48 protein-coding genes (2 of these 48 running past the window's edge) are annotated in these 57671 nt (G+C 59.5%); 19 read left to right on the top strand and 29 right to left on the bottom strand.

Going from position 1 to position 57671, the window contains the following annotated elements; genetic code table 11:
- Together HNR46_RS09760 and HNR46_RS09755 are read right to left on the bottom strand one after the other, a co-directional pair.
- Positions 1–42: the 5' portion of a DUF2868 domain-containing protein gene (locus tag HNR46_RS09760; RefSeq protein ID WP_221285107.1), read on the bottom strand. 1353 nt of this gene lie to the left of the window's left edge; only the first 42 of its 1395 coding nucleotides appear in the window; its start codon is at positions 40–42; its stop codon lies beyond the left edge, outside the window.
- A gap of 8 nt (positions 43–50) precedes the next feature.
- A complete protein-coding gene (locus HNR46_RS09755) occupies positions 51–911 on the bottom strand; it encodes an MBL fold metallo-hydrolase (RefSeq protein WP_184018240.1) in 861 nt (286 codons plus the stop codon).
- Between the two features lie 112 nt (positions 912–1023).
- Between HNR46_RS09755 and HNR46_RS09750 the strand changes: the two genes are divergently transcribed.
- The 3 genes from HNR46_RS09750 to HNR46_RS09740 are packed head-to-tail and all read left to right on the top strand — an operon-like array spanning position 1024 to position 6754.
- Complete coding sequence (locus HNR46_RS09750) at positions 1024–5358, top strand: hypothetical protein (protein ID WP_184018238.1); 4335 nt, start codon at positions 1024–1026, stop codon at positions 5356–5358.
- Positions 5359–5375: 17 nt separating this feature from the next.
- Complete coding sequence (locus HNR46_RS09745; protein ID WP_184018236.1) at positions 5376–6062, top strand: thrombospondin type 3 repeat-containing protein; 687 nt, start codon at positions 5376–5378, stop codon at positions 6060–6062.
- A gap of 14 nt (positions 6063–6076) precedes the next feature.
- Positions 6077–6754, top strand: coding sequence for a type 1 glutamine amidotransferase (locus tag HNR46_RS09740; protein ID WP_184018234.1), 678 nt, complete (start codon positions 6077–6079; stop codon positions 6752–6754).
- A 5-nt stretch (positions 6755–6759) separates the two neighbouring features.
- Here HNR46_RS09740 and HNR46_RS09735 read toward each other — a convergent pair whose 3' ends face one another.
- The 4 genes from HNR46_RS09735 to HNR46_RS09720 all read right to left on the bottom strand — a co-directional run bounded on the left by HNR46_RS09735 (position 6760) and on the right by HNR46_RS09720 (position 10497).
- A complete protein-coding gene (locus HNR46_RS09735; RefSeq protein ID WP_184018232.1) occupies positions 6760–7920 on the bottom strand; it encodes a hypothetical protein in 1161 nt (386 codons plus the stop codon).
- On the bottom strand, positions 7917–8450 hold the full coding sequence (locus HNR46_RS09730; protein WP_184018230.1) for a hypothetical protein: 534 nt from the start codon (positions 8448–8450) through the stop codon (positions 7917–7919). Before HNR46_RS09730 ends, HNR46_RS09735 begins: the two co-directional genes overlap by 4 nt.
- On the bottom strand, positions 8447–9313 hold the full coding sequence (locus HNR46_RS09725) for a hypothetical protein (protein WP_184018228.1): 867 nt from the start codon (positions 9311–9313) through the stop codon (positions 8447–8449). The genes HNR46_RS09730 and HNR46_RS09725 overlap by 4 nt, the downstream gene beginning before the upstream one ends.
- 299 nt (positions 9314–9612) lie before the next feature.
- Positions 9613–10497 carry a tyrosine recombinase gene (locus HNR46_RS09720; RefSeq protein WP_184018226.1) on the bottom strand — a complete coding sequence of 295 codons (885 nt, stop codon included), beginning with the start codon at positions 10495–10497 and terminating at the stop codon, positions 9613–9615.
- Between the two features lie 89 nt (positions 10498–10586).
- On the opposite strand from HNR46_RS09720, the gene HNR46_RS09715 reads away from it, so the two are divergent.
- Together HNR46_RS09715 and HNR46_RS09710 are read left to right on the top strand one after the other, a co-directional pair.
- Positions 10587–11513 (top strand): diacylglycerol/lipid kinase family protein, encoded by a 927-nt coding sequence (locus HNR46_RS09715; protein WP_184018224.1) that lies wholly within the window; start codon positions 10587–10589, stop codon positions 11511–11513.
- Between the two features lie 6 nt (positions 11514–11519).
- Entirely contained in the window at positions 11520–12335 is an 816-nt protein-coding gene (locus HNR46_RS09710; RefSeq protein WP_184018222.1) for a metallophosphoesterase family protein, read from the top strand.
- A 24-nt stretch (positions 12336–12359) separates the two neighbouring features.
- Here HNR46_RS09710 and HNR46_RS09705 read toward each other — a convergent pair whose 3' ends face one another.
- From HNR46_RS09705 to HNR46_RS09685, 5 genes are read right to left on the bottom strand one after another with little or no spacing between them, the layout of a single operon-like run.
- The gene (locus HNR46_RS09705) at positions 12360–12722 is read right to left on the bottom strand and encodes an arsenate reductase family protein (RefSeq protein ID WP_184018220.1); all 363 of its coding nucleotides are present in this window, start codon (positions 12720–12722) and stop codon (positions 12360–12362) included.
- Positions 12719–13075, bottom strand: a complete 357-nt coding sequence (locus HNR46_RS09700; RefSeq protein WP_184018218.1) for a dihydroneopterin aldolase — start codon at positions 13073–13075, stop codon at positions 12719–12721. The genes HNR46_RS09705 and HNR46_RS09700 overlap by 4 nt, the downstream gene beginning before the upstream one ends.
- A complete protein-coding gene (locus tag HNR46_RS09695; RefSeq protein WP_184018216.1) occupies positions 13072–14109 on the bottom strand; it encodes an NUDIX domain-containing protein in 1038 nt (345 codons plus the stop codon). Before HNR46_RS09695 ends, HNR46_RS09700 begins: the two co-directional genes overlap by 4 nt.
- 9 nt (positions 14110–14118) lie before the next feature.
- Entirely contained in the window at positions 14119–14490 is a 372-nt protein-coding gene (locus tag HNR46_RS09690) for a DciA family protein (RefSeq protein ID WP_184018214.1), read from the bottom strand.
- Between the two features lies 1 nt (position 14491).
- Entirely contained in the window at positions 14492–14728 is a 237-nt protein-coding gene (locus tag HNR46_RS09685) for a ferredoxin (protein ID WP_184018212.1), read from the bottom strand.
- A gap of 142 nt (positions 14729–14870) precedes the next feature.
- Here HNR46_RS09685 and HNR46_RS09680 point away from each other — a divergent pair, with 142 nt between their 5' ends.
- Together HNR46_RS09680 and hemQ are read left to right on the top strand one after the other, a co-directional pair.
- On the top strand, positions 14871–15890 hold the full coding sequence (locus tag HNR46_RS09680; protein ID WP_184018210.1) for a hypothetical protein: 1020 nt from the start codon (positions 14871–14873) through the stop codon (positions 15888–15890).
- A 30-nt stretch (positions 15891–15920) separates the two neighbouring features.
- Positions 15921–16754 (top strand): hydrogen peroxide-dependent heme synthase, encoded by an 834-nt coding sequence (gene hemQ / locus HNR46_RS09675; protein ID WP_184018208.1) that lies wholly within the window; start codon positions 15921–15923, stop codon positions 16752–16754.
- A 59-nt stretch (positions 16755–16813) separates the two neighbouring features.
- Here the strand turns inward: hemQ and HNR46_RS09670 are convergent, their stop codons facing one another.
- Positions 16814–18016, bottom strand: a complete 1203-nt coding sequence (locus HNR46_RS09670; protein ID WP_184018206.1) for a PDZ domain-containing protein — start codon at positions 18014–18016, stop codon at positions 16814–16816.
- A gap of 2 nt (positions 18017–18018) precedes the next feature.
- Positions 18019–19014, bottom strand: coding sequence for a S1C family serine protease (locus HNR46_RS09665; RefSeq protein ID WP_184018204.1), 996 nt, complete (start codon positions 19012–19014; stop codon positions 18019–18021).
- A 33-nt stretch (positions 19015–19047) separates the two neighbouring features.
- On the opposite strand from HNR46_RS09665, the gene HNR46_RS09660 reads away from it, so the two are divergent.
- Positions 19048–21489 carry a transglycosylase domain-containing protein gene (locus tag HNR46_RS09660; protein ID WP_184018202.1) on the top strand — a complete coding sequence of 814 codons (2442 nt, stop codon included), beginning with the start codon at positions 19048–19050 and terminating at the stop codon, positions 21487–21489.
- A 45-nt stretch (positions 21490–21534) separates the two neighbouring features.
- A complete protein-coding gene (locus tag HNR46_RS09655) occupies positions 21535–23244 on the top strand; it encodes a transglycosylase domain-containing protein (protein ID WP_184018200.1) in 1710 nt (569 codons plus the stop codon).
- Here HNR46_RS09655 and HNR46_RS09650 read toward each other — a convergent pair whose 3' ends face one another.
- The gene (locus tag HNR46_RS09650) at positions 23245–24759 is read right to left on the bottom strand and encodes a glycoside hydrolase family 75 protein (protein WP_246418014.1); all 1515 of its coding nucleotides are present in this window, start codon (positions 24757–24759) and stop codon (positions 23245–23247) included.
- A gap of 131 nt (positions 24760–24890) precedes the next feature.
- Between HNR46_RS09650 and dnaX the strand changes: the two genes are divergently transcribed.
- The 4 genes from dnaX (at position 24891) to polX (ending at position 29703) form a co-directional block, all read left to right on the top strand.
- Complete coding sequence (gene dnaX / locus HNR46_RS09645) at positions 24891–26438, top strand: DNA polymerase III subunit gamma/tau (RefSeq protein ID WP_343076030.1); 1548 nt, start codon at positions 24891–24893, stop codon at positions 26436–26438.
- Between the two features lie 69 nt (positions 26439–26507).
- Positions 26508–26813 (top strand): YbaB/EbfC family nucleoid-associated protein, encoded by a 306-nt coding sequence (locus HNR46_RS09640; RefSeq protein WP_184018194.1) that lies wholly within the window; start codon positions 26508–26510, stop codon positions 26811–26813.
- A 60-nt stretch (positions 26814–26873) separates the two neighbouring features.
- Positions 26874–27896, top strand: a complete 1023-nt coding sequence (locus HNR46_RS09635) for an endonuclease/exonuclease/phosphatase family protein (protein ID WP_184018192.1) — start codon at positions 26874–26876, stop codon at positions 27894–27896.
- Between the two features lie 67 nt (positions 27897–27963).
- Positions 27964–29703, top strand: coding sequence for a DNA polymerase/3'-5' exonuclease PolX (gene polX / locus HNR46_RS09630; RefSeq protein ID WP_184018190.1), 1740 nt, complete (start codon positions 27964–27966; stop codon positions 29701–29703).
- A 28-nt stretch (positions 29704–29731) separates the two neighbouring features.
- On the opposite strand, the gene rbfA is transcribed toward polX, so the two are convergent.
- The 12 genes from rbfA to HNR46_RS09555 all read right to left on the bottom strand — a co-directional run bounded on the left by rbfA (position 29732) and on the right by HNR46_RS09555 (position 49573).
- On the bottom strand, positions 29732–30097 hold the full coding sequence (gene rbfA / locus HNR46_RS09625; protein ID WP_184018188.1) for a 30S ribosome-binding factor RbfA: 366 nt from the start codon (positions 30095–30097) through the stop codon (positions 29732–29734).
- A gap of 86 nt (positions 30098–30183) precedes the next feature.
- Complete coding sequence (infB, locus tag HNR46_RS09620; protein ID WP_184018186.1) at positions 30184–32313, bottom strand: translation initiation factor IF-2; 2130 nt, start codon at positions 32311–32313, stop codon at positions 30184–30186.
- A 65-nt stretch (positions 32314–32378) separates the two neighbouring features.
- The gene (gene nusA / locus HNR46_RS09615; protein ID WP_184018184.1) at positions 32379–33668 is read right to left on the bottom strand and encodes a transcription termination factor NusA; all 1290 of its coding nucleotides are present in this window, start codon (positions 33666–33668) and stop codon (positions 32379–32381) included.
- A gap of 283 nt (positions 33669–33951) precedes the next feature.
- On the bottom strand, positions 33952–34620 hold the full coding sequence (locus HNR46_RS09610) for a LysM peptidoglycan-binding domain-containing protein (RefSeq protein WP_221285104.1): 669 nt from the start codon (positions 34618–34620) through the stop codon (positions 33952–33954).
- A gap of 212 nt (positions 34621–34832) precedes the next feature.
- Entirely contained in the window at positions 34833–39074 is a 4242-nt protein-coding gene (locus tag HNR46_RS09605) for an autotransporter family protein (RefSeq protein ID WP_425491691.1), read from the bottom strand.
- Between the two features lie 356 nt (positions 39075–39430).
- Positions 39431–39628: a hypothetical protein gene (locus HNR46_RS09585; protein WP_221285103.1), complete on the bottom strand. Its 198-nt coding sequence runs from the start codon at positions 39626–39628 to the stop codon at positions 39431–39433.
- A 588-nt stretch (positions 39629–40216) separates the two neighbouring features.
- Positions 40217–41356: a helix-turn-helix domain-containing protein gene (locus HNR46_RS09580; RefSeq protein ID WP_221285102.1), complete on the bottom strand. Its 1140-nt coding sequence runs from the start codon at positions 41354–41356 to the stop codon at positions 40217–40219.
- Positions 41357–41424: 68 nt separating this feature from the next.
- Positions 41425–42570: a hypothetical protein gene (locus tag HNR46_RS09575; protein ID WP_184018170.1), complete on the bottom strand. Its 1146-nt coding sequence runs from the start codon at positions 42568–42570 to the stop codon at positions 41425–41427.
- Between the two features lie 233 nt (positions 42571–42803).
- A complete protein-coding gene (locus tag HNR46_RS09570) occupies positions 42804–43736 on the bottom strand; it encodes a hypothetical protein (RefSeq protein WP_184018168.1) in 933 nt (310 codons plus the stop codon).
- Positions 43737–44412: 676 nt separating this feature from the next.
- On the bottom strand, positions 44413–46023 hold the full coding sequence (locus HNR46_RS09565; protein WP_184018166.1) for a tetratricopeptide repeat protein: 1611 nt from the start codon (positions 46021–46023) through the stop codon (positions 44413–44415).
- 868 nt (positions 46024–46891) lie between these two features.
- Positions 46892–48706 carry a hypothetical protein gene (locus HNR46_RS09560; RefSeq protein WP_221285101.1) on the bottom strand — a complete coding sequence of 605 codons (1815 nt, stop codon included), beginning with the start codon at positions 48704–48706 and terminating at the stop codon, positions 46892–46894.
- A 102-nt stretch (positions 48707–48808) separates the two neighbouring features.
- Positions 48809–49573, bottom strand: coding sequence for a DNRLRE domain-containing protein (locus tag HNR46_RS09555; protein WP_184018162.1), 765 nt, complete (start codon positions 49571–49573; stop codon positions 48809–48811).
- A gap of 808 nt (positions 49574–50381) precedes the next feature.
- Here HNR46_RS09555 and HNR46_RS09550 point away from each other — a divergent pair.
- From HNR46_RS09550 to HNR46_RS09535, 4 genes are all read left to right on the top strand, one after another.
- Positions 50382–51326 (top strand): tyrosine-type recombinase/integrase, encoded by a 945-nt coding sequence (locus tag HNR46_RS09550; protein ID WP_184018160.1) that lies wholly within the window; start codon positions 50382–50384, stop codon positions 51324–51326.
- 787 nt (positions 51327–52113) lie between these two features.
- Positions 52114–52377, top strand: coding sequence for a hypothetical protein (locus tag HNR46_RS09545; RefSeq protein WP_221285100.1), 264 nt, complete (start codon positions 52114–52116; stop codon positions 52375–52377).
- A gap of 26 nt (positions 52378–52403) precedes the next feature.
- Complete coding sequence (locus HNR46_RS09540) at positions 52404–53207, top strand: TatD family hydrolase (RefSeq protein ID WP_184018158.1); 804 nt, start codon at positions 52404–52406, stop codon at positions 53205–53207.
- Positions 53208–53258: 51 nt separating this feature from the next.
- The gene (locus HNR46_RS09535; protein WP_184018156.1) at positions 53259–54500 is read left to right on the top strand and encodes a class I SAM-dependent RNA methyltransferase; all 1242 of its coding nucleotides are present in this window, start codon (positions 53259–53261) and stop codon (positions 54498–54500) included.
- Between the two features lie 142 nt (positions 54501–54642).
- On the opposite strand, the gene HNR46_RS09530 is transcribed toward HNR46_RS09535, so the two are convergent.
- Positions 54643–54897: a DUF167 domain-containing protein gene (locus tag HNR46_RS09530; RefSeq protein ID WP_425491690.1), complete on the bottom strand. Its 255-nt coding sequence runs from the start codon at positions 54895–54897 to the stop codon at positions 54643–54645.
- A gap of 83 nt (positions 54898–54980) precedes the next feature.
- Between HNR46_RS09530 and truA the strand changes: the two genes are divergently transcribed.
- Together truA and HNR46_RS09520 are read left to right on the top strand one after the other, a co-directional pair.
- Positions 54981–55766 carry a tRNA pseudouridine(38-40) synthase TruA gene (gene truA, locus HNR46_RS09525; RefSeq protein WP_184018152.1) on the top strand — a complete coding sequence of 262 codons (786 nt, stop codon included), beginning with the start codon at positions 54981–54983 and terminating at the stop codon, positions 55764–55766.
- Between the two features lie 67 nt (positions 55767–55833).
- Positions 55834–56307 (top strand): tetratricopeptide repeat protein, encoded by a 474-nt coding sequence (locus HNR46_RS09520; protein ID WP_184018150.1) that lies wholly within the window; start codon positions 55834–55836, stop codon positions 56305–56307.
- A 20-nt stretch (positions 56308–56327) separates the two neighbouring features.
- Here HNR46_RS09520 and HNR46_RS09515 read toward each other — a convergent pair whose 3' ends face one another.
- A complete protein-coding gene (locus HNR46_RS09515) occupies positions 56328–56894 on the bottom strand; it encodes an anthranilate synthase component II (RefSeq protein WP_184018148.1) in 567 nt (188 codons plus the stop codon).
- Positions 56895–56914: 20 nt separating this feature from the next.
- Positions 56915–57671: the 3' portion of an anthranilate synthase component I gene (gene trpE / locus HNR46_RS09510; protein ID WP_184018146.1), read on the bottom strand. Its footprint extends 740 nt past the window's final position; only the last 757 of its 1497 coding nucleotides appear in the window; its start codon lies off the right edge, out of view — the gene reads right to left on this strand; its stop codon occupies positions 56915–56917.

Below are 57671 nucleotides of genomic sequence, written 5' to 3'. Positions count from 1 at the left end.
CTCGGTGCGCTTCTCGCCCCCACCCTCTCCTTGCGTCCCCATCAACCGCCTCAACCCTGGACCGAGCTCCCGAACAATTCATCGGCCGCGAAATCAATCGAGCAAGGTGGCTTCTCCTCGTGCCAGCCACTCGGCTCGTCCTGACCGGCACAACACACCGAGATTCCACACGCTCCTACCATCTCCAACGCCCGCGCCGGAGCATTGCAATCGCGGCTCAAATGACCCAACACCGCACGCTGCAATCCTTCCGCTGCCAGCTCACGCACCAACTCGGCGGTCTGCCGATTCGACAAGTGCCCATGACGCGAGGAAATCCGCTGCTTCGTGCTCCATGGACGCTTGAGGTCGGCCTCCAACAACTCGTCATCGTAGTTGGCCTCAATGAACAAGGCCTCCACCCCCCGCAGACGCTCTCGCATGAGCGGCGTAACATGCCCGGAATCACTCACCAATCCAAACGATCGGCCCGCCGCCCGGAACAAAAACCCCACCGGTTCGACGGCATCGTGCGGCACCGCAAAACTTTCGATTTCCAGCGCTCCGATCTCAAACCGCCCCCCACTCTCAAAAACCTTCCAGCTCACGGGACCCAACCCCTCCCGCACCACATGAGAAGTCGCCGGCGTCGCGTAGATCGGCCGTTTCAAAGACTTCATCAGCACCCGCAACCCGCGAATGTGGTCGCCATGCTCGTGGGTCAACAGCACCGCATCCAATGACTCAGGAGGAATGCCCATCGCGGCCAGCCGCAGCGTGATCTGCTTCGCAGAAAGCCCCGCATCCACCAAAACGCGCACGCCCCCGGCATCGATCACCGTGGCATTGCCACCACTCCCACTCCCCAGCACCGCGAACCGCATGCCCGAGCAAAACGGATCAGTCGCCCCGCGGCCAAGGAGAAAACCCATGGCAGCCCCTCCCTTCGAACTCCCATGGGATGTGAAAAAATGCCATTTCAGGCTCTTCCCTGCGTAATTTTCCGCTAGCGTGCCGCCACCCATTCACCCTGAGCCCCATCCCATGAGGTTTTTGCCGTCCATTGTTCTCCTTCTGTCCTCCACCCTCTTCGCCGCAACTCACCCGGCAGACACCAATTCCGACCAGCGCATCGACCTCGCCGAGATCGCCGCCTATCCCGCAACCTTGGGGGGATTTGCCTCCAGTGACGAGGCCATGGCTGACCCCGATTTCGCCCAAGCGTGGTTTCTCTGGCGCGAGGGCGAAAACTATCAGGACGACCCGTCCCTCTCCGAACCCCATCGCTGGCTCCCCAACCCATCATCGGGGGCTCCCTACATTTCCCTCTCCTCCCGCATCGGACTCCCCCTCACCACCGTGGAAATCCACGGCCTGCCGGGCCAACCCAGCACCCTCGCAGGTCGCTACCGACCCGTCGAAACCGGCGAGTGGTTGAACTTCGAAGTCGATGCCAGCGGCTCCCACCTCAGTTTCGCCGCCCCCTACGTCCCGTCTCCCTGGCTGCCCACTCGCGACCTAGAAATCGAAGTCGATGCCGATGGCCAAACCTACCGCGCCGGCATCTTCCGACTCCTTCCCATCGACACCGCAGGCATCTCCATTCCCGGCTTCCTCGACGAAACCGCCGACGCCCTGGCGGCACGGGGCGATTGGAATCCCGACGCCACCGTCCAGGCCATCGCCGCCGACCAGACCGTGACCGATTTCCAACGGCTCATGGGCTACACCTACGCCTACCTCCGGCACACCGCCGAGTCGATGCGCCTGCTCGAAAACCATCCTGCCGGCCCCGATTCCGAAATCGAAACCTTCATCGCCCGCGAACTGCTGGCCCTTTCCGCCACCCGAAATGGCACCTTCGAAGCCCTCCAAGACTCTGCCGTCCTTCTCCCCGCCGCAGCCACGCGCGCCCGGGCAACGTCTTCCTCTCATTGCACCCAGATCGACCAGTGGAACGAGCTCATCCTGCTCACCCAATATCGGGCAAAGCTGGAAGCAAAAGCCGACGACAAATCCCTCACCAAACAACTCACTGGAAAGGCGCTGGATGCCCTCACCGAACAAGCCACCAAGCTCGGCAAAAAGCTCGTCTCGGACTCCAAGACCCTCTCCAAACGAGTAGGTCTCGCCTTCTCCATCCCCCTGGAACTCTACTCCCTACTCAACGAGTGGGACATGAAGACCCTGCCAAAAACCTTCACCCACATCTCCTATGAACTGCGGGATGGCAATGCCGTCCCCCTCACCCCCACGCTTCCTACCGACAGCCCCTACGACGGAGAATGCATCCACATCTATTTCCAGGAACTCAAGGCCACCATCACCTCCGAAGGCTTCTCGCTCGGTAAGTATCTCCTCGAAGAAAAATTGCCCAATCCCGAGGACCTTGCCGAATGGGTCAAAGGCCCTGCGGGCCAACTCGCCAGCGGCGTCACCGACTACTATTCCTCTCAGCTCGGCCAAGCTCGAAAAAAGGTCATCGACCAACTCTACGACCCGATCCAGGACTTCGACTACAAACCCACCCCCTGCGTCTGGTCCGACATCTCCATCCCACAAACCCGCGCCGACCCCAAACTCACCTTCAAGAGCCTCTCCGGTCGCTTTGAAGTCGACGCCTTCTCCGCCAACGGAGTGATCCCCAAGTCCCCGGGACCCGATCTCATCGAAATCGCCATCAAAACCACGGACGCCACCGAAGGAGGTACCAATAACCTTCCGAACACTCCCCCCTACAAACAAACCGAGAAGCTCACACTTCAGCCCCCTCATCTTGACTTCCGTCCGCCCGCGGTTTCCGTCGACGACGTCCAGAACCCTCCCCGTCTCACCGTCGACATTTCCTCGTCCTACGAAAACGAGAAGCTCCGCTGGAAGATCTACGACGTCACCGGGAAATTGGTTCACGATACCCTCACCGAAGTTTCCACTCCGGACTTTTCGACCACCTCGACGCACACTCTGGAGAACTATCCGGTGCCGACCGATGCTCAGAAATACCCCCTACTCTGCATCGCTGAGTCCCAAGCCATGGGCTGCATCGAAGGCACCCTCAACCAGCGGGTTCAGGCATCGGCCACCATCTACTACCTTGCCAAAGTCTTCGACCTCTCCCCCAGCCGCATTTGCAGGGAGCCAGGCGAAACGATCACCGTCACGGCCATCCCCGCCCAACCCGATCCCAACTTCAAGGTCGTGCAATGGGAGATCGCCCACGGGGGAGGCACTCTGACTCCGATCGACGACACCACCGCCAGCTTCACCTTTCCACCCGAGCCCCAAGCCGAAATCACCCTTCGCGCCACCGGGGCCGATGACTTCATCGCCCAAGGCTACTACTCCACGGGGCCCTGCCTGAACTACGTTCAGACCACCCAACACTACGACCTCGACCCGGCAGCCCTCGTTGAGGGTGCCGTGCACCCCACCAAAACCTTCAGCCTGCTCGTCGGATATGGCGACTTCATCCCCGAGGACCTCGGCCAACCATGGGTCACACCCACCGGCTACCAGGGCGTCGAAATGATCGAAGGAATCGGACAACTGGTCACCCACTTCACCCAGGAGCTCGACTCCGGTTCAGCCGATACCCGACTCTTCGAAGTGGAGAGCTTCGGCACCGTCATTGGCCTCGTCGACTTCTTGGAACCAACCGCCTTAATCAACATCCCCGACGCCACCCTTGGAGGCAGCTACTTCAGCGAAGATGACCTCGCCGCCGATCCACGTGAAAGTGTCTGGGCTCCCAGTTTCGGCAAAGGGGATGGAACCTCGCCCCCCACTGCCGTCACCACCACCAACGGCGCCTACCAGATTCACTTTGAATACGGCCTGACTCACTCCGATTCGGTCGACGAAACCGGACTCGCCGTCACCTGGCTCAGCAACCGCGGAACCGTGATCTCGACGACTGGACCCACCGTGGATCCGGGAGACCCAGAAAACTATCTCGTCTCGGCCACCATCGAATACCTCGATGAAGTCACCCTCCCCGACGTCAACCTGACCTTCTCCGGAACCATCTCCTATCCTGATTCGACAAACGGAGACTCCGATTCCCTCTACTCCTCTGCCACCTTCGTTTACCGAAAAATCGCCGTCAACACCGAGGGCACCCTGCGCTTCCCCATCACCGAGGATCGCTTGGTGTTCTGCGGCCCAGCCGATCCCGGCACCGCACCCCGCTCGGCCCCCTTCGCGATCTACCATAGCTGTTGCGGCGGGATTGAACTCGACGACTACGAACCTGTGCGCGGCGCCGCCCGACGTTTCGCCCTTCTCTCCTTCTACTCCCCGGACGACCCCGATCTTGGTCGATCGCTGATCGTCACCGACACCTACAACAGCGATCCCGATCTCCTCTACTGTGGCGAAATCCGAAAACGCCGTGAAGACCATCCGAATCCTCCTGAAGATTTTCCCGACCCGGATCCTGATCCCGATCCCGACCCGGATCCGCAAGACACTCCGGACGAACTCGCGGACTCCTTCACGGACTCCCCAGCCGACTTGGATGGCGATGCAAGCTTCCCCGCACCATCGACACCCCTGCCGTCGACCTCCATCAGCGGCGCCATCGTGGACTCCAACAACCGGCTTTATCCCTATGACGCGACCGACTTCTTCAACACCACCGCCTCCGGCATTCGCCTAGGAACCTTCTCCCAAGGAGGAGCGCTTCTCGGCAGCACCGTACTTTTGAATCAGGAAACTCGCGATGCCATCGCCGACAGTCTCACCGTCGTCCTGTATGGGCGTCTGGGGGACACCGGTCAGCACGGGCTCTTCGTCGAACGGGAATTCGATGGGCACCTCCACTTCGACTTCTGGCAGCAGGACTCCGTCACCGGGAAACTCATCGGTCGCACCCTGTTTTCTCTCAATGCCGGAGAACATGTCATCGGCATGGGAGACTTCGATCAAGACGGCCAACTCGACTTCGCAGGGCGCAACGCCCAAGCGGACCTTTGGGTACGTCGCGGCACGGTCAACGGAGTCTCCAACTCGCCAATCACCCTGTTGAGCGCCCAGGCCGACTGGATTCCGCGCGCCGCCGCCCTCAATCCCGATGGCACCACCGTCGTCCTTTGCGAATCTCCAAATACCACCACCTATCGTCATCAAATTCTCAGCTCCGCAGGCAACATTCTCACGGACCTCACCATGGAACGCCCTGATTTCCGTGAGGTCATGTCCCTCGCCGATTTCAATGACGACGGCTGGCCCGACTTGGTTTTCCACATGGCATCCTTCTCCGATTTCATCGTCCGCTACTCCGCGGCCGGTGCCACCACGACCGGGAGCATCACCTATTCCCTGCCCGACTTCGCCACCACATTCACCCTCTCGAAGCTTCCTCAATCGAGCCGCGAATGAACTCCGCCCTCCCACCAATGAAGATCCCTGCCTTCCTTTGCCTACTGCCCCTCCCACTCCTTGCCGGCCAATACTCCCTGCAACTCTCTCCGAACTCCTCGCACGTCTTCCTTGAACTGGAAGTGCCTGCGGGCTCTCGAGTTACTCACATCAGCCATGGAGGCTCCTACGATGAGTCCCGTGGAAAAATCAAATGGGGTCCATTGCTTCCTGCCCCGGCCAACGTCCAGTTCGCTCTCGCGGAAGAACCCGAGGGCATCGACCTGAGCACTTCGGGGCAGCCCCCGTCTCTCATCATCACTGCCTCCGGGCCCACCCAGGCGGATGAAGATGGCGATGGACTCCCAGACACGTTTGAAAGCCAATTCGGTTTCGACCCGGACACCCCAGACGGGAGTGAAGACACCGACGGGGATGGCCTCAGCAATCGCGCCGAGTTCCTCCTTGGCACCAACCCGCGAGACCCTCGTGACCACCTTACCACCCATTCCCTAGAACCCGGCAATCAGCAGTGGACCGTCAGCCCCGCCCTACCGCCGGGAGCCATTTTGGAAACATCCACCACCCTCAGCGCATCGGGCTGGGTGGCGGTAGACTCCAATCTTGAGAGCGAAGGAAACACCACCACCATCTCCCTCCCCGCGATGAATGCGCCGTCTCCTCGGCGATTTTTCAGGCTTCGCCTGGCTCCGGATTTGGATTGAGAATCGCTCTCGTCATGCACGTCCACGTCATCCAGCACGTCCCCTTTGAAGGTCCTGCCGCGATCGATCCCTGGCTCACCCAACGTGGCCACCACGTGACTCGTAGTCTCATGGACCGAGCCGATAACCTGCCGGATCCCGAAACAATCGATTTCCTCATCCTCATGGGCGGCCCCATGAGCGTCCACGACGAGAAATCCCATCCCTGGCTCGTCCGAGAGAAGGAATATCTCGGACAGTGGTTGAAATCCGGCCGTCCGACACTTGGCATCTGCCTGGGTGCACAACTCATGGCAAGTTCCTTGGGCGCGACCGTGCGTCGCCAAGAGGATCGAGAGATTGGGTGGTTCCCTGTCGAGAGCATTCCCCAACTGGAGGGCTTCTCTTTCGACTCCTCATTCATGGCGTTTCACTGGCACGGCGAGACCTTCGACCTCCCACCCGATGCTCTTCCACTGGCCCGCAGCGTGGCTTGCCCCCAGCAAGGATTTCAATGGGGTCCAAAAGCCATTGGCCTCCAGTTTCATCTCGAAACGACACCCTCCTCCTGTGCCCAACTTGTCGAGCACGGCGAAAGCGATCTCGTTCCCGGGCCCTTTGTTCAAACGAAATCTCAGCTACTTGCGGATCGCCCGGAGGACTACCAACAGCTCCATCTCGGCAAGGTCTTGGACTATTTGCTACGGGACTGAGATCATCAGTGGCTCGTCGTCGCCAAAGTCGCCCGCACTTCGACCGTTCGGTCGAGTTCGAAACTCACCGCCGCCACACGTTCCGGCTCCCGATCAAAGAAGGGCGTCACCGTCAGCAGCTCGATGGTGTAAACACCATCTTGCTCGAGAACATCCGCTTCCAGGTCTTCCAGTTCGATCGGCATCACCGCATCTTGAGGCGAGCTCGTATTGAACGTGACTACCGAGGAAGCCACCACTTTCCCTGAGGCACCCAACGCGGCGGAACCCGCGTAAATTTGGGCGTAAGTCACACTGTCCGGATAGAGGTCATCGCACACATACCGAACCTCACTAGGCAGCGTCTTATAGACCACGCCTTCTTCCACGCCTTCGATGCGACCTTCGCAGACCGGCCAAACTTGCATGGTGGCAGATCCAATCACGGCCATCTCCCCTTCGCTTCCGAGGGCGACCCGCGCGGCAAAAGTTTCTTCTCCGGACGCCTTACTCGGGCGGGCCACGGGCAAAGCCTGATAGATGCTACTATCGGAGAAATCACCGTTGGCGGTAAAATCGAAAACATCGGCATAGCTCCCTTGGCCCGAACCATCCGGGTAGGGAGCGTGCAACTCGGGGTGATAGAGTCGAAAATCACGCACCAATTCCGCCTGATGAATCCCTCCCTTGGGATCGTCTGGCAAAGCGAGATGACGCAGCTGCAAAGTCATCCCAAAGGGTTGGTCCGCTCGGGTGCGCGGCACCGGATACGGGTCCCGTGAGTGAAGAACCACCGTCGCCGATGGCAAATAAGTCCCCACCACCACTTCATCAAGCCGCTCGGGAGTTTCGGTTTCGTCTCCCGAGCCTCCCAACAGCACATCCAAGTGGATGCCCAACAAATCGACGTCCACCAGATGAGAATCCAGAGACACATTCACATTCGCGATCGTGCCCACGTTCGCATCAAGCAAACTAAAGGGATCGTACGACTCATCCTGATAGGCATAGAGCTGAAACAAGGCCCCATCTCCTTCCAACGGTTTCGATAGAATGCTTCCAGTCGTTCCTGAAACCGGAATGTCATACACCACCGTACGCCCGTCGATGAGCTGAATTTGGCGAATGAAATCCACGGCTCTCACGGAGGGAACGCAGCCCAGCAGGAACCAAACGAACATTTTCATGGCGAGGGAACGGTAGGGGGTGGAGCAAGAACGGTGACAGGCAGACCTCGATGGGTCGCTACCACCACCTTGCCATCAGCAGAGAAAGACTCCCATTTTTCGGCAGGCACGGGTTCCTCGCCGCGAATTTGTGCGAGGCTGACTTCAAAAGTGGTCACCCATCCGCGATTGCCTGCCAGAAAATCCGGCCAGGGAGTGGGTCTCCCTTTTGCTTGGCCAGCCCGCTGGGACGCACGCGCATCGGGACAAAAAAGAATCGATCCCTTCGGCAGCATGGCATGGGTGCCAAATCCGATCAGGTATTCCGAGAGCGCTTCGAGACCGAAGCCATCGCGCCGTCGCGGCACCGGGCGGGGTTCGATGATTCCACCGGCGGACCGGAGTGCGCGGATATCCGCATCACTCGGCAATTCCCGTCCGGCAGTCCCATATTCCGGCGAAACTGTTCCCGGTCCCCCCCAGGACCCTGTTTGGGCAGTCGCCAGTGGAACCATCGAGATTCCCCCCAGGACAATGATGAAAACTTTCATGGCTGCGCGGTCCTCCGGCTCCAACCCGCGCCTCCCAGGCCGCTCAGGTCGATCGTGACTTGGACAAGATCGGGCACCTCCACCTCTGGCAGCGAAATCATTCCGGTGTCGCTCCCCGAATCCGATGGCGGCGTCCCGAGAACCGTCAAATTCACATCCCCCAGGTCGAGCCCAAGAAAGGGAGGCCGATACACCGGCGCATACTCGCGATCGATCTCGAAGACCACCTCCACGCCTGAACCATAGAGGGCGGTGTCCGCGGCAACCGCAAGGCGCCCTTCCATCTTCGGCGGAGCAAGATGGCATTCCCCCAGCACATAGAAATATCCTTCCGGATTCAGGTTGTAATTGGCCGAGCTCAGCAGCGAATCGAGGACACTCCCCAGCAATGAAGAACCTGTGAGATGAAAAGCCAGGTTCACATCTGCCGGATGACGGGGATCGCACAAGGTCCAACGCTCCCCGTAGATTTGCACAGGTCCGACCGTCGTTCCAGGAGAGTTGCCCGAGACATGGAGACGTTCCGGGTAGTACTTCAGAAGTCCGGTTTGCAGGATCACATCCATGTCCGAATTGACCACCTGATAGGGGTTCACAAGTCCGAGAACCTTGGGATGGAACTTTCCACCCATCACCGCGGCATTCAACGCGCGGCCACCCAGAGTCAGTCGACCTGCCACTCCAAACACATCGTAGCGGTAAGGACGTCCCAGCGATACCTGACGATAGCGGGTCGATTCCTGAAGCACCGTGGAGGTGTCCATGCCGGGGGCCCAACATTCGACCTGGGCGGGACTGGGGATGGAAAGGACGAGGAAGATCCCGGAAAAGACCTTCCCGATCCAGCGAACGGGAGATTTCATGGCAGGTTTGAAGGCAAGGGTGCTCCCGGACACCGGAGTGCCAGGAGGCGGGGCACCGTCACCAGGAGCGGGCGAATCTTGGGGAATCCCAACTCCTCGTGACAGGGGGTGAAGTCCGGGATCTTCGACTTATCGGGAAGTCAGCGAATCCGAACAGTTGCAAGATTCACCCAAGCTCCGTTTTCAAACAAGATTCCTGGAAAACCTTTCACTTATGCGTGGTTCAACGCAGTTTCAACCTGCTGAATTTAAGTTTCTTTAAGAAAAAACCGCCCCTCAGAACCTTTTCCAAAAAACCTTCAACCGCGCGGGTGGAAGCGTCGATGGATCGATTTCAGGCGAGATCCATCGATATGGGTATACACCTGGGTGGTCGAAATGTCGGCATGTCCGAGCAGTTCCTGAATCACCCGCAAATCTGCTCCGCCCTCCAAAAGGTGGGTGGCAAAGGAATGCCGAAGCAGGTGAGGATACACCTTCAAATCCATGCCTGCCGCCGCTGCCCGTTCTTTGACAATCTGGCGGACCCGGTCGGGCGACAAGGCCCCGCCGCGAACGCTGAGAAACAGATGGGAACCGGTGCGGGACTTCACCAACTCCGGTCGCGCGTGGGCCAGATAATCCCGGATAGCCTCCCGTGCCTTGCCCCCCACCGGCACCATACGAGTTTTGTCACCTTTCCCAGTCACACGCAGAAACGATTCCTCCTCATCATATTTCTCCATCCGTAGCTGGCACAGCTCGGAGAGCCGAAGGCCCGATGCATAAAACAATTCGAGGATGGCGCGATCCCGTCGACTCAAGGCATCGATCGGCTCGATCGATTCCAGCAAACGCTCCACCACCTGCCGGTTCATCGTCTCCGGCAAATACTTCTCGGGCCGCGGCGAGATCAAAGGTTCAGCCGGATCCATCAACAAGCGCCCCGTGCCAGCAAGCCACCGGAAAAAGACTTTCAGATGCACGCTCCCAATGCGCAGCGAGGAAACTTGAAGTCCCTCGTTTTTCCGTTGGCCGAGAAATTTCGAAAGCTCTTCAGTCCCTATATCTTCCAGCGGCAAGGCCGACTTTGCCATCCATCGCTCCAGTTCCTCCAAGGTTTGACGGACCGACAACTGATAGGCGTCCGACAACCCCCGCTCGGTCGCCAGATAGCGAATGAATGCATCAATTTCGCGCTCCACTTCCCTACCCTCGCCTCCGAGGTCTTGCGGATCAAGTCGATCAAGCTCCGGTTGCGATCCTCGAGAGGCGATCGATGCTGCTCCATCGCATGCCACCCACACGCCGCCATTTCGAAGTCGTCTTGAACCGAGAATCCGGAACCCTACGCGATCTCTGGCATGAGGGCTTTCCGGATGAATTGGCCGCAGCCTTTCGCGAAGGAGGCGCCGACGTCCAGCTCCATGCCGGAACCGCAAAGCAACTCGATTCCGCCCTACGGGCAGCGCGTCAGGCCAGCCCCGATGCCGTGATCGTCGGCGGCGGCGATGGCACCGTCTCCCACGCCGCCGCGCAACTGGTCGGCACCGAGATGCCCATGGGGATTCTCCCCTGTGGCACCTTCAATCTCGCAGCGCGTGACCTGGGCATTCCCCTCGACGTCTTGGAGGCCGCTCGGGCTCTCGGTACGGCTCCCAGCACCGCCATTGATGTTCTCGACGCTGGTGGCCGCATCAGCCTGTGCAACTTGATGTTAGGATTCTATCCCGCCATGGCGCGCCAACAGGAGGAATTTCATGGCCGAGCTTGGTGGAGAAAGACCACCCGCATCCTGGTCGATCTTCGCAAAGCTTTTCACGACTGCCCTCCCCTGCGGCTCGACTTGGATACCGATGAACGAGGGAGAATCACCCGCACCACCCGCTTTGCCGCTCTGGTTCCCGGCGAATACGAGGACATCCTTTCGTTGATTCCGCGGCGACAGATCATGGATGGTGGCACGCTCGGAATCTACCTTTCGCATCATCGCACCCTCCCATCTCTCGTCCGCGGCATGTTTGCCTACCTTTTCGGCCTCATGGAAAAGGAACCCGAACTGGAGCTTCTGCGGAGCCGCGGACTCACCCTCACTTCCGGCCGACGTCGAACCCTGCCGGCTTCTCTGGATGGTGAAATTCTCGACATTGAGCTGCCGCTGCGGCTCGATCTCCGGCCCGGGGCGCTCCACGTGCTGCGCCCTGGCGATCACCCCGACTGACTCGCCTTGGCCACCTTCATCCAGATCTCCGACCTCCACTTCGGCGCGGAAGTTCCCCAGGCCGTAGAGGCCCTCCTCACCCATATTGCCGCAACCCGCCCCGCCGCCGTGCTCTGCTGTGGCGACTACACGATGCGCGCCCGGCGACACGAGTGGCAGGCTTCGCGAGCCTTTCTGGAGAAAATTTCGGTTCCCGTCATTTCCATCCCAGGAAACCACGACATTCCGGCAGCCAATCAACCCTTCGATCGGATCTTCCATCCATTCCGCCGTTATCGGAAAAGCATTTCCAGCGACCCGGAACCACACGCGCAATTCGCTGATCTCGAAGTCGTCGGCCTCAACACAGCTCGGGCATGGGGCGTTCCCCCGACCTTCGATTGGTCCCATGGAGCCGTCAGTGTGAAACAATGCGCGACGCTGCCATTCCGCTTCAGCTCGGATTCCGGGCTCCGCGCCGTGATGATCCATCACCCCCTCAAGGCAGAAGCCGAGCAAACCCGCAAACTTCTACGCCGCAATGGCTTGCTGCTCGCATCCCTCGCCACAGCGAAGGTCGATTTGCTGCTGGCCGGGCATTTTCACCGCTCCTTCATCGACCTCATGCCTCTTCCAATGGGCGAGGGCAACGTGGTCCTCTCTCATGTCTCCACGGTGTTCTCCCATCGCACCAAGGGAGAACCCATGGGCTTCCATACGCTGGCGACGGGCGACCAATCGGTCGAAATCACCCGCCATTGCTTCCGGGACACCCAATACGAAATCGACTCCACCCACGCCTTCAAACGCGAGGGATCGATCTGGTCGAAAGCCTCAATGTGACGCGCGACGAAACCGCTCTCGACTTCAACTTTCTTCGCCCAAACCCAAGGCCTGCTTCCACTCCTCTTCCTTGAAGCCAGTCCATCCAAATCCCTCACCTACCACAAACGGTCGCTTCACCAAGTTCCCATTCTCAGCGAGCAATTCGAAGGCCTCGTCCTCGCTCATGCCGGGAAGCCGATCCTTGAGTCCAAGCGCACGATAGTCTCCTCCTGCGGTGTTGAAGAGCCGCTTGAGATCGCCCAACGCATCCCGCACCTGCCGCAATTCGTCCACCGAGGGTGGCTGCTCACGAATCGCGATTTCCTCAAAGGCAACCCCCTGAGCTGCGAGCCATTTCAAAGCTTTCCGACACGTGTCGCAGCCGCGGTAAACATACACTTTCATCGCCGATTTTTCTCAAGAGACACTCCGACCCACTCGGTCTGTGGCAAAATGAATTTTCGGATCTCTACCTTCACCGTCGTCGCGCCGAAGGAACCGAGAACCAACTCTGCGATGTCATCAGCGAGAGTTTCCACCAATCGCCGTTCCCCGCGCCCTGCCAGATCCGCCACTGCCAGCGAAATGGCGTGATAATCCAGAGTGGCCGCCACCTCATCGGCCATCTCGTCAAAACCGCAGGCCGGTTTCATCGAAAGATCGACCTTCAGCAACTGCGGCGTTGCCCGCTCTTCATCCGGGACGCCAATCCGCGTCGTGACCTCAAGCCCGCGAACGTGAATCCAGCCGTTGCTCATGGCGTGCCTCCTTCCAAGACCTCCTCGATCAGGAGACGAGTCGGTTGATTGAGGTCCAACTTCAGAGCCTCCTCCGGGGTCAACCACCGGAATTCCTGAGCTTCGTCATTGAGGCACACCTCACCAGACGTCTTCCGCGCCAGGTAGTTGAGCAGCAGAAAATGCTCGCGGCGCTCGAATTCATCCGAATCGATGCAGTCCTGCACCATCACAAAAACCGGCTCGGCAATTTCCAATCCGGTTTCCTCCCGAACCTCGCGCACCAAGGCGGCAGCCGCATTTTCCCCCCGCTCGATCTTGCCACCGGGAATGCCCCAGCGATGTCCCCACTTGTGAGTCCGCACCATCAGCACCTGACCTTCATCATTCTCAATCAGGGCTCCCACGGTGGCGACCGGGCGAGCCTTGCCGGTGGGGCGCTCCATCAATCGGCGAAGCCCATCGAGATCCTGCACCGTGAGATGCGGCCGCGCCAATGCCAGGGCTCCAGCGTGGGTGTATCCGGTAAGCACCGCCACGGAGGTGAGCTGGGCATGGTGAGCCGTCTCCACATCATGAGTCATGTCCCCGACAAACGCCGTTTCCCCCGGAGCCAGTCGATGCCGATCAAGGATCTCAAGAATCACCTCCCGCTTGTCCAGCACACCGGAGTAAGTCGCCTCAAAATACCCAGCTAAGCCAAAATCTTCAAGCTGCCCGCGGAAGGCATCCGAATCCATGCTCGTGAGCACGAAACATCGAATCCCTTGCGCTTGGCACCAGGCCAGTTTCTCCCGGGCATGGGGCAGAACCGTGACCGGTTCCGAAGACCCAGAAAATGCTTTGCGGAAATGAACCTCAAGCTCCTCGAGCGGAACCCCCGGCAGCATCTCCTCGTAAAACTCGCGATAGGGTAACCGGAAGCGGAGCCGGAAGGTCTCCCGGTCCATCGGTGGCACCCCATACACGCCGAGCACCTGATTGGTGGCATCCAGCACCGGAGGAAGATCGTCCACCAAGGTGCCCGACCAGTCGAAAATCAAATTGCGGAACATCAGGACCGCTCAGCCGAGCGAGAATCGGATGGATTTCACTTTCCCCTCGCCAAGCGAGGCACGGAGGTTGGCGAGCAGCCGTCCTTTCATCTGTTCCAGCTGAAAACGCATTGCCGGCTGCAGCACCTTGAGGGTGAGACAGCCGTTCTTCAGCGATTCCGGAGCGGCGTGCCGAGCCACCAAGTCACCGGCGATCTCACGCCACAGCTCCCTCAGTTGCTCTTCATCGATGCCCTCCTGGGCCCCGACCGACTGGAGAATGGCCCCAAGGTATTCCTGGGGCCGATGAAGTCCGACGTCCGGGTGTTTCGGTTCCTCGCCTCCCCGCCATTCTGCGAGGATGGCGCGACGGATCCGAGCCAACCGGTCGCCACGGGCCATATCATTCGTCGCCGTCTTCGCCGATCGCCTCGACGGGGCAGCCTTCCATCGCTTCGCGGCACTGGGCCACCTCGTCGTCATTCTCCGGCTGCTTGTACACGTAGGAGTAGCCCTCGTCGTCGGAGCGGGTGAAATTGTTTGGCGCGGTCTCGCGGCAAAGGTCGCAGTCGATGCACTGGGAATCGACGTAGAACTTACCGGCGACGTTTTCCTCATTCTTGTCTTCGCGGTCAGCCATGGGAAATGGAGTCGAGTTTCTCGGCCTTTGCATCGCGCCACGACGCACGCCGTGCAATCCTTTTCCTTGTCGGCCGTGGCATCACCGCCCGGGGTTTGCTCTGGCCAAGTCATCTCCCGATTCCTATCACGGGGCCTGACCGATGCCCGAAGAGCCCGACAACGCCGCCACGCCCCGCCGCCACCGGCCGATCCTCTCCGATCTTTCCAAGGAAACGCTGGAGGATGACCTCTGGAATTTGGACGACGAGGAGCGTGACGATGCACCTTCCGCCGTCGAAGTCGAACCTCGCAGAGCTCCCACCGGCGAGAAGTTTTCTCCGGCCGCGCCCCCGGCTTCGAGCACCGACCCGAAGCCCTCCAAGCCCAAACCGAAGGCTCCCGAAGCCGCTGCGCCGCGGCCGAAAATCGAACGCAAAGCCACCGCGCTTCGCCCCCACCAAGACGAACTGGCCCTTGATGACGAAGACCCCGATGATGCGGCCCCTCCCGTAGATGCCGTCGAGGAAGTTTCGTCCGAACCACCCGCCACCCTTTCTGCCCCTGCTCCGGCTCCTTCCCTCGAAACACCACCCAAGGAACCCGAGGCCCAAAGAACTCCCGCCTCGCGCTCCCAATCGGCAAAAATCGAGATGCTCGGCTTGGGTGCCTTGGCTGCCATTCTCCTCGGTCTCGGGATCTGGTGGCTCTCCGGTCTGTTTTCCAGTGTTCGCACCACAGGACTGGGGGGCGATCTCCCAGACCTCCCTGCCAAAGGAGAATTCGTGCGCATCGAGAAAATCGACACCTACTGGCGAAAGCCCATTCGTGAAGGGGATCATGCCGACCGCGCCACTTCGTCCGCCCTTTACATCCCGGTGCTCTCCGTGACTCTCGATGACGATCGCTCCGGAGCCCTCCGTGTGCTGTTCAAAGACGCCGATGGAAATTTCGTCGGCGATCCCATTTCCCACAGCATCTCCGCAGGAAAATTCACCGGATCAGGATCGGAAACCGCCGAATTTGCTGCCACCGATGGTTTCCATCAAATCGCCGCCTTCAATGGCTACCGCGTCGACGACGACCGGTGGACCGCTGAAGTCTACGAAGCCTCTTCGTTGAATGCCTCCGGCAGTGATTTCAAAAAGCTACTGGTGACCCCTCTGTTTCCCAAACACGACTGAGCCCCCACTCCGGCCAGGATCTCCTTTTTCATGAACGACTCCGACTCTGCCGTCACCCCGCTGGTCCCTCGCGAAGGCTGGCATGTCATGCACCTCTTTTACCACGTCGACCACGCCCAATGGGCCATGCTCGACGATGAGGATCGCCGCCAAGCCAAGACCCGCTTGACTGAATTGGTGCAGGAAATCCGCAGCACCGACGACACTCACTTGTTGGTTTTCTCCATCGCCACCCCCAAGGCCGACCTCGGCTTCATGCTGCTCACTCCCGACCTTCAGGTCGCCAACGCCTTTGAAAAACGGCTGACGCTTTCCCTGGGCCCGGACATTCTCACGCCCGCCTATTCCTACCTCTCCCAAACCGAGAGCTCCGAATACACCACCACCTCGGCCCAGTACTCCGAGGAAACCCTCATCGGCGAAAAGGGCCTCGATCCGGAATCTCCGGAATACGCCGCCGCGATGAAGGAATTCGAAGAGCGGATGGCCCACTACCTCAAGCATCGACTCTATCCGGTTCTCCCCGACTGGCCGGCCATTTGCTTCTACCCGATGTCGAAACGCCGCAGTGGTGCAGACAACTGGTATTCCCTTCCCTTCGAAGAACGGAAAGAACTGATGGGCGGCCACGCCCGCACCGGACGCGCCTATTCCGGCCGGATTCTCCAGCTCATCACCGGATCCACCGGCCTCGATGAACATGAATGGGGGGTGACCCTCCTCGCCAAAGACACCATCGATATCAAATCGATCGTCTATGAAATGCGCTTTGACGAAGTTTCTGCCCGCTATGGCGAGTTTGGCGACTTTTACATCGGCATGCAGCTTCCTCTCTCCGAGCTGTTTCGCCGTCTCTGCCTTTGATTCTGCCCGGTGACCGGGAGAGAGCTCCGAGCGGCGCCCTCCCCCCTGCCTCATCCTGATCAACGCCGGAACGGCTCCATCTCCTCCTCCAGGCGGCGGATGAATTCGCTCATCTCCTCGAGATGAGAACGCAGGGAATTCGCCGCGCCCTGGGGGACAGGAACCACTTCCACTCGTGGTCTTCCCTCCTCGCCGCCACCCTCCTGGGCCAGCGGCGTCACCAATTCCGGACTCGCCGGCTCCGTCTCCAAGAGCTCTTTCACCCGTGACGCCGGAATCAAATAGGTCCGCGTCCGGTCAGTGCGGGAGATAGAAATCCCCACCACCTTGCCATTGAGGTCCACAATCGGCCCCCCGCACTGCTCCCGTTTCAGCTGCATGTCCGACTGAATCACCACCGGAAAGTTCTCGCCGCGCACACTGATCTGCCCGCCCATCGCCCGCATCACTCTCAGTCGACCTTGCGGGATCCCCTCTTCGAAACGGGTCCGATCTCCGAGGATCACCTCCGCCTTGGCTTTCTGAGTTCCGCGCAAATACTCCACTTCCACGGAATCCCCCGGAGAGTGACCTGCCAACATCTCCTTGAGATCATAAGGCTCGTGGAGCTCCGCCCCATCGACCGTCAACAACTGATCTCCGATCTTCAATCCGGCGTGCTCAGCCCCACCATCTTCTTCGATCTTCCCGATCACCACCGCCTTTCCGTCATCGGACTTCTCAAGATAGACCCCGAAGAGCACCTGGTCGGACGCTCGCTCCGCCCGTTCTGCCACCGAAACCACACCTGATCGCAAGGGCATTCCTTCCGGAGTCGCCGCAACCAGAAACCGCCCCAACTCAGGAGACGGACCATCCGACCACTCCGCCGGCAGCCAGGAAACGTCCTCCTCGACGATCTCCAACAACGCCAAGTCGTCATCTTCATAGACGCCGACCACCTGCGCCGTTGCTTCTTGGCGGTCTTTTCCCACCACTGACAAGGGCCCACGGGAGAATGCCACTTCACTCCACTTCGTCAGCACCCGTCGGCCATCGCCCACCACCGTGCCCATCGCCACCTGGCGCCCGCCCGACCAAATCCACACACTCGATCCGGCAGCAGTCTGACTCACAGGGAGCAAAGCATCAAAAAGCATGTCCGATTGGCGGTTTGTCACCGCTTCCTCTTCGGGCCGCTGAAGCGGCACCTCAGGCTCCACCTGCGCGGAGAGAGGTGCCACTGCAGCCCACACACCCAACAAAAGCTTCCAAGTTCTCATGTTCATCGACGAGGTACTTCCAATTTATCCAGGCGGGAAAGAACGACTTCCACCTCAAAGGTCTCACGCCCGCGACGGACTCCCACCTGGACGTGATCGCCGTCTTCTTTCTTCATCACCAGATTGATCAATCCCCGACCGCCCTGCACCCGCTGACCGTCGAAGGTCACGATCTCATCGCCAGCGCGCAATCCAGCTCGCTGTGCGGGACCTCCGGGGGTCACGTCGTCCACCACCACGGCCCCATCTCTCCGCTCGCCGGCGATATCGATGCCCAGCACCGGACGCTCCTCATTCAACAGCGGATTCAACTCCAATTCCCCCCAAGCCTCGCCGGTCAGCAATCGATCCCAATCCTCCCGGAAACCATCAATCCCCGCATGATTGTTATTCGACCAGGACTCACCGATCGACGAATTCACCGCCACCAGCTTCCCCTCCAAATCAAACAAAGGCCCCCCGGAATCACCGCCAATCAACGTGCAGTCCGTCGTCAAAAACGTCCCCGGGCCATCCGACACCACCCGCCCAAAGCGCACCGGAGGCGTTCGGTTCGGATCGTATCCTTCGCTGTGACCCATCGCCACCACCCAGTCGCCCGCCTGCAGCGGCTTCGATTCCCCCAACTCCACAAATGGCCACTCGCCCTCTTCCGTGATCTGGGCCATGCCGACATCCTTAGAAAAATTCGAGCCCAGCACCTTCGCCGATGTTTGCCGACCATTGGCAAAGACGACTTGAACCACATCCGCCCCTTGCGTCACGTGCGCGGCAGTCAAAATCAACCCCTGGGCATTGACGATCGTCCCCGAGCCCGATGCCCCGGTGTTCGTCGAAATCAAAGCCACGACCGCAGGCATGACTTTCTGCGACAAGGTCACGGTTTTCTGCTCCAAAGACCGAACATCCTGCAGCGAATGAATGGGCTCCGCAGCCCACAGCGAATTCGCCAGAATCAGCGAAATCCACCCGGCATACAAAATTCGTGATTTCTTCATCGCTTTCTCAACCGTCATAGCGACGCAATTTCCGTGCTTCGTCTGCGCGGAACGACATTCGCCGCCGATGACCCCAGCCTCCCTTATCTCATGGCCAAACGCAAACCGAACGAAGAATTGGCGGAGAGCAGCAACCGCCGACGCAAGCCCCAGCCGAAACGCCGTGGACTCGGCACGCTGGTCCTTCTGTGGCCGTTTTTCCTCATCCAAAAACTCACCGCACCTTTCCCCCTGCCGGTCCGTTGGGCGCTTCGCCTCATCGCCCACCCGGCCCTGCTCGGCGCCATCGTGGCCATTCCCATGGCCCTCTTCTACTACGCCCGAGCTCGGTCCTACGACATGGCCAAGGTCGAGGAAATGCCCGAACGCAGCGTCGTGCTCGATCGCCACGGCGAGGAAATCGGCCGCATTGGCGGAGAAAAACGCGACATCATCCCCCTATCAAAAGTCTCACAGGACTTCATCTACGCCATCCTCGCCCGAGAAGACGAACGCTTCTTTGCCCACCACGGAGTCGACTGGATAGGTTTTGGACGGGCAACTCTGCGCAACGTCAAGGATCGCTCGATGACCCAGGGTGCCTCCACCCTGACCATGCAGCTCGCCCGGAATTCATTTCCCCTCTACGCGAGCTGGCTCGAATTCTCGCCGAACCTCCAAGACCTCGATCGGAAATTCCTCGAAATGGCCGTCACCTACCGGATTGAGGCCAACTTCTCGAAAGAGGAGATCCTTGAGCACTACATCAACCGCATTTTCTGGGGTCACACCATCCGCGGCATCGAAGAAGCCTCCCGCACTTACTTTGAAAAGCCCGCCAGCGATCTGACCCTCTCCGAGTCGGCACTTCTCGCCGGCATTGTTCGCGGCCCCAATGCCTTCTCCCCATTTCGCGATCTCTCCGATGCGGTTCATGAGCGGGACACCACTCTCGATCGCATGGTGGTCGCCCAATTCATCACCCCCGAGCAGGCAGAAAAGGCCAAGGCCGAAGAAGTGAAAGTCCGCCCCGAATGGCGCCGCGTCTTCCACGATTCATGGGCACTCAACGCCATCCGCCCCGAACTTGAACGCATCCTCGAGAAGGAAAAAATCGGATTTGGCGGCCTGCAAATCACCACCACCATCGATCTCGCCGTCCAAAACAAAGCCGAAGAAGCGCTCAATCGCCATCTCCGCACCTTCGAACGGCGCTCCGGCTACCGCCACCAAACTCGCGCCACCTGGCAGGAGCTGCCAGAACCTCGCCCCAACCCCGCCTACCTCCAAGGCAGTGTGGTGGTGATCGAAAACCTCACCGGAGCCATCATCGCCACCGTCGGTGGCCGCGATGCCGACGAGTCGAAATACAACCGCGCCATTCAGGCCAGCCGTCAGGTAGGCTCGACCTTCAAACCCTTCGTCTACGCCGCCGCATTCGAGTCGGGCATGCGCACCGATGCCATGATTTCCGACGACCCCCTGGCCCGGGGTGAAATCCGCAAAGCGGGCACCTGGTCTCCACGCAATTCCGATGGCACTTTCCTCGGCTACCAGCCGGTCGACATCGGCCTCATCCGGTCCCGGAACACCATGTCCGTACGCGTGGGCAACTATGCCGGGCTTGAGCATGTCGCCGACGTCGTTCGCCAAGTCGGCTTCACCAGCCCGATGGAAATGACGGCCGTCTCCTACCTCGGCACCCTCCAGGCCTCGCCCGAAGAAGTCGCTTCCGCCTACACCGTCTTCCCCAATGGCGGCGTGCGGTACCCCACCCGCATCATCACCGAAATCCGCAATCGAAAGGGCGAAATCGAATACACGAAAGATCAAGTCCACTACCAATCCATCAAAAGCGACGCCGCCCGCAACACCGCCCGCATCCTCGGCGAAGTCATGACCCGGGGCACCGGAGCCGCGGCCAAGCGACTCGGTTTCAATCACCCCTGCGGCGGTAAAACCGGCACCACCGACGATTACAAAGACGCCTGGTTCGCCGGGTTCACTTCCAGCCTCACTTGCGCCGTGTGGGTGGGCCTCGATCAACCGAAAACCATCTTCGACCGCGCCTATGGCTCCACCATGGCCTTGCCCGTCTGGGTCGAAGTCATGAAAACCGCCGAACGGCTCGGCTACAAAGCCGAAGGTCTCGTCTCCACCGAACCTTTCGCCGAAGCCCGAATCTGCCGCACTTCCGGAAAACGCGCCACCCAAGGATGCGAAATCGCCGGCACCGCTTACACGGAAAGCCTTCCAAGTGACCACCTCCCTCCAGAGGATGACCTCTGCACCGAACACAACGACCTGCTTTCTCAAGTCGTCGAAGATGCCCCGAAGGCCCAAATCGTTGACCCGAACACAGAAGTCCCCGCCAACTCGGACTCCTCGGAAAAGGCTCCCAAAGCCCGCCCGGTGGCCGATCCCGATACGGATGCCGTGCCCCGTGCGATCCCCGTGGAAGAAGAACCGGTGCCTCGTGCCATCCCGGTTGACTGAGCCCCACAGCTTCCCTGAGTCTTCCTCCGACCTGCCTTCTCGAACATGTCCACCTGGCGTCCTGTTTCCCGCCCTCCCCGCTGGCTTGCCTGGCTGCCCGGGTGGGTTTTGACGCTGCTCAAATTTCTCCTATGGGGCACGCTCGGAGGAGCCCTCATCGGATTCTGTCTTGCCCTGTTCTTCTTCGCTCGGGCGGCCCGTTTCGACCTCGATGAAGTCGAAGCCATGCCCGCGCGGACTACCATTTTGGATCGGGATGACAACCCGATCGAAGTCAGCTGGGGTTCATCCCGACATCTGGCCAATCGACAAGACCTCCCCGCCTTCCTCGTCCAATGCCTGGAGGCCCGGGAAGATGCTCGCTTTTTCCACCACTGCGGCGTCGATTTTCGCGGCCTCGCCCGCGCCACCGTGCGCAATCTCAAGGACGGCGATTTCACCCAAGGGGCTTCCACCCTCACCATGCAACTGGCGCGGAATACCTTCGAAATCCGCGAAAAATCCATCCAACGGAAACTCCTCGAAATCGCCCTCACGCTGCGCATCGAGCAACGCTACTCGAAAGACGAGATCCTGACCCACTACCTCAACCGCATCTATTTCGGCGCCGGTTGTCATGGCGTGGACGAAGCGGCACGCACCTACTTTGGCAAACCCGTCTCCCAACTGAGTGAGGGAGAATCTGCCATGATCGTCGGCATCATCCGCGGGCCCCACCTTTTCTCCCCCGCCCGCAATCTCGACGGAGCCCGGGCGCAACAAAGCGAAGTTCTCGACCGCCTGATCGCCATGGGCCGGATCACCGCGGCAGATAAAACCCGCATCCAGGCCCAACCGATCGAAATCATTCCCGAAGAACAACGCAGTGCCGAACGCTCCTACGCCGTACAGGCCGTACGCAAGGAACTCGATGATATCCTCGACGCCCTTGATATCCGCCTCGACGGATTGGTCGTCCACACCACCCTCTCTCCCGGCTGGCAGTTGACCCTGGAAACCGACATCTCCAACTGCCTGCTTGAAGCCGAGCGAGGAGGGAAATGGGATCACCCCACCCATCAGCAACACACTGCCGGCAGCTCTCCCGCCTACCTCCAATGTGCTGCCGTGACTCTGGAAAGCCGCACAGGCGCGGTCCTCGCACTCGTCGGCGGCAGAGATTTCCTCGACTCCCGCTACGATCGCAGCACCGGAGCCCGCCGCGACCTCGGCACCGCGTTCACCCCTTGGGTCGCAGCGGCCGCGGCGGAACGCGGAAAGCGCGTCCTCCCCAACAACGTCATGCTCACCGGGCGCCAGATCGGGCCCATTGAAACCGCACGCATTGCCCAGCGCTGCGGCATCGGCGGTCCGTTTCAGAAGACCGAGGACCTCTTTCGCGGCAGCGTCGCCAGCACCCCCATGGAGGCCGCCGTGGCCCTCACCACCCTCGCCAATCGAGGCAAGCGACCTTCGCCCTTCCTCGTTTCCCGCATCTCCAACCCCAGCGGTGAGGTCCTCTATACCCGAGAAGCCGACCTCTCCCAGGCGATCACCCCCGCCGCCGCTCAGGAGGCAACTTCTCTCTTCGAATCCGTCGGCGTCAGCCGATGCTTCGAGGGTCACACCGGTTCCGAACGGGATGCTTGGCTGTTTCGGATTGGCCCTGGCGGATCGACCGCCATCTGGCTCGGATTCGACACCCCCGAAAAAATTGCCGAGCCCGCTCCGCTACGAGCCTTGCTCGATCGCCTTGGAGAACGGCTCTCCGACTGATCACTCACCCTCCGGGCTCGTCGGCACGTCAACGGCCGCCGGCTCGCTCAGGGCTGCAGGTTCGCGTTCCGGCTCGACCTTTTTCGGCAAAGTGTCTTCCCATTCAAAGAGCTGCGTTCCTGCTCCCAATCCGCCCATCTCCGCCACCAACTCCCCACAGCGAGTTCGCCACTTCTGATAGTCCGGTGGAGTTCGCTCCTTCTCCCGACTCCCCGGAAAAACCAAGTAAGTCACCGTCAAATCGGAAACGGGGCGGGAATACGGTGAAGATCGTGGATTGATCTGTTTCGCCATTCGCAAGGAAGCCTCACCCACTTTGAAGGTCGGACCTCCATCGCCCACGATGGCAGGGTACAAGACCCCCTCGTGCACCACCACCGCATAGTCCCCAACTCGGGGAGTAAACCCATCGCCGCTGGAGCTCAGCAAATTGACAGGAATCACGATGAACGGGTCGTACTCTGCAATCAGGAAACTCCGATACTTCATGTCCTCAATCCCGCGTCTCAAATAGTCCTTGCGATCCCGGAGCCACGCCTTGCGTGCCGCAGTCGTTTTCGGATCCGCCAATTCCCGGTCCGCATTTCCAATTCGGCGCTCCCAACCCGCCACCATCGGGTTGGGCTTCTGGGTCTGCTTTTTCCACCCGTAGCTCGTAAAAGGCTGATAGTAAGTAGAATTAACAATCTCATCCGGCATCGTCGCCAAACGATCACCATCCGAGCCGTCGGACACCACGTCCATCTCCGCCTGCATCAAAAACACCCGTCGTCCCGACTCAGGATGACGCAGGTTCAGCATCGTTTCGCAGTCGTAAAAATTGTGCCGCGTCAGCAACTCGTTGAGCTGCGTTGCATCCCGCCGGACTCGCGTAGTCTTGTTTTCATACAGCTGATAGAACCAGCGCGAAACCTCTGCCTTTTCCAACATCGGCGCCATCCCCGGAAGCATCTTGCCGAGCCCAGGACTCACCCGCTCCAGCTCTGCCAATGTCTTCGCCGGCGCGGGCACCCGCACACTCAACTTGTAGGTCGCGGAATACGCGTCGTCGTCCTTGCGCTCGATCGAAGCCAGCGTGCCAGGTGCGATCTCCACTTCGGTTTTCAGGGTGATTTCCGAACGCAGTTTTCTGACATCTCCTCCACTCTGAGCCGTGTGCTCATTGATCGGCGGCAAAGTCTCATCCTTTGCGGATTGAGCTTTCCGAGCTGCTTCTTCCGCGGCCCGAGCCTGCTCCCGCAATTGCGCAAGGTCCGCCTCAAACTGCTCGCGCAACCGAGCTTCAGATTGTCGAAAAAGATCCGCATCCTCCACATCCTTCGACTCAATAGTCCCTCTCCATTGAGCCAGCGCAGCCCGCATCAAATCCTTCCCCTGCTCCGTGAAAGGAACCCCTGCGGCTCCGACGGCCAGCACAAAAATCGATGCCCGAATCCATGGGAAACCCTTCCTCGGAGCTTCCTGAGGGCGGCGCTTTCCCACCCCTTCGATCGTGTTCGGGTCCTTTTCCGTCATGCACCGCCACCCTACCACGAGCTTTCCTTCCGGCTAGTCCGATCCACGTTCGTCTCCCTCCTCCGCCCCTTCCCAAAGCTTCCCAATTATCCAGTTCCCCTTCTCCGGAATCCCCCCCTAGACTTCGCCGCGTGAGCTACCAGGTCTTCGCCCGGAAATACCGGCCCCGCACCTTCGACGACGTCCTCGGCCAGGACCATGTCGTGCGGACATTGAAAAACGCCATCGCCCAAAATCGCCTGGCCCACGCCTACCTATTTGTCGGCCCTCGCGGCACCGGCAAAACCACCACCGCACGCATCCTCGCCAAGGCCCTCAATTGCCCCGGTGGACCCAAGGCCGACTTCAATCCCGACGATACCATCTGCCAGGAAATCGCCGAAGGCCGCTCCCTCGATGTACTCGAAATCGACGGCGCCTCCAACAATGGCGTCGAAGAAGTTCGCCAACTGCGCGAAACCGTCCGCTACGCCCCTTCCTCAGGGCAATTCAAAATCTACTACATCGATGAGGTCCACATGCTCTCCAACTCCGCATTCAATGCGCTGTTGAAAACCCTCGAAGAACCCCCCGAACACGTCAAATTCATCTTCGCGACCACCGAGCCGCACAAAATTCTTCCCACCATTCTCTCGCGCTGCCAACGCTTTGATCTCCGCCCGATTCCCGCCGAAATCATCTCCCGGCATCTTCTCTACATCGCCTCTCAAGAGGGCGTTGGCCTCGACGAAGCCGCCGCTTGGGCCATCGCCAAAGGGGCCGATGGCGGCATGCGTGACGCCCAGTCCATGCTCGACCAGTTGGTGGCCTTCTGCGGCGACTCCATCACCGAAGCCAACGTTCTCGACGTCTTCGGCTTCACCTCTCGCGAAACCGTCGCGGCCTTGGCGACCTCCCTGCTTGAGCGAGAAAGCGCTCAAGCCCTCGGAATCGTTCAGCGGGAGGCCGACGCCGGCCGCGAGCTCTCCCAACTCCTCGGCGAACTCATCGGCTGCCTTCGCGCTCTGCTAGTCGCCCGAATCGATCCAACATCCGGCGGCGACGGCATTCCTGAAGAGTTGTGGAAAGCCTTGGTCCAAACCGCGTCAGCCCACCCGCCGGACCGCCTGCTCGCCGTCATTGACGGATTTGCCGAAACCGAAGGCCGCATGCGCTGGGCCACCAACAAACGCATGCACTTCGAACTCGGCCTTATCAAAGCCGTTCAGATCCTTGGCGAAGTCCGCATCAACGACCTCATCAAGGTCCTCGCCGGAGTCGCCGATCAAATGCCCGAGGCCCCCGCCATCTCGGTGCCCTCGAGCCCAGTCCCGCAAGCACCCGCCGCTGCGGTCGAACCCTCGGCCCCGGCCGCCGAGCCAGGACCTGAGCCTCCAACTCAGCCTGATCCTGAAGCCCAGAACGAAAGCCCCCCCGAGACTCCCGCGGAAAAAAAAACGGCACCGATCGCGATCAAAAGCTTTGATGACCTTGATGCCTCCTTCGATGCCTTGGAGGCAGACGCTCCCGAAGCCCCTCCGGAACCCGAACCTGAGTCGCCGCCTCCATTCGATCCGACACCCCCGTCGGCCGCTGGGCCGGTGACTCCCGAGCCTCCGCCAGAACCTCAAGAAGACGAGTTCTACAAAGATCCACTGATTCTCAAGGCGCTCGAAATCTTCGAAGCCAAGCTCCGTTGATCCCGCTCCCTCGCCTCCCGCAAAATTGGCGCTTTCCTCTCCCCACGATCTAGACGTCACTATCCCGCCATGAACATCGCCAAAATGATGAAGCAAGCCCAAGCCATGCAGGCCGGCATGCTCGCCAAGCAGGAACAACTCGCTTCCACCGATTTCACCGCCTCAGTCGGGGGCGGCAAAGTCACCGTCGTGGCCACGGGCGCTGGCGACGTCAAATCCATCGTCATCGACCCGTCCATCGTCGACCCCTCCGACGTCGAATTCCTTCAGGACCTCGTGCTCAAGGGGGTTCAGGAAGCCGTTGCCCAAGGCAAAGAAGCCTCTGCGGCCGAAATGAAGAAGCTGACTGGCGGCCTCGGAATTCCGGGGCTCTGATCCCCAAAAACTGGGGGGCTCCAGATCCCCCTTCTGTCGATCCTTACCCCCCTCGGATCCATGCGCCCATCGACCCGCTTCACACGCCGCCTCGGGTGGCTCTTGATCGGCGGCTCGTTGGCGCTCCACTTCGTCACCGTCTTCGCCTACTACCGCCAGCCATCCCTGCTGGCCGCCTTTACCGTCATGCCCATATGGGTATGGGGAGGGCTCGGGCTTTTCGCCTCCTGCCTCGCTTTCCTCGCCCTTCGAGCCCCGCTTTCCCTCGTCGTCACCACCGTCTGGGCATTCACCCTTCTCCTCGGTGCCGACGAAGCCCGGGTGATCGGCCATTTCCATGCGCGGCCGCCCCAGCCCGGCCCCCCCCTCGCCTACCACGGCACCCAGCCGATTCGGGTCATCACCCTGAATGCGGCCCATTTTCTCTATGGAGACCCCACCGCCGACCTCCGCGGTTGGCAGCCCGACATCGTCCTCCTCCAGGAAATCAGTCCCGCCCATGCGCAGAAAATCGCCGATGCCCTCTTCGGCAAGGAGGCTCACTTCCGCGCTTACTCCAGAAACGCCGTGGCCAGCCGATGGCCCATCGTTCGCGAAGTACGCAACCCCAACATCCGCTTCCGGTTCTTCAACCACAACGTCACCATCCGGCTCCCCAATGGTCGGACCGTCGAAGTCAGCAACCTGCACCTCACTTCGGCCGCCACCGACCTCAGCTTGTGGCGCCCCACCTGCTGGAAAAATCACCGCGAAAATCGCCGCGCCCGCCATTTCGAAATCTCCGTCGCCCTCCGCATCCTCGAAGAAACCTGCGGCTTCCCCGGCGCCCAACCGGTGATCCTCGCTGGCGACTTCAATGCGCCACCGACCGATCCCATCCATCGCCTTCTCTCCCAGGATTTTCTCGATGCCTTCGACGAAGCCGGCACCGGGTGGGGCAATACTTTCCAACGCCGCATCCCCATCCTGCGCATCGATCAAATCCACGCCACTCGCCACTTCAAACCCCTCGGCTGCCGTGCAGTGACCACCCGCCACTCCGACCACCGCTTCGTCGTCGCCGATCTTCTCCTCGAGTCGTAAATCCCCCTGGCTCCGCGAGCCCACCAAAAGCCTTTTCCCGAATCCACCCGTCAGATGGAATGCGGGCATGCCCGACGTCACCCGCGAGTCCCTTGCCCAGGTTCTGGAGGAAATCGCCCTGCTCCTCGAAATCCAAGGGGAGAATCCCTTCAAAACCCGCGCCTACCGTCAAGGCGCCGACATCGTCCGCGACTTCGATGACGATATCGTGCAACGCGCCAAAGACAACGACCTCAAGGGAATCAAAGGAATTGGGGACGCCCTTCAGGACAAACTCCACGAACTCGCCACCACCGGCCAACTCGACTTTCACCAGAAACTGCGCAGCCAGTACCCCGACTCCTTCTTCGAACTCTTCGAAGTCGAAGGCCTTGGACCCAAAAAAATCCGCGCCCTTCATCAGGCACTCAGCATCGGCTCCATCGCCGACCTCAAAGCCGCCTGCGAAACTGGAAAAGTCGCTACCCTCAGCGGCTTTGGAGCCAAAACGGAGGCCAAGATTCTCGAGGCACTCGCCCGCAGAGACGCCTTCGCCGATCGCTTCCGTATCGACATCGCCCAGCACGCCGCCGAGATGATTCTCACTCGCCTCCGCGAGCACCCGAAGGTCCTTCGCGCCCAGCACGCCGGCTCCCTCCGTCGCTCCAAGGAAACCATCGGCGACCTCGACTTCATCGCAGCCACCTCCCGACCCGCCGAGCTCACCGCCTGGTTCGCTCAACTGGACATCGCCGAGAGCGTCATCGTTCAGGGAGACACCAAATGCTCCATTCGTCTTGAGAATGGCCTCCAATGCGACCTCCGCGCCGTTTCCAATTCCCAATACCCTTTCGCTCTCCAGTACTTCACCGGCTCAAAGGAACACAACGTCGCCCTGCGATCCCTCTCACTCAAACAGGGGCTTTCCCTCAACGAATACGGATTCACCGGCGATGGGGAGATCCCTGAGATCCACGACGAAGCCGGAATCTACAAAACCCTCGGCCTCGAATGCATTCCGCCCGAATTGCGCGAGAACCGCGGCGAGATCGAAGCCGCCTCTCAAGGTCAACTCCCTCGTTTGATCGAACTCGAGAACCTCAGAGGCACCTTCCATAACCACACCACCGCATCCGACGGCCGCGCTTCCCTCGAAGAAATGGCCGAAGCCGCTCTCGACCTCGGACTCCGCTACCTCGGCATCGCCGACCACTCCAAAGCCTCCTTCCAGGCCAACGGGCTCAATGAAGATCGACTCGCCGAGCAAATCCAAACCATCCGCCACTGGAATCAGACCCGAGGCGATGAACTTTGGATCTTCGCCGGTTCGGAAGTCGATATTCTCAAGGATGGCTCCCTCGACTTCGACGACTCGATCCTTTCCCAACTCGACTACTCCGTCGCCTCCGTCCACGCCTCCTTCACCCTGGATGAAGAAACCATGACTCGACGCCTTATCCGAGCCATGGAAAACCCCCATGTCACCATGCTCGGACACCTCACGGGACGGCTCCTCCTCCGACGTGATGCCTACGCTGTCCAGATCGACAAGATCCTCGACTGCGCCGCGGCCACCCGAACCATCATCGAGCTCAATTGCGCTCCCAAACGCCTCGATATGGACTGGCGCTGGTGGAAGAAGGCTCGCGACCTCGGCGTGCTCACTTCCATCAATCCCGATGCCCATCATCCTGACCACTTCCAGTTCCTCCGCTTCGGCATCGGCATCGCCCGCAAAGGCTGGCTGCGAAAAGACGATGTCCTCAACACCCGGACTCTCGAAGAGGTGAAGACTTACCTCTCCACCCCGAAAAATCAGCGTCGCTAACCTCAGCCCGCGAACCCCCAAGGTCCGTTCAAGGCGTCTCCTCCTCGTCGCTCGGTGCCTTGGGCAACTTGTCGACTTCTTCGAGGAGATTCACCATCTCCACACCCCGCTCCGCAGAACCATCGTGGCGGAAAGCAAGCACCGGGGTCGACTTCAACACCACCCGCTTCATCACCTTGTTCTGGATCGCCCCTCGTTCGTGCGAGAGCTTCTCCATCACCTTGGTAAAATTGCCTCCCAACACACTGATCCAGACTTTCGCCTCCTTCAGGTCTTGAGTCACTTCCACGGCGCTCACCGTCACCAGGGCGCCGTGCCACTCGTAGTCACGCTGGATCACCGTTCCAATCTCGCGCTTCAGCAGCTCGTTGACTCGGGTTAAACGAAGAGACATCGGAGTTTCGGGGTAGCAGGGACGCCCGCAACGGTTCGGTCCTCTCAGGAAAACCGAACCTCAGTTGCCCGCGTCCCCTAGGGAACTTACAGCGTTTGAGGAATCTTTTCGAGCTCGTAGCACTCGATGATATCGCCTTCCAGATACTCGTTGAAGTCTCCCAAGCGAATCCCGCACTCGATGCCATTCTTGACCTCCTGGACCTCGTCCTGGAATCGACGCAGCGTCGACATCTTGCCGTCGAAAACCGGCACTCCGTCGCGAATGACACGGGCGTGCGCCTTCCGGTGCACCTTGCCATCCTTCACGTAGCACCCTGCCGCACGACCCCTCAGAACCTTGAACACCTGCTTCACCTCGGCGTGGCCGATGATCTTTTCGCGGGTTTCCGGCTCCAGCAGGCCCAGCATTGCTTCGCGGACCTGATCGATAAGTTCGTAAACGACCGAGTAGAGCTTGATTTGAACTCCCTCCGCCTTGGCCAGACGGGCAGCCTTGGCTTCCACCTTGATGTTGAAACCAATCACCACCGCATCCGACGAACTGGCCAACTGCACGTCACCTTCCGTAATCGGGCCAGCAGCAGCTGACAGGAAATTGACGTCCACCTTGTCCGACTCAATATCGAGCACAGCATTGCGGATCGCTTCCACCGAGCCCTGCACGTCGGTCTTCAGGATCAAGCGCAGAATCGCCTTCGCCCCGCCATCGTGGGCGTGAGCCAGAAGATCTTCCATCCGGCTCTTCTGGGGAACCTTCAAACGCTCCGCACGCAATTCTTCCTGACGCTCACCCGCGAGCTTCTTGGAAGTACGATCGTTTTCCATCTCGACCAGCGAGTCGCCCACTCGGGGGAGCTCTTCAAAGCCGATCACCTCCACCGGGGTCCCCGGAGTGGCTTCCTTGATGGCTTCTCCACGATCGTTGATCAACGCCTTCACTTTTCCAGCAAATGGCCCGCAGATGAATGGCTTGCCAGTCCGCAAGGTGCCCGATTCGACGATGACCGAAGCCACCGCACCACGGCCTTGCTGATACTTTGCCTCGATGATCGATGCACGGGCGTGACCTTTCGGATTTGCCTTCAGCTCCAAAACTTCTGCCTGGAGTGCCAGCAAATCGAGCAATTCATCCACACCCTTTCCATTCAGGGCGGAAATCTCCACGCACTCTGTGTCTCCACCAAAGTCCGTAGTCTGCAACCCACGCTCAGCAAGCTGGGACTTCACATGCATCGGATTGGCAGATTCCAAGTCGCACTTGTTGATCGCCACGATGATCGTCTTCTGAGCCTTCTTCGCATGGGCAATCGCCTCCAGCGTCTGAGGCATCAAACCATCATTGGCAGCCACCACCAACACCACGATGTCCGTGATATCAGCACCCCGTGCCCGCATGGAGGAGAAAATCGCGTGGCCCGGCGTATCGATGAAGGTCACCGGCTTGCCATCGTGCTCGATCTTGTAAGCACCGATGTGCTGCGTGATCCCGCCCGCTTCGCTGGCCGTGATCCGAGACTTCCGAATTCGATCGAGGAGAGTGGTCTTCCCGTGGTCGACGTGCCCCATGATCGTGATGATCGGCGGACGCAACTTCAGCGCTTCCTCCGGCTCATCGGCAGGAGCCTCCGGCTCGACGATGACCTCCTCGACCTTGTGAACACCGCCGCCCTTCTCGCGTTTCTCCCGCTCGAAGACATATCCGTGCTGCTCACAAACCAGAGCGGCAATGTCGGGCTCAATCGCCTGATGAGGCGCCACGAACACCTGAAGCTTGATCAAGTCGGCCAACAGCTGGAAGGGCTTCAAGCCCATCATCGTCGCCAACTCGCTCACCACGATCGGTGGCTTCACGCTGATCACCTTGTCGTCGCTGACTTTCGGCTTCGACTCCTCCACCACTTCGGGTGCAGGAGCTTCATCCGATGCAACCGGAACCGGGGCGGCAACCGCAGGCATCTTCACCATCGAAGGATCTTCCTCCTCCAACAGCTTGGAAATGGTCGGCAGCACCGGCTTCCCGGACTGCTGAGTCTTGCGCACCTTCGGCTTCTTCTCCTCGGCGAAAGGATCATACGCCTCCTTTTTTGCATCCTCGACGGTTTTCCGCTGCGCGGCCTCCGCACGCTGCCGTTCACGGCGCGACGGGGACTTCTTCTCGTCGATCAGATCGAGAACTTTGCGCTTCGGTTTATTGCTTTCGCTGTCGTCAGGCATTCGGTGGCTTTCGGTCGTTCGTGGTATCAGAAAAATAGGGGCAGTGGGATAAGGGCCGGAACCGATCAAGCTTCGGAAAGCTCAGGCGGCAGCGGTCGACCCGCGGCTTCGTGCGCGCGCACCAGGATCTCCCGGGCACGCTCAGGAGTCACCTCAAGCATCGGGACGATGTATTCGACAGGCATGTCGACCACCATCTCCACACTGGTGCCCCCAGCTCGGAAAAGTTTGTCAGCGAGATCGTCGTCGATCCCCAGTTGCTCGGCAACCGAGTGGGCGGCACCAGCCACCTTCGCTTCAAACTCTTCCTTCTTGCTCTCGTCCTTGCGGACTTGCACATCCCAATTCATGAGACGTGAGGAAAGGCGGGCGTTTTGCCCCCGCCGCCCGATCGCCTTGCTCAGGTCCTCTTCGTCAACCGTGACGAGAACCACCTTGGCATCGGCGTCGATTTTGATGGTCCGCAATTGGGCTGGCTTCAGCGCTTCGCGGACAAATTCTTCAGGGTCTTCACTCCAACGAATGATGTCGACCTTCTCATTGTTGAGCTCGCGGACGATGTTCTTCACGCGCGCTCCTTTCATGCCCACACAGGCGCCCACCGGGTCCACCTTGGGATCATTGCTCCAAACCGCCACCTTGGTACGGTAGCCTGCCTCACGGGCGATCCCTCGGATCTCTACCGTGCGGTCGGAAATCTCGTTCACCTCCGCCTCAAACAACCGGCGGACAAAATTCGGATGGCTCCGCGAAAGCACGATCTCCGGTCCACGGCCTTCGTTCTCCACGGCCACCACATACAGCCGGATGCGGTCGCCGATGTTGTACTCCTCCGTTTGCACGCGCTCGCGAGAAGGCATCACGCCCTCGAACTTGCCGAGGTCGATCAGAACGTCATTGCGATCGAAGCGCCGCACCGTGCCTGAAACAATATCTCCTGCACGATCCTTGAACTCCTCGTAGATCATCTCCTTCTCGGCCTGGCGCAAACGCTGCATCATCGTCTGCTTCGCCGTCTGCACCGCGATCCGACCGAAATCCTTGGGCGTCACATTGAACTCCATCTCATCACCCGGCTGGGCTGAGGGATTGCGCTGCAACGCCAATTTCAGAGGAACCTCGTTGAATTTGTCCGAGTATTCCTCGTCTTCGACAACCCGAAGGGTGGCATGGATCTTGGTTTCTCCCTTCTTGGGATTCACATCCGCACGCAGGGTTTCGATGGCATCTGCACCAGGTACCATCTTCCGGTACGCGGAAATGAAGGCGTACTCGAGGGCGGCAACCACCTTATCACGGTCGATGCCCTTTTCCTTCTCGTAGTAGTCGATGAGAGCGACGATGTCGTTGGTCATGGCTGCTGAGGCGGCGGAAAGCGGAAGTCTAGAGACGCAAAAGAGTGGGTATTCCACCCACTCCGTTCGTGCGCCGGATGACTGATCGCCGTGGGGGTAATCTGGAAACCCCTTGCATGCAAGCCGAATCTCTTCACTACCAAAGCCCTGAGCACCACCCTTTCACCACCCCCCCTGCAGCACCCCCACCTTTGTCATTGGCTATCCGGCAATTCCCCATTCAAGGGGGATGCCTCGCCCCCACTTCAGCCCGGCCCGAATTCTCCCAGACCCGTCCTTCCACTCACCTTTTGGCACCGGATCCTCCCTTGATCGACAACTTCTGGCCAATTCGCAACATGTCCGAACGCAACCCATTGTCGCGCTTGATTTGTGCCACCGAGACCCCATAGCGCTTCGCAATTCCGCTGAGGGTATCCCCCGGCCGAACCACATATTCTCGCGCCCTCCCGGAAGGCTCCTCCCTTCGCTCCTCACGCGAATCCGCCGAGCTGGACTCAGCCGGCCTCGAAACTTCGTCATTCTGCTCGGCCCTCGCAGCGGCCTCGCTCAACTCGCCCGGGGCCTCCGCAGATTCTGGAACTCCCGCACGAATCTCATCCGCCAACTCCCCCGGTTCGGCGGCGACCGCCGTCACCGACGCCTCCCCGTCCTCTGCCACACCACGCGGTTGCAGCCACACCATCTGATGAAGGCTCCTCCCCATCGAATCCGCAAACACCTGCATTTCCTGCCTCTGGAAGCCCGCCCGCAACAACGACACCTCCCACTCGAACAACTCGTCCTCATCCAGCCCCCACATCACGGCCCATTGGTCGAATCGATCGCGAGGAAAAACGGCCATCACGCCTCGATACTCCGTCCGACCTCGATCCAGCCGACCCTCAACCCTCGCCAAATACATGTCTTGCGGCAGCCGGTCCTGAGTCACCTGCAGCTCTGCTTTGCTCATCCACGCGGTGAAATCGCTCTCCCGATACTCCCGACTCGAGAAAGAGAATCCCTCCTGTGGAACTGAAATCCCTGAAATCCGATCTCCAGCCTCGTCGGACCCAGCCCGCCGACAAGAAACCAGTCCCCCCACCAGCGCCATGGTGAGTCCGACCCTCCAAAACGGCCTGTCATTTCTACGCTTCATCATACCATCCATCGTTGCCGTCTTCCTCAAAATCCCCACTCCACATGCAGACGCGAGGTATTCTCCGTATTCTGCTCCGAAAAGGTCCCCGTGTATGAGGCACCCACCGTCAGTGAATCCGTAATCCGCAATCCGGCACCAAGATTCAGCATCAGTGATTCGCGATCGATCGCTGCACCCGTCACTTGAAACTGGGGCCCCCCAGCAAATGCATGACTGGATACTCCCGCCAGATCTCCCGACACATGCTGCCATCCCAATCCTGCCTGAAGCCAGGCCGGCAATGCTCCGAGATCGAACTCCCGCCTCACCCGCACCCCGACCACCGAGGTCACCTGGTCCAGATCCGAGCCCTGCCCCCGCAACGCGGACGCCCCACCTCGCTCTTGGTATCCATCGGATGAATACGAGGTCCATGCGAGATTCCAATAGGGCTCCAAGAAGGTGCGACTCGCCACCCGCTTTTCATAGCCGATCTCCGTGAACCACTGCGTCGCAGTACTATCATACTCCGAACTTAATCGCTCGTTGAGCCGACCAAAGGCCACGCTTCGTTCCGCCTCGATCGAACTCATGGTGTAGGAACCACCCAACACCCAGCGCACCAACCCATCGTCCGAGACTTCCCATTGCTTGCCTGCGGAAAGACCAAACACGTTGTTCTCGACGTCCGCGCCGAACCGGCGATCCGAAACCGTCACGTCGCCTGCCGTATGACCATAAGTTGCGCCGACCACCCAACCGCCTCCGAGCATCAGGTTCCCTCCCACGTAGATCCCCGCTAGCGATTGGCTCACCGAAGCCGCGTTCGAATCCCCATCCAAGTCCAGCTCATCACTCACCCCCTCCGCCCACAGCTCCCATCCCCGAGCCCTGGGATCCTCGACCGGACTCACCACATCCCCGGATTTGCTATCACCATACGATGGCGCACTCGGCCCCGAAGTCCCCTTCTCCGCGTGAGAAGCCACCCCCTGTCGCATCCGATCCACCATGATCCCTCGCGTGATTCGTTCCGACGCCACCATCGCGGAGGCAAGCCCGGCATGCCCCTCCCCTGAAAGCTGATCCAACGTCCGCGGAGCCTGCGCTTTCCCCGCAATCAGAACGTTTCGGTAAACCTCACCCTCTGGATCCACCCCCTGCAGCCCACCCGCCGTGTTGAATTGGTTCGGAGTCAAATTCGGGACCTCTCGCGTGAACACCACATCATTTCGGAACAGCTCCAATTGCACCTCACCCGGCACATACTGAACGATTCCATCGACGTTTTCCCGATCCGTCGCCACCGTCGCGAACTCTCCGTTCACCCCACCTTCGGCATCGACCACCGTGTGCTGGTGGTACCAATCCGGCTCACCACCGACTCGCACTTCCAACGCCCCATCAAGCGTCGCGCTTCCTTCCACGTCCAATCGATCGGCAGTATTCGAATCCCCTGCCACATCCACCAAAAAGGTGCCTCCTGAGCCCTGAGTGAAATCTCCTCCCACGCTAAAGGTCCCCACCTCACCGTCTCCGTATCCCGGAGAAACCGTCCCCTCATTGGACAGCTGACCACCAACCGTCCCAAAGCCAGCCAGAGTCCCTTGGCGAGCCACGACCGCATCTCCATCCACACATGCACCTGAGTCTTCTTCAGTCGATCCGATCACTAAAGTCCCCTCATCCACAAAGGTCGTCCCCGTGATCGGATTGCACGCATTCAGAACCAAGGTTCCCTCCCCGAGCTTCGCCAAATCTCCCGAACCCGTGATGGCAGATTCCACCGTGAACACTGCCGCGCCCTCCTCGATTTCAAACGATCCTCCTCCATCAAGCAGCGTCACCTCCCGGCTCGTACCGCCATATTCCGTTCCCACCACTCGCAAGGTTCCTCCATCAAAAGTGAGCGAACCACTCTCCGCGCCCAGGCTTTCCTCGCGAGAAACCGCCAACACCCCCTCACTCAGACTCCAGGGAGTGACTTCCGAGGTTTCTCCCTCCAAGGTCCAAACGCTGCTCCCTGATTTATCAAAGGCATTGAACCCTTGGTACTGCACCCCGATCGCGGACACATCGAAGCTCCCATCTTCGATACCGCCTAGGGCCAGAGTATCGATTTCGCCATCGTCATGGATGGCCACCGCATCGCCTTCAATGACCGACCCTGCCTCAAGCTCCAGGCGGTTTCCTCCTCCCGTGAACTCCACTGCCCGGGCGCGAGTCACCCCATCATAGGCCAAACCGCCCGACAAGGTCCCCGCATTGATCACCGTCGTTTGACCCTCCCCCTGAATCGCGACCCCACCCAATCCGTCGGTACCCGCCGAACCGGTGGCACCGCTGACCCCCGCCAAGCCATCGGCACCAACCGCACCGGCCGCCCCTGATGCACCAGCTCCACCGTCAGCCCCGGCAGTGCCTGCCGAGCCACTTTCTCCTGAAAGTCCTACCGCTCCAGTAGAACCAGCCGTTCCTGCCAATCCTTCCGCACCCGGGAGCCCGTCGATCCCCTGGACGCCGTCCATTCCGGTCGAGCCCGCAATGCCACTGGCACCAGCCTCACCATCGACACCGCCGATGCCCGAAGCCCCAGCAGAACCCTCAGCACCTGCCTCTCCCGCGATACCTGCCAGGCCGCTCGTTCCAGCCAGGCCCGCATCGCCGTTCATTCCCGCGACTCCATCCTCTCCACGTTGCCCGGCAGAACCCGCTCCATCCCCGGCACCACCTTCACCACCGAGGCCAGCAAGCCCCCCTATCCCACCGGCACCACCCACACTGGAACCACCCAGTCCGCCCGCTCCTCCCGTTCCGGCCAATCCCGCAAGACCACCAGCGCCTCCGGTCCCACCCATGCCCCCGGCACCACCGAGGCCCGCAGCACCGCCGACTCCACCGGCACCACCGAGGCCACCTGCTCCCGCAGTTCCACCGGCACCTCCATCACCAGCCAATCCTCCGGCACCACCGTTCCCCCCTTCTCCACCAAGAGCGCCCTCGCCACCGAGACCACCCTCTCCGCCAAGCCCTCCTTCACCACCAACTCCACCGGCTCCGCCGAGACCTCCGGCTCCACCGAGACCTCCGGCCCCACCACCACCCCCCTGAGCTCCATGACCTCCAGCGATGGTTCCTTCATTCCGTAAAGTGGCTCCCTGAGCCAACTGCACTGCCACGCCCCCCTGCCCACCTCGGCCACCACGACCGCCAACGCCACCCGCACCGCCGGTCCCGCCGTCGCCACCATTCCCTGCCATCGCTCCACTTCCACCCGCCGCGCCAGCACCCCCATTTCCTCCATCCCCACCCGATCCACCGCTTCCACCATCCCCACCCGACGCACCATTTCCGCCGAGTCCTCCAGCAGCGCCATTTCCCCCTCGGCCACCGGCGCCCCCAATCCCTCCTGCTCCCCCATTTCCGCCCGCTCCTCCGATCCCTCCATCTCCTCCGACCCCTCCCCCGCCGCCATCACCCGCAGCTCCACCTTGCCCACCAGCACCACCGTTGCCTGCGATGCCTCCATTGCCGCCGTCACCTCCGTCGCCGCCGTCACCCCCATCACCTCCGTCGCCACCATCCAGTTCACTTCCAAGAGCCGCGTCGCCCCCTTGCACCCCCGCAGCACCATTGCCGCCGTCACCTCCGGTACCACCGGTGCTATCTCCTCCGCTACCTCCCTGTCCACCGCTACCGCCATCTCCTCCATCGCCTCCGGCACTTCCAGTGCCCCCCGTACCTCCTTCGCCACCCAGGCCACCGTCGCCACCGATGCCCCCTTGCCCACCTACCCCGCCGCTTCCCCCGGAACCACCGTCGCCACCCACTCCTCCATCACCTCCCACACCGCCGTCGCCGCCAACTCCCCCGGAACCGCCGTCGCCGCCCGTCCCACCAGCACCACCGGTACCGCCATCCCCACCATCACCACCAGTTCCCCCATCGCCGCCTTTCCCTCCATCACCCCCATCTCCTCCGTCGCCACCCACAGAACCATCTCCTCCATAAATCTCTCCACGATTTACCAAAATCGCATGCATCCCCACCGCATAACCGGTTCCACCGTCGCCCCCATCTTCACCGTCACCTCCATCCGTTCCATCAGCCCCATCCGTCCCGCGAATTCCATCACCACCCGCCACTCCATCGCCTCCACGAACCCCTGCTGAGCCCGCTGAGCCCGCCGTCCCATCATCACCAGAGCCTCCAGCTCCGCCCTGAATCCCATCCCCTCCGGCAGTTCCCGCCACTCCATTTCCGCCCGCAATTCCGCTCGTTCCCATCCCTCCGGTGCCCCCATTTCCACCCGCTCCTCCTTGAAACCCCGTCGATCCCGCCGCTCCCACCAAGCCATCGCCTCCGGCGGCTCCCTCCGCACCGTCACCTCCCGCACCCCCCGGACCTCCAACACCTCCCTGGGTCCCGTTGCCCCCATTCGCACCATCCCCACCACGAGCTCCGGAAGCCCCAAACCCATCCGCTCCGTCCGCTCCGGCCAATCCATCCGCTCCGTCCGCCCCTCGACTCAACTCGCCGAGGGAAACCCCATCCGCGCCCGCGATCCCTTCAGCACCCTCAGCACCGTCTCCCCCCTGCTGCCCAACACTTCCTGCAGATCCCGTACTTCCATCGATCCCATTCACACCCACGGAACCTCTCGTACCAGCGGCACCAGAAACACCACCAGCACCCGCCACCCCTGCATTTCCAGAAGTCCCATTCGCCCCGGCATTCCCTGACGCCCCACTCGACCCAGCCGCACCCGCCAATCCTGACGCGCCCGATTCACCCAAGCTTCCCGAACCTCCCGCCCCCCCCACTCCTCCGGCCACGGCACCCGAATGGATCACCGACGCCCCTTCCGTCACTGCGGCACCTGTCCCTCCCATCCCCCCGGCCGCGGCCCATGCCGCATCCGCACCCAACGCCACCACCAACGATGGAATCACCTGAGATCCCAATCGAACACCCTTCACCTTGCTATTCCGCTTCCGCTTCATCGTTTCTAGAATTAAAAGTTAAACTGAAATCCAATCCTTCTCGTCGAGGTGCCCTTCCCTTCGCCTCCCCACCCCGTAGCTTCCTCCTCCAATCCACCCGCCATCCCCACGGACTCCTCTCGTTGGCATCGAGAATCCGGGCCACATCCGTTATCTGAAACACGATCCAGTCCATGGGGAAAATCCACACCCAGGGGGACCTCACTTGATGCACGCCATCGATAACTCGAGCTCAGCAACGATCAAATGGGGGGAGGGGGAGGAGAGAGATCCCATTACTTAGGATCAGTGAAATATCATTATCACCTAATGAAATGAATCCCTAGACGTATTGCGTATTTTTTTCAGGGCATTCGTATTTCTGAAAAGGGGGGAATTCCGCCCCCCTTCAAGCTTCCCCAACGGGCCCTTTTCGTGCCGGCGTTCTAGCAAATCTCCGAATTCTCTCTTCTCCACTCCGCCGGCCCCCAACCCACTTCGCGTTTGAAGAACTTCGCGAAATCTCCTTCAGCGGAGAATCCACATCGATTGGAAATTTCCGCCATCGAGAGTTCATGAGATTGAAGGAGCCGCTTGGCTTTCGCGAGCTTTGAATGACGAATCGCCTTCCCCGGTGAAGTCCCAAAGGTCGCCATGAATGCCTGGTAAAAGCGCACCCGTGGAATCGAACTACTCGCGATCATCGCCTCCACCGTCACCCCCCCATCTGGGTAAGCCTTCAGCCATCTCCGGATCTCGGCGAACTCCCGAAGGGGCGTCATCCTCCCCCCCGTGGATCGACGTTCGATCACCGAAACCAACCCGGGAATCCGAACTTCCATCGCCTCATCCAAAAGCCGCCTCCCCCTCAAATGGGCCATCAGGTACTGGACCGCTTCATCGCCCAGCCGTCGCACATCCATCCGAACCGTGGACAACCCCGCCGCCGCCGCCTGGCCCACAGCATGGTCGCCCCATCCACACACCGCCACCTCCGCTGGCACCTGAAATCCCAGCATCACGGACCGCTTCCAGATCATGACGGCCATTTCATCATGCACACCTTGAATCAGGCAGGGCTTGGGCAATGACCTCAAAAATGCATCCAACTCCGGCTCCTCCGCCAAGCTCCACAATGCCTCCTTCTCAAGACTTGGATCGATTCTAACGCCCGAAAAGACCGCCGAGAACTTCTCAAAATGCGGACCCCGAAGGTGGCTCGCATCCGCCTCTCGACTCGTGACGATCGCTACCGCCTCCGCTCCAAACTCCTCTAAAAACCTGCCCAACAATTCGTCTCCTCCATCGGCACGAATCGTCGGCACTCGCCCCTCGAAGCCCCGTCCACAATGAACCACCGGGATCCCCGAGCGCCATACGTCCACCATCTCCTCATCATTGCTGCCCACCCAGGCAATGATTCCATCGAGTGGCTCAAGGCCGCCTCCTCTGAGATGTCTCCATGACTTCGGGGTCAGCTCATAGACCCGAACACCCGGCTCACCCGACGCCGCATCGCGGACGGCATCGCAGAATTCTCTTCGACTCCCCAGATGCGCATCGCTCACCACCACGGCCAAGCGCATCGCGCTCTTCTGGTTTGCCTGGCGATCCCTGCGAGCGGCAGCCAAGCGAACCCCTTTTCTCCGTTGCTTCATCCGTCCTCGCGAACTCCTCCCTCCGCATACTGATCCACGCCATCTCCAAACCCGGAAATTCCCCATCCCACGAATCGAGCAATCACGACTTTTCCGGACTTGGGATCCCTCTTCAAATCGAGCGTAGCGGCACGTGGCTTTGCCATCTCCAAAGGGTCCGTGACATTCTGGCCCGTCGTGACCGGCCGCATCGGCCCCAAAGAGGGGTCGAATGACATCATCTCGACCCGCACATGGTCCGCTTCGTGGACGGGGTCCTCAATGCGGAAGATGGAATTGGCCCGCGTCTCGCCATTCGCACTCACCGCCACATCTTCCGAAACCAAGACACAAAAACGCATCGGCCCGTCCCCCAGATCCCCATCACGAAACGCCGCCAATCGGCGATTCCATGTCTGAAAGAAGATCTCCCAATCGAGGAGCAGTCTCTCACCTCTCCGCTGATAGACCAGCAATGCGGCGCGATTCGGTCGTCCTTGTTGCACCGTCACCGAAGCCATTGTCGCCTCCTCCAAAAACCCTGGAGCCTCTGCACCCGAAGACACCTCCGAGGGAAGAATCGGCTTCTCCAAACTCAATTCGACAAGTTCCACCGGGACATACTGAATCGCCAGATACCCCTTCTTCAGGTCCGGCAATACCATCGGCGACAAATGAAACTGGTCCCCCTCCGTCACCACAGGAAAACGACCACCACTCTCCAAATAGTCCTCCAACTCCTGCAAACGCCGAGTCTCGCCCAAGAGCCACCGACATTTTCCCAAGGCGTCTTCCTCTGCCAAGAATCTCGCGAAGCTTTCCGCGGCCTCCCTTTTCAACGACTCATGAGCAACGACAAAATCATCAAACGACAGGTTCGGAGTGATCTCCGTCTCCTCCGCAATCACCCGAGATTGCCGCCAACCCAGGGATCCCAGAAACAACGCGGCCACTGCCAACACACCCAGCCCTCCTCCCAACCAAACCCATTTCGATAGCCCTCCCTCCGGGTCTCTCTTCCGATTGCGCTCGGAGGCCTCCTCTTTCCGAGAGACCGCGCCGAGAGGGATGAAGTTTTGAATCCCCGTGCGACTCCACTTTCCCATCTCGTGGACTTCTTCATTCCCTGCCAGCTCTTCCTCCGCCATGGGCGATGGAGGCACGGGTGAATTTCGATGCTCCAAGGTGACTCGCGATCGATCAGGTCGCGCTTCAAGACGGCCGGCCCTCCCCGACAGAAAAGTAAACCCATCCATCGAACTCCTTCCCGGCACCGGCTCACTTGGAGCCACCACTCGGCCTCCACAAATCGGGCAAGGCCCTTCTTCTCCATAATGCGGAGAGGTCAGAGCATGACCACATGCCGGACATTGAAAATGGATCAAATCTTCCGTGTTCATCTTCCTTTCAAGTTGGATGCCCTTCGCCGTCTCCCCGCTCCCCAGACGGCGGCCACCCCCACCATCACCACGACCCGAGGCTCCGGAACCGTGGAAACCCCCACATCACCGTTGCTCAATAACACCCGTCGAGAATTCGCGCCTTCCCACACCACCACCGACCGCTGCTTCCACTTCTCCGCCGAGCTGGACTCATCCTCAAGAAGTGATCTCGAACTCTCTTCCACTTCCCACAAGTCGGCCAACGAAACCACCCCGCTGGGTTGCTCTTGGGGGAGGGCAAAATGTCGCTCCGGCTTCTCCTCAAAAGTCATCCCATGGTTCTCCACCGGAGGACGAAATCCGAACGGAAAATCCATGAGGCGATCCAACGCCAAATCCTCAGGAATCTCGAAGGACCACGTTTCACGGTTCCGTTGAGTGACCTCTTCTTCGCCATCCTCACCGCTCCTCCCCCGGGCGGATAGAGAACCCAACTCAAAACCCGCATCCTCCTCGACGATCCATGGCGGCTCGCCATCCACCGGGATCTCACCGAGACGGTGGCCGCTCAAGGCATCTTCGGTCGGCTCCATCGAGGAGATGGAGGGAAGATCTCCTGAGGTCATGAAGCTGAAAATGGCAGGCTCTATCGTCCCCCAAAAATCCCGGAAGAGACTCCGATCCACCACCGGGACACAAATCACCCCATCGGAGGTTTCATCCCATTGAGATCCCAAGAGTGAACCACGCTGCAGATCCGATCCCATCGGCGGTTGTCCCCGCCATGCGGCGCGACTCATCGCAAAATAACTCACAGACTCCATCCACCGTCCTTCCGAATCCCCAACCGAATCTCCGAGTGAGCTCCCAATGACCCAGTAACCCACCACTTCCGGGAGCGCAGAAACAACGAATCGTTCGCGATCCCCTTCGACGACTTCATCCATGAACGGGAGCCAAGCGCTCCTGAGCTTCGGCCAACCCCAGGACTTCGACGTCCCATCCTCAAAAGACCCACCCGAAATCGTCCGTTCCTCCATGAGACGTCCGTTCCGGTGCCCCGATGTCACCCACCTCTTCGGTGGCCTTGCCGTTTCGGCGGCCACTCCAAGCTCTCTCATATTGACATCACAACCCATCATGACCTGCCTGGGAACGCATTGCGCTTCGACCCACCCCCCACAACCGACGAGAAGTGCCAATAGGGCCTTCATCACAGGAGATCGGTGGAATTCAAACCTCTCCGCGGCCCTCCTTCTCCTCTCGTCGATCTCGGCGTCGAAGTCTCCGATGCCATGATATCCACCGGTCAGGCGACCGAACGCCAAGGCGCCAGGTCACCTCCCAAAATCCACCCATGACCCCAAGAACGCGTCGACCCGAGAAGCCAACAGGTTCGTCCCCTCTAAGGACCAACTCCAGGGCCATCGTGGGATTCGCGTCCGAGATCGCTGGCGATCCGTTGATGACCCACGATCCGAACCGGGGGTTTCTCCGAACCATTTCATTCAACCTTCGCGCCGAAACGCGATCTCGAACCGATCCAGGGGAAATCGATGCATTCATTTTTGTGGTGTAAGGGTAAAATCAATCAAAGGGGGGGGTGGGACTTCGGGAAAGGCATCAACCGCTCGACGGCTCCTTCAGCTCTGCTGAGAGTTTCACGGCGGCCTCCACGTCGTCTTTGTTCATCGAACTCTGAAGCTTCTCGGCCCTGGCATGGGCATCGGGGTCGCCCGCAGCTTCCGCCCATCGATACCACGCCAAGGCGGTCACGGGGTTCCGCTGCAACATCCGTCCATCTTCGAGCAGCATCCCAAACAAGAGGCCCGCTCGTGCCACCTTCCCTTGAGTGCCCTGCACCAGAAGAGAACGAATCGCCTCGATTTGAGCTCCTGGCACCTCCCCATACATCATCATCTCCGCCCACTCGGTGGCCGCCTGGGCATCCCCCGCTCGTGTCGATTGCTCAAGCCACACACGCGCCGCCGCCGGGTCCGGGAGAAACCCGAGCTGACCTTTTCGATAGGCCTTGCCAAGCTCGCGGCCACACATCGCATCTCCTAGAATCGCCCCCGTGAGGAAAGCCTTCCCTGCCAATGCTTCATCCACCTTCTGACCATGGCTCCCATCTCGGTGAATCACGCCGAGCTTCCGGTAGGCTTCTGGATTTCGCCGGCTGGCCGCGGCCTGGAGAGCGGAGACCGCGCCTGCCTCATCTTTGGGCACCCCATCCCCCTCCTCCAGCATTTGAGCCAGTCGAAGCATGGCAGGAACGTAACCCGCCTCGGCAGCCAATTGATAAAGTCCCGCAGCAGCCTCCTGATCTCGCGCCTCGATACCACCTCCTCCAGTGCGCTTGAGTTCCGCCAAAAGATAAGTCCCCTCCACCTCCAACCCGGCACTCGCTTGCTGAATCCATCGCGCCGCATCATTCTCCGACATCCCTGCAGCGTGGGCATCGATCAAGAGCAGATGGCCAAGTCGCAGGGCGCAGGCGGCATTCCCGGCCTCGGCTCCTGCTTTCCAGACCGCCGCAGCCTTATGGAGATCCGTTCGCGCCGGAAACCCATATTGTCCTGCCCATGCCAAACCCTCATGGAGATAGGCATCCCCATTCCCCGCTTCAGCGGCATGCGACCAAAGTTCCATCGCACTGGAAAAATCCGGTTCGGAATCGACTCCTGCCATCCACGCTTGCCCCAACCAAAAGCCAGCCTCCTTGGGATCCGTCTCGACGAGCTTCCTTAAGATCTCGGCGGCTTCCTTCATCTTCGCTGGATCCCGACTCTCGAAGAGGAGTATCGCAAGATTCAGCGAACATGCCTCATGTCCCATCTCTTTCCCCGCTCGATAGTCTTTCTCCGCCAGAACAAAATCCGGCTTCCCATCTGATGTTCCTTTTCCGGTTGAGGCCAGCCAGCCCGCCAGGAATCGTCCATCTGCACTGCCCTTCTCGACAGCCTGGGCCACCTTTTCCGCCGCTTCTCCCATCTTGCCCTCAGCCAGCAATGGAGAGACTTCCTGAACCAGCAGGTTCTCCGTGCCTAAAGCCGACAGCCCGGGGGCAGCGGGAAGAGAGGAAGGCGCAAGGGCAGGGGGTAAAGGCACAACACGGGCCACCGACGATTCGGAAGAGCCCCCCTGCCCTTGCTGGGGTTCCCCTCCCACGACCAGTTTGGGGTTGAACACCATGAAGGCGATCGTGGGAAGGAGAAGAGATTTGAGCGACACCTTAAACATAACAAAACTTCCATTTGACTGACCACATCCATCACCGAACCCAATATGCCTTAGATCCGATCCCGCCATAATACCCAATCCAATATATCTTGATCGGCTTTCAAATGGATTCAGAATGAATTCCCTTGCGAATCATCATCTGCAGGTGGCATCTCGGGGGTCATTTCTGTCGGCTCCGCAGGTTCCTCTACCTGCTCATGACGAGGAGGATTGAGTATCGACACATCCATACGACTCGGCGGAGGAGAAGGAGTGAGACCCTCTTCATCCGGAAGATCCCACGGGTCGGCAGCACGATTCAATAGCGCCACTCGATTGTTCTCACTTTCATTGGGAATGTGCATCGCCATCTCCCTCGTCACAGGTTCGCCGTGATCACGTCGCTCTTTTAGCCGAAAAGCTGTTAGCTCTCGGACAGAGCTTGAATCATCGACCGATTCCGGAGCAGGAGGAAGAACGACCTCGGCAATCTCGGCGGAAGACCCTTGGGATGGGGACGGCCGAACAGCTGCCAAAGGACGTTCCCCTGCACGGGGAGGAGTCAGCTCTGGTATCCCTAATGGGCGCTGCCTAGAAGCTGGGGTTTCGGTTGTAGAGCCCTCACTGACGTTCGAAGCATTCGACCCAGCGTTTGCCCGGTGCAACCGACCGGCGATGACCCCTCCCAAAATGATCAACGCCACAGAAAAATAGATTAAAGGTGACCTCTTCATAACATGGAACGAAACTGCAAATTATAAACGCAAATGTTGGTAAAAATCGGCAGCCGAGCCACCGAAGAGGCCCCCTCCCTTGCTCTACGAAAGAGAAGGGGCCTCATGTGAACAGGGGAGCAACTCTCCCCCATTCCCATCATCGACTACGGATTGGGAGTGGCCAACGTCGCAACCGTTCCATTGGCAGAGGTCGCCTTCAGCACCCCTGAGCTATCGACCCACATCGTCCAGCCAGTCGGAGGATTTGCAGTGGGTGCAGAACTCTGGCGAATGGTCATTCGACCATTAAGATCAAGACGGGTGGTCGGAGCGATCACCCCAAGACCAATATTCCCCGCGAGGTAGTTGGTCTGTGCGGAAACGCTTTGATATACACCAAAATTATTGGTGATCGTTCCAGAGTAAGTCACTCCACCAACGGTTACCGCACTACTTGCACCCAAATACAAGCCATATGCCGTCCCAATGGTCCCTTGCTGAGAGTAAACAATCCCGGAAAGAGCCGTAACTTCATTCACCGTTGCTGCATTCGCCGTATATAGCGTACCTGCATAGGAGGCCGAGCCGACTTGCGTCGAGAGACTTCCCGTCTCATTCAGATAGTTAGCAGTGAACGCACCACCGGTATTTCTAGCGCCTGCGGAAGCCGCAGCCAACAAACTCACGTTCGGATTCACCAAGGTGTATACACCCCACTGCGCTGAAGAACCGCTTGCGACACCCACCGATGACTCCGAACCAGAATTATAGACATAGGCTTGAGAAATAGCTGGAGCCACCCCCCCTATTCCAACGCGGCTATTCAAGTAGTTCTGATTATTGTACGAGGTCTGATAGATACCGTATGAGTCCTGTGCAACTACCGGACCAACATTGATCGCGTAGCCCGTGGAGATTTGATTCGGGAAATTTGAATTACCGACTGACACTGTCAAACCTGTCGCGGTCGTCACTGCCCCGGATAGAGTTCCAGAACTCTGCACAGCAAACGAACCCCCATACATCGTACTGGTCGTTTGACTACCATAGTTGCTTGGAGTGGATTGAACGCCAATGATTGAGCTGAACTTCACATTATGCCCCGTTGCGACCCCAGGATTTGCGTAGACACCTCGAACCAGACTTACCGTCCCAGTTTCCGCAGCAGATCGCGCTCCCACTCCGCCATAGATGGCGTTGAGAACATTCATCGTACCAGCACCACCCATCTCGGCAAGACCCAATACCGAAATACCAGAACCGGAGTTCGAAGTTCCACTCGCAATACTCACACGTTGGCGTGCATAAACGCCGACATTCGTCGTATTTTGATTGGAAGAAGCAGAAGATATATTTGCTGCATAAATCGCATATTTTGCATTCTGATCGTCGCTACTTCTCGCTACCGACAGAGCATGATCCGTAATGCTACCCCCACTTCCGATTCTGGCGAATCCTGAAGTTTTATCGACAGCAAAACCCGTGGTGGCGTCATTGTCTTTGGGGTGGATGTAAGTTCCTGCATCCGTCCATTGAGAAACCCCCAAGGTGCTCGCATTCGCGCTGGTCACCACTGGAGAACCACCCACCGTCGGATTGCCCGAACTGTCCACGGAGAGCACCGAAATCATCGAGTCACTCACCGGATCGTAAATCTGAATGACACCGGGGTCTCCGGCGCTGGCACCTGCAGTCATCGCGATCACAGGACCTGTCGAGTCCACAACCGTCATGGACTGCGATTGCAGCGGCAGGAGATCGAGGTAGCTGATATCATTCCCCGAGGTGTCAATCCCCGTCAATTGGGCGGCAGGAACGATAAATCCCTGCAGACTTGGCGAAGACCAGTCGAGGCTACCTGGATAGAGTGACGGGTAGTTGATGTAGGGCGCATTGTAGATATTGCCCGTATCTCCCATATCGACTCCAGCACTGCCAGCGACGGCTTGAGCGTGGGAAATCCCGGTAAGAGCGGACATCAGGACCGCCGATCGGAAGGCGGTACCCATGAGGTTGGACTTTGAGTTCATAAATGGAGGCTTGTTTTTTGCTATTCAGTTTTCGATGTTAGGGGGAAATCATCAACGACGGCGGCGCAGCAGGGCGAGGGATCCCAGGAGGCCAAGAATCGCCGTTGAGGGCTCGGGAACTTGGGTCACGAGGAGGCCGGGGAGATTGGAGGACGTGAGGTTTTCATCACTGAAAACGATGAGCCGTCGATCTCCACCATTCAGGGTCGTGCCATTCGCATTCTGCATGAAGGCGATGCCTGAAATGGAGCCATCGAGGTAGGCCTTGAACGCATCCGTGATATCCACACTGATATTCGTATCCACATCCAATCCCGTCGTGCTAAAGGTCCCGTAGGTGCTCCCCAAAGAGCCCACCAGGGTATCCCCTGTCCAATCGGTCGCGGAAGATGTATCCAGATCGGCCCAGGTCATGTTCGAGCTATCCCAACCCGTATTCCCTGTGGCCAAACCATAGATGGTCCACGTTTGACTCGTCGACGAGTAGTCCTGGCGAAGATAGAGCATCGCGGTGGAGACCTGCGCTGAGTTCAGACCGGTTCCATCGAAACCATACAGGATTCCAGCCTGTTGAGTGCCGAACATTTGGGGAGCATTGGTCTGAATCGACACGGTATCGTAGCCGGTCGTACCCGTGAGCTGGGAAGCCCACCCATCCTGCCAGCCACTGCCGAGACTGGAGTAGTTGTCCGCGGTCACCGAGTAGTTTGCGGAGTTGTTCCCGGATCCGTAGAACCAGGTGGTTGTTTGCCCGAGAGCCCCGCCGGTGAGGGCGGTGATCGCGAGCAAACTCAGCTTGATGCTGCGTGTTTTCATGTATTCGTTGGTGTTTGGTTTGGGGGAAGCCTGTTGTTATCACCGACAGGCGGGTTTCGCTTCCCCGGGGGAGACTGGGGAAGCGAAAGGGGAAATCGCCTCGGGGGATGAGGCGAAGAAGAGAAGGAGGGATGCCCGGGAAACCCACCGGGGGGGAGCGACCGGACCACCCGGACATCCAAAGGATCAAGACCATGACACTCCGAAGGCACCGCGGCGGCCCGGACGCGAAGGAGGGAGGAAAGGTGGCAGTGAATCGTCCGAGGAACGCGGGAGAAAACTCGGCTGGCAGGTGAGCACGCCCCAATCCTCCGGGTACCCCTACCCAGAGTGCAGAAGTGCGCCTGCCAGCCGATCACCCTTCCCTGCGCTGTCCCGGCGCAGGGAAAATGTCGGTGCTTCCCGTTCACCAATGAAAATGCGTCGCAGCTGCCATGGGAGCGGTGCCCATGCGGAGGGAAGGCGTCGGCGTCGACCCATCGCGCAGAGAAGTCATCTGCAGCAAAACTTGCCATATCTGCATACTCGGATGCTGGATATGCCGATTTGCGGTACCCTAAACTTTCCGTTTTTGCATATTTCGTCACCTTTATCGGCATCCGATCGCCATACTGACAGAATCGCCCAAACGGAGAGTGGACATCGCCACCTCTCGTTAGGCAGAATTCGATCTTGGCTTGGATTTTCAACGACATGAGTGATCGCAACGTCTTCTTTTTGACCACGGAACTTGGATTCCGTGGTTTGATCTATCTCCAACCCGCCCCCCACTCACCCATGCACCCGAACTCCAACCGTCCCAAAAAAGATGTATCATGGATCCTGTCTAACCGATGAAACACATGCGCCGTCCCTTCACTCCGATCGATTCACTAAGGCCTTCCGCTCCTATGCCCGAGCCGCAGGATACGGTGATGAGACCATTCGAACCTACTTCCTCTGGATCGACCGCTTTCGTGCCTCCGGCCACTCCGGAAAGCAGGGGGGCGAGAAGGATTTCCTTCAAGATTACGCCCTGACTCGGAAGCTCTCACCCTCCAGTCAGATCCAAGGGCGAGCCGCGCTCGAATTGCTGTGCCGCTTCCTCGATCGCCCCAAACCCGATTGGGGAGTCAACCTTCGGCGTCAGCCAATGCGCCTTCCGCGGATCTGCAGTCAGAACGAAATCAGTCGCATCCTCGATTCCCTTGACTGCGAGTACCGGTTGATTGCGGGGCTGCTTTACGGCTGCGGGCTCCGGATCAGCGAGGCCGTGTCCTTGCGTCTTGAGGACTTTGATTTGGAAAAGGGCATTCTTTACGTTCGCAAGGCCAAGGGACGTAGAAGCCGCAATCTCCCCTTGGCTCACCGGATCCTCAAAGATCTGCGCGCGACGGCCGCCCGTGCCCAAGCGGAATGGAGCGACCTCGTCCATCAGGACGATTGGGTGGGCGTGCGCGCCGATGGCTCCAAGCGGATGTCCGATTTTTGGCTTTTCCCGGGGCGTCGCCGGAAAAACGAACTCCATCCCCATCGGCACAAGGCCACTTTTCAGCATGCGATTGGGGAAGTCATTCGTGACCTAGGTCTCGCCAGTGGAGTGGCCAGCCATAGCTTGCGACATTCCTTCGCCACCCACCATCTCGAGGCGGGCACCGATGTTCGCACTATTCAAGAACTCCTCGGGCATCGAAGCATCGCCACCACCATGGTCTACACCCACGTTTCGCCGACCCATTTGCTCTCGGTAAAGAGCCCTTTTGACTCCCTTTGAGAGAACTCGACCGAGTTTTCAATTTCCAGGCCGGGCGGCACTGACCGCCTGGCCTTCTCCCCAAAAGTTCCCCACGGCTACCCGCCGCGCGCCTCGACTTCTCCTCGATGGGAGACGATCGATCGCGATCGCTTCCCCAGCGGAGCTTGCCAGATCCCTCCCGGATCGAGAACGGCTGAGTTCTCTCCGGTGCCCGAAATGAGAGCGGGGTACCGCCCATCGACCCTGTCTGGACCGTATTCTTCGGGTCCGCCGAGGTGAAGGCGGCGGCCCCTATCAGCCATGGCGCCTCCTGGTGACGTCCCACGAAGTCAAAACGACTTCGTAGGCCCATTCGCGACTTTCAAATCCGATGCGAACTTTTTGAACTTTTCGCTCAACCCCAAGGATTTGCAGGCATTCGTCACGTGAACGCAAAATTTTCACCTTGACGAAAGATCTTACTCTTGACCAGCTTTGGCCAGTTTCTCGCCACGGAATCCAAGTTCCGTGGCTTTTTTCGATCCCTGTGGCCTCGTAAAACGCAGCAGCTCTTACGCAAAGGCAATCCCATTTTTATGCAGAAACGGCAAATTACGGGAGAGCACGCAGGTTATTGAGACTGAATCTCGAATTATTGCGGATTTCGGGCCGATGCCATTGGCAAGGCCTGTGGGAGGAATGCGTGAGAGGTCTTTCTGAGGCGACGGAGAGTCTCGTCTGATTTTGCGAATCTGCCTGAAAACACGAACGAGTGGGGGTGGATTTCGCATTGGGCATCGGGTGCTCTCCGGTTCAGAGTTTTCTCATGCTTACGAAGCGCGAGATCCTCGACCTCCATTTCATGGACGCCCGCTGCAAGTTGATTGATCTTGCGGCCTTCCTCGACCGGATCGAAAGGCACGACGGCGAGACGGATTTTCGCTTAGAGGCCCTCAAAAAGGCTCTGCCACTGATTCTCTCGCCCGAACCTGGGAGGGCGAAGGCGGTCCTCGAAGCCCTCTCCGACACCAGTTCGGAACCGATGGAAGCCGCCACCCTCCAGGGAGCCTTTGGGGCACCTCGGTCCTGATCCTCTACCCCTGACCCATCTTTCCGATGCGATACATCGAGCCCCACGCCCACATGGTCAGCCGCACAACGGATGACTACCAAAAACTTGCCCTGGCAGGATGCGAAGCGATCTGCGAGCCAGCCTTTTGGGCCGGATTTGACCGTTCCTCTCCTCAAGGATTCTTCGACTACTACCGCCAGCTCACGGATTACGAGCCGAAGCGTGCCGCAAAGTTCGGAATCCCTCATTTCTGCTGGCTATGCATCAATCCGAAGGAGGCAGAAGACGCAGGTTTCGCCCGCGAGGTGATGTCCTTGTTGCCGGAGTTCTTGGAAAAACCCACCGTCTTGGGAATCGGAGAGATCGGTCTCAACAAGAACACCCGAAACGAGCTGGCGATCTTTTGTGAACACGTCCAACTCGCGGCGGATCGGAATTTGCCGATCCTGATTCACACTCCCCACTTGGAGGACAAGCTGAAGGGCACTCGTTTGATTCTGGATGCCCTCGCCGATTTCCCTTCACTCGACCGTCAGAAGGTCATCGTCGATCATGTTGAAGAGCATACGGTGGGCCTCGTGCTTGATGCCGGGTACTGGGCAGGGATGACGCTCTACCCGGAGAGCAAATGCACTCCCGATCGGGCGATCGATATTTTGGAAACCGCAGAAAGTGAGCGGCTGTGGTTGAATTCCGCGTGCGACTGGGGAGTATCCGACCCTTTGGCCGTCGCAAAATGCGGGCTTGCCATGAAACGCCGCGGGCACGATGCCGCGGCAGTCGACCGGGTGCTCTTTGAGAATCCCCGGCGATTCCTCGAGCAATGCCCGAATTTCAAGCTTCCGTAAATGGGAGATTGGAACGACGGATCTCCACTCGTTTCCACGCCGATTTCGAAGATGCCGCGCCCACCCAAGAAATTTCATGCCCATCCTTTTGAGTATCACGAGGAATTGGTGCTCACCATCGAGTCCCTGACCAATCTCGGAGATGGAATCGCTCGAGTCGATCTCCCCGATCAGGAAGGCGAAGGATGGGTGGTTTTCGTTCCCTTCACCTTGCCCGGGGAAAAGGTCCGGGCGCGGATTTTCCGAAACGATAAGAACCACTCCCGTGCCGACCTGATCAAAGTGATCGAGCCATCCGAGGATCGGGCCACTCCTGGCTGTCCGCTATTCGGAGCATGTGGCGGTTGCCAGTACCAGCACCTTGCCTACCCGGCCCAACTTGCGTGGAAAACTCGCCAAGTGGGTGAGCTCCTTGAGCACATGGCAGGCATCCATCATTCGGTGGAACCCTGCCACCCTTCGCCCCAAATTTGGGGCTACCGATCCAAGATCACACCGCATTTCGCCAAACCTCGCCAAGGGGTGATCGATGCCATTGGCTTCCTGCCCAATGCCCGCCGTTCAGGGCAAATGGATGTGCCCCATTGCCCCATTGCGATGGCTGAGATCAATGCCGCCCTTCCCTCCGTCCGGGAAGATGTCCGGCGCAGGGCAAAAACCTACAAGCGAGGCGCCACGCTCCTGCTTCGCGCGGTCGAAGGACGAGTGGAAACGAATCCCAATGCGATCGCCACCGAACGAGTCGGTGAGCTCTCCTTCGATTTCCTCGCTGGCGATTTTTTCCAGAACAACCCTTTCATTCTCCCGGACTTCACGGGCTACGCTGCAGCAGAGGCTCGCAAGGGAGAGATGCGATTTTTGGTCGACGCTTATTGCGGCTCCGGACTTTTCGCACTGACCCTCGCTCCCCATTTCGAGCAGGTGGCGGGCGTGGAAGTGAGCGAGACCTCCGCGGACTGGGCCCGCCGCAATGCGCTACAGAATGGCATTTCCAATGCGACCTTCTTGACCGCTTCTGCCGAAGCTATCTTTGAAGGGATCGCATTCCCTGCCGAGAAAACGGCGGTGCTGATCGACCCCCCTCGCAAAGGGTGCTCGGAAGAGTTTCTTGCCCAACTGATCGCATTTGGTCCGGAACGAGTGGTCTACGTCTCGTGCAATCCCGCAACGCAAGTGCGGGATCTTGGCCGCCTCCAAGAAGGAGGCTATGGTCTCGAAAAGGTCCAGCCCTTCGACCTTTTCCCACACACGCGGCACTTGGAATGTGTGATGACTCTGGTGAAAACTCACTGACTCTCACCACGGTAGCCCGTGAGAGAAAGCGCTCCTCCCCCCAAGCTCACTGGCAGGCTCGAGGGTGGGCGCGTGGCCTCCCGTCCGCCGTGCGATGAAAGCGAGGGTTTTCGCGCGCCCTTCCGAGAATCGCCCCGCCACTTCAGCTCTCCTCTAAGACTCCATCTGGAATCTCGAAGGTTTTGATTCGACTCGTCCCGCCCTTCTCCAATCGCACCTTGGAGCGCGACACACCAAGCCACGACGCCAGAAACTTCTCCAACGCATCATTGGCCTTCCCTTCGACAGGTGGTGCCGCGATCCGCACCCGAAGCACTCGACCTCCCAGAGCATCCTCTTCCCAACCCACGATCTCGCTTTTCCGCGCATGGGGAGTCGCTTTGATCCTGAGCTTCACGGACATCCTCTAGCAGAAAAATTTCTCCCCGACGCCACCTTTCGAGTTTTTCCTCGATCCCATCCGTGCTTTGAAAAATCGCCGTGAGCTTGAGCAAAGTCCTCCTTCACCTCGCCTATGACGGTGCTGCCTACGACGGATGGCAGTCGCAACCCAGCGGCCGTGGAGTGCAAGATCAAGTCGAGAACGCCCTCACGCAGATCTTCCAACAAAAGCTCCGCCTTGAAGGAGCGAGCCGAACGGACGCAGGGGTGCATGCCCACGCCATGCCCGCGCACTTCGAGATCGGCGAGGGAGCGCGAATGCCCCCCCTCCGGCAACTCCCGCTCGCCCTGAATCGCTTTCTTCCTGAGGATGTGCGCGTGGTTTCTGCCCAAGCAATCCCCTCCACGTTTCACGCCCGATTTGATGCCGTAGGAAAAACCTATGCCTACCGGATCTGGAATCACCCAGCGATGCACCCGCTCCATCGGCACTACGCGTGGCATATTCCGACTCCCCTCAATGTCTCGGCCATGCGGAAGGCCGCGAAACTTTTGGTGGGAACTCACGATTTTTTCGCCTTCACCGTGACCTGTCCCGGTGAGCTCAAAGATTCCGTTCGCACCTTGCATCGTTGTGAAATTCTGGATGCCACTCCCGAGCTTCAGATCCTCATTGAGGGCTCCTCGTTTCTCTACAAAATGGGACGAGCTCTGGCAGGACTCCTGGTTCAAGTCGGTCAGGGAAAACGACTTCCTGAAGAAATTCCTTTGCTCTTTGAGGGGGCTCGACCCTCCCCAGACCAGCGATCAGGGGTGATTGCGCCTGCTCACGGTCTTGCCCTGCTTGAGGTGAATTACCCTTTCCCCATCGGGGCCGTTGCATGAATGGCATCGATCGCGGACCCCAAACGAGGGTTTGCTCCCGCTTGCGACTTCTCTTAAACTGGTAGGGATGGACTTCGTCAGCACCCTGACCTCCGCCCTCGGATGGCTGGAACTCGGGTCTCCCGAGGAGGCACTCCGGGAACTGTCCCTGCTCGACGCGCGACAACGAATGCGGCGCCAAGCCCTCGAATTGAAGCTCGTGGCCGAGATGAAAGCCGGCCATTGGAACGCCGGGGCCGACACGGGTCGCCTGCTGTGTCTCCGCGAACCTGGAGAGCCTCGATTTTTCATCCACGCAGCCTACTGCCTCCATGAAACGGGCGACACCGCCGCCGCTCGCAATTGGCTCATGACCGGTCCCACCTCCCTCATCAAGGATCCACTTTTTCACTACAACATCGCCTGCTACCACGCCGTGCTCGGCGAAAAAGGTCCGGCGCGCTCGCACCTGCAACGGGCTTTCCAGATGAACAGTCAGCTCCGCCAGTTGGCAGAGAAAGACGAAGACCTGGCCACCCTTGGGGAGCTCCCCAAAGAGTAGGCCAGAGAAAGCGTCCCCACTCAGGAGAACTCGAGGAAGTTCTGAAGCATGGTTTTGCCATGCTCAGTCAGAATCGATTCCGGATGAAATTGCACTCCATGGACGGGCAACTGTTTGTGCCGTAGCCCCATGATTTCACCCTCTGCTGTCCAGGCGGTGATTTCCAAACAGTCCGGCAGCGTCTCCCTCTTCACGATGAGAGAGTGGTATCGAGTCGCTTCGAATGGACTCGGAAGCCCCGCAAAGACACTTTTGCCCTCGTGGAGGATCGGCGAAGTCTTTCCATGCATCAAGCGTTCGGCCCGAATCACATCGCCGCCGTAGACCTGACCGATCGACTGGTGACCCAGACACACTCCAAGGATCGGCAGCTCTTGGCCGAACTCGCGAATCACGTCGAGCGAGACCCCGGCTTCATTCGGAGTGCAAGGTCCGGGAGAAATGCAAATCCGGGTAGGCTTCATCTCACGGATCTCGTCCACGGAGGCGTCGTCGTTGCGGATAATTTTCATCTCCACCCCGAGTTCGCCGAAATACTGGACGAGGTTGTAGGTGAAGGAATCGTAGTTATCGATGACCAATAGCATCGTCGTTCACGGTTCGAGGTTCACTCCAGGGTCTGAGCCAGGGCAATGGCCCGTAGCGTCCCCTTCGCCTTGTTCACGGTTTCGTTGTATTCGTACGTCGGATCCGAGTCGGCCACCACCCCTGCCCCTGCCTGGACATAGGCCTGTCCGTCTTTGAGCAGGCAAGTCCGCAGCGTGATGCAGGAATCAAGGGAGCCATCAAAGCCGAACCAACCGACAGCACCCGCATAGGCACAACGCTTGTTCTTCTCGAGTTCATCGAGGATCTGCATCGCCCGAATCTTCGGTGCCCCCGACACGGTTCCCGCTGGAAAAGTCGCACGCAACACATCGTAGGCACTGTGCTCAGGAGACAAGGCCCCCGTCACGTTCGAGACGATGTGCATCACGTGGCTGTAGCGCTCGATGATCATGAAATCGTCGACTTTGACACTACCATGTCGCGCGATCCGGCCGACATCGTTGCGGGCCAAGTCGACCAACATCAGGTGCTCCGCCCGCTCCTTGGGATCCGCCAACAAGTCCGCGGCCAATGCGTCGTCTTCTTGCACCGTCTTGCCTCTCCATCGCGTCCCGGCGATCGGTCGGATATCGATTCTACCGGCCACCGACCGAACATGGACTTCAGGCGAGCTGCCGACCAAGGCGAAATCGTCCAACTCCAGTACGAACATGTAAGGAGATGGGTTCACATGCCGCAGGGCTCGGTAGAGATCGACCGGCGAGCGCCCGAAAGGCGTCTTGAATCGCTGACTGGGGACGAATTGGAACACATCG

Source organism: Haloferula luteola (assembly GCF_014201715.1).
Classification (GTDB): Bacteria; Verrucomicrobiota; Verrucomicrobiia; order Verrucomicrobiales; family Akkermansiaceae; genus Haloferula; species Haloferula luteola.
Note: the sequence above shows the minus strand (reverse complement) of the source record. Positions and strands in the feature narration are given on the sequence as shown.

Coding starts and splice junctions, on each gene's coding strand:
- HNR46_RS09695 (WP_184018216.1), bottom strand. CDS start 14,109: ATGTTCCGCAATTTGATTTTCGACTGGTCGGGCACCTTGGTGGACGAT.
- infB (WP_184018186.1), bottom strand. CDS start 32,313: ATGCCTGACGACAGCGAAAGCAATAAACCGAAGCGCAAAGTTCTCGAT.
- HNR46_RS09545 (WP_221285100.1), top strand. CDS start 52,114: ATGCTTACGAAGCGCGAGATCCTCGACCTCCATTTCATGGACGCCCGC.
- HNR46_RS09570 (WP_184018168.1), bottom strand. CDS start 43,736: ATGGATGAAGTCGTCGAAGGGGATCGCGAACGATTCGTTGTTTCTGCG.
- nusA (WP_184018184.1), bottom strand. CDS start 33,668: ATGACCAACGACATCGTCGCTCTCATCGACTACTACGAGAAGGAAAAG.
- hemQ (WP_184018208.1), top strand. CDS start 15,921: ATGAACGACTCCGACTCTGCCGTCACCCCGCTGGTCCCTCGCGAAGGC.
- HNR46_RS09750 (WP_184018238.1), top strand. CDS start 1,024: ATGAGGTTTTTGCCGTCCATTGTTCTCCTTCTGTCCTCCACCCTCTTC.
- HNR46_RS09655 (WP_184018200.1), top strand. CDS start 21,535: ATGTCCACCTGGCGTCCTGTTTCCCGCCCTCCCCGCTGGCTTGCCTGG.
- HNR46_RS09755 (WP_184018240.1), bottom strand. CDS start 911: ATGGGTTTTCTCCTTGGCCGCGGGGCGACTGATCCGTTTTGCTCGGGC.
- HNR46_RS09670 (WP_184018206.1), bottom strand. CDS start 18,016: ATGAGAACTTGGAAGCTTTTGTTGGGTGTGTGGGCTGCAGTGGCACCT.
- HNR46_RS09610 (WP_221285104.1), bottom strand. CDS start 34,620: ATGAGCAAAGCAGAGCTGCAGGTGACTCAGGACCGGCTGCCGCAAGAC.
- HNR46_RS09665 (WP_184018204.1), bottom strand. CDS start 19,014: ATGAAGAAATCACGAATTTTGTATGCCGGGTGGATTTCGCTGATTCTG.
- HNR46_RS09685 (WP_184018212.1), bottom strand. CDS start 14,728: ATGGCTGACCGCGAAGACAAGAATGAGGAAAACGTCGCCGGTAAGTTC.
- HNR46_RS09700 (WP_184018218.1), bottom strand. CDS start 13,075: ATGAGCAACGGCTGGATTCACGTTCGCGGGCTTGAGGTCACGACGCGG.
- HNR46_RS09705 (WP_184018220.1), bottom strand. CDS start 12,722: ATGAAAGTGTATGTTTACCGCGGCTGCGACACGTGTCGGAAAGCTTTG.
- HNR46_RS09690 (WP_184018214.1), bottom strand. CDS start 14,490: ATGGCCCGTGGCGACCGGTTGGCTCGGATCCGTCGCGCCATCCTCGCA.
- HNR46_RS09730 (WP_184018230.1), bottom strand. CDS start 8,450: ATGAAAGTTTTCATCATTGTCCTGGGGGGAATCTCGATGGTTCCACTG.
- HNR46_RS09580 (WP_221285102.1), bottom strand. CDS start 41,356: ATGCGCTTGGCCGTGGTGGTGAGCGATGCGCATCTGGGGAGTCGAAGA.
- HNR46_RS09725 (WP_184018228.1), bottom strand. CDS start 9,313: ATGAAATCTCCCGTTCGCTGGATCGGGAAGGTCTTTTCCGGGATCTTC.
- HNR46_RS09680 (WP_184018210.1), top strand. CDS start 14,871: ATGCCCGAAGAGCCCGACAACGCCGCCACGCCCCGCCGCCACCGGCCG.
- HNR46_RS09735 (WP_184018232.1), bottom strand. CDS start 7,920: ATGAAAATGTTCGTTTGGTTCCTGCTGGGCTGCGTTCCCTCCGTGAGA.
- HNR46_RS09650 (WP_246418014.1), bottom strand. CDS start 24,759: ATGACGGAAAAGGACCCGAACACGATCGAAGGGGTGGGAAAGCGCCGC.
- HNR46_RS09560 (WP_221285101.1), bottom strand. CDS start 48,706: ATGTCCGCTCTTACCGGGATTTCCCACGCTCAAGCCGTCGCTGGCAGT.
- HNR46_RS09635 (WP_184018192.1), top strand. CDS start 26,874: ATGCGCCCATCGACCCGCTTCACACGCCGCCTCGGGTGGCTCTTGATC.
- HNR46_RS09550 (WP_184018160.1), top strand. CDS start 50,382: ATGTATCATGGATCCTGTCTAACCGATGAAACACATGCGCCGTCCCTT.
- rbfA (WP_184018188.1), bottom strand. CDS start 30,097: ATGTCTCTTCGTTTAACCCGAGTCAACGAGCTGCTGAAGCGCGAGATT.
- HNR46_RS09715 (WP_184018224.1), top strand. CDS start 10,587: ATGCCACCCACACGCCGCCATTTCGAAGTCGTCTTGAACCGAGAATCC.
- HNR46_RS09540 (WP_184018158.1), top strand. CDS start 52,404: ATGCGATACATCGAGCCCCACGCCCACATGGTCAGCCGCACAACGGAT.
- HNR46_RS09535 (WP_184018156.1), top strand. CDS start 53,259: ATGCCGCGCCCACCCAAGAAATTTCATGCCCATCCTTTTGAGTATCAC.
- HNR46_RS09520 (WP_184018150.1), top strand. CDS start 55,834: ATGGACTTCGTCAGCACCCTGACCTCCGCCCTCGGATGGCTGGAACTC.
- HNR46_RS09605 (WP_425491691.1), bottom strand. CDS start 39,074: ATGGGAACGAGCGGAATTGCGGGCGGAAATGGAGTGGCGGGAACTGCC.
- HNR46_RS09745 (WP_184018236.1), top strand. CDS start 5,376: ATGAAGATCCCTGCCTTCCTTTGCCTACTGCCCCTCCCACTCCTTGCC.
- HNR46_RS09640 (WP_184018194.1), top strand. CDS start 26,508: ATGAACATCGCCAAAATGATGAAGCAAGCCCAAGCCATGCAGGCCGGC.
- HNR46_RS09555 (WP_184018162.1), bottom strand. CDS start 49,573: ATGAAAACACGCAGCATCAAGCTGAGTTTGCTCGCGATCACCGCCCTC.
- HNR46_RS09515 (WP_184018148.1), bottom strand. CDS start 56,894: ATGCTATTGGTCATCGATAACTACGATTCCTTCACCTACAACCTCGTC.
- HNR46_RS09740 (WP_184018234.1), top strand. CDS start 6,077: ATGCACGTCCACGTCATCCAGCACGTCCCCTTTGAAGGTCCTGCCGCG.
- polX (WP_184018190.1), top strand. CDS start 27,964: ATGCCCGACGTCACCCGCGAGTCCCTTGCCCAGGTTCTGGAGGAAATC.